Annotated in this window: 52 protein-coding genes (2 of these 52 cut by a window edge); 28 read left to right on the top strand and 24 right to left on the bottom strand. The window is 71.8% G+C overall.

Annotation, left to right across the window (positions count from 1 at the left end):
* The 3 genes from ACIRQH_RS32165 to ACIRQH_RS32175 form a co-directional block, all read left to right on the top strand.
* A protein-coding gene (locus tag ACIRQH_RS32165) for an ABC transporter substrate-binding protein (RefSeq protein ID WP_388871554.1) crosses the window boundary here: on the top strand, positions 1–504 show its 3' end. Its footprint begins 777 nt before the window's first position; only the last 504 of its 1,281 coding nucleotides appear in the window; its start codon lies beyond the left edge, outside the window; the stop codon is at positions 502–504.
* Positions 505–559: 55 nt separating this feature from the next.
* Positions 560–1,753 (top strand): macrolide-inactivating glycosyltransferase, encoded by a 1,194-nt coding sequence (mgt, locus tag ACIRQH_RS32170; RefSeq protein WP_404228197.1) that lies wholly within the window; start codon positions 560–562, stop codon positions 1,751–1,753.
* Positions 1,754–2,057: 304 nt separating this feature from the next.
* Complete coding sequence (locus ACIRQH_RS32175; protein WP_358818255.1) at positions 2,058–3,056, top strand: CDP-alcohol phosphatidyltransferase family protein; 999 nt, start codon at positions 2,058–2,060, stop codon at positions 3,054–3,056.
* 108 nt (positions 3,057–3,164) lie between these two features.
* On the opposite strand, the gene ACIRQH_RS32180 is transcribed toward ACIRQH_RS32175, so the two are convergent.
* Both ACIRQH_RS32180 and ACIRQH_RS32185 read right to left on the bottom strand, forming a co-directional pair.
* Complete coding sequence (locus ACIRQH_RS32180) at positions 3,165–5,447, bottom strand: MMPL family transporter (RefSeq protein ID WP_404228201.1); 2,283 nt, start codon at positions 5,445–5,447, stop codon at positions 3,165–3,167.
* 242 nt (positions 5,448–5,689) lie between these two features.
* On the bottom strand, positions 5,690–6,082 hold the full coding sequence (locus tag ACIRQH_RS32185) for a hypothetical protein (RefSeq protein WP_404228204.1): 393 nt from the start codon (positions 6,080–6,082) through the stop codon (positions 5,690–5,692).
* Between ACIRQH_RS32185 and ACIRQH_RS32190 the strand changes: the two genes are divergently transcribed.
* From ACIRQH_RS32190 to ACIRQH_RS32210, 5 genes are all read left to right on the top strand, one after another.
* Positions 6,075–6,227: a hypothetical protein gene (locus ACIRQH_RS32190; protein WP_404228207.1), complete on the top strand. Its 153-nt coding sequence runs from the start codon at positions 6,075–6,077 to the stop codon at positions 6,225–6,227. The two genes, ACIRQH_RS32185 and ACIRQH_RS32190, sit on opposite strands and share 8 nt — an antisense overlap.
* Before the next feature lie 64 nt (positions 6,228–6,291).
* Positions 6,292–6,840, top strand: coding sequence for a DUF1697 domain-containing protein (locus ACIRQH_RS32195; protein ID WP_388871544.1), 549 nt, complete (start codon positions 6,292–6,294; stop codon positions 6,838–6,840).
* Complete coding sequence (locus ACIRQH_RS32200; RefSeq protein WP_358818252.1) at positions 6,833–7,204, top strand: nuclear transport factor 2 family protein; 372 nt, start codon at positions 6,833–6,835, stop codon at positions 7,202–7,204. Before ACIRQH_RS32195 ends, ACIRQH_RS32200 begins: the two co-directional genes overlap by 8 nt.
* Before the next feature lie 53 nt (positions 7,205–7,257).
* Positions 7,258–8,295: a ketopantoate reductase family protein gene (locus ACIRQH_RS32205; protein WP_404228210.1), complete on the top strand. Its 1,038-nt coding sequence runs from the start codon at positions 7,258–7,260 to the stop codon at positions 8,293–8,295.
* A gap of 10 nt (positions 8,296–8,305) precedes the next feature.
* Positions 8,306–8,914, top strand: a complete 609-nt coding sequence (locus ACIRQH_RS32210) for a TIGR03086 family metal-binding protein (protein WP_388871539.1) — start codon at positions 8,306–8,308, stop codon at positions 8,912–8,914.
* A 91-nt stretch (positions 8,915–9,005) separates the two neighbouring features.
* On the opposite strand, the gene ACIRQH_RS32215 is transcribed toward ACIRQH_RS32210, so the two are convergent.
* From ACIRQH_RS32215 to ACIRQH_RS32285, 15 genes are all read right to left on the bottom strand, one after another.
* Positions 9,006–9,752, bottom strand: coding sequence for a sirohydrochlorin chelatase (locus ACIRQH_RS32215; RefSeq protein ID WP_358818249.1), 747 nt, complete (start codon positions 9,750–9,752; stop codon positions 9,006–9,008).
* Between the two features lie 7 nt (positions 9,753–9,759).
* Positions 9,760–10,662, bottom strand: coding sequence for an ABC transporter permease (locus tag ACIRQH_RS32220; protein ID WP_358818248.1), 903 nt, complete (start codon positions 10,660–10,662; stop codon positions 9,760–9,762).
* Complete coding sequence (locus ACIRQH_RS32225) at positions 10,649–11,437, bottom strand: ABC transporter ATP-binding protein (protein ID WP_355869190.1); 789 nt, start codon at positions 11,435–11,437, stop codon at positions 10,649–10,651. The genes ACIRQH_RS32220 and ACIRQH_RS32225 overlap by 14 nt, the downstream gene beginning before the upstream one ends.
* Before the next feature lie 36 nt (positions 11,438–11,473).
* Positions 11,474–12,583, bottom strand: coding sequence for an aliphatic sulfonate ABC transporter substrate-binding protein (locus ACIRQH_RS32230; RefSeq protein ID WP_388871668.1), 1,110 nt, complete (start codon positions 12,581–12,583; stop codon positions 11,474–11,476).
* A gap of 235 nt (positions 12,584–12,818) precedes the next feature.
* Positions 12,819–14,174, bottom strand: a complete 1,356-nt coding sequence (locus ACIRQH_RS32235; protein WP_404228214.1) for a sulfate adenylyltransferase subunit 1 — start codon at positions 14,172–14,174, stop codon at positions 12,819–12,821.
* Positions 14,175–14,176: 2 nt separating this feature from the next.
* Positions 14,177–15,115 (bottom strand): sulfate adenylyltransferase subunit CysD, encoded by a 939-nt coding sequence (gene cysD / locus ACIRQH_RS32240; RefSeq protein WP_388871528.1) that lies wholly within the window; start codon positions 15,113–15,115, stop codon positions 14,177–14,179.
* The gene (cysC, locus tag ACIRQH_RS32245) at positions 15,112–15,648 is read right to left on the bottom strand and encodes an adenylyl-sulfate kinase (RefSeq protein ID WP_358818245.1); all 537 of its coding nucleotides are present in this window, start codon (positions 15,646–15,648) and stop codon (positions 15,112–15,114) included. The genes cysD and cysC overlap by 4 nt, the downstream gene beginning before the upstream one ends.
* 56 nt (positions 15,649–15,704) lie before the next feature.
* Positions 15,705–16,424, bottom strand: coding sequence for a phosphoadenylyl-sulfate reductase (locus tag ACIRQH_RS32250; RefSeq protein WP_358818244.1), 720 nt, complete (start codon positions 16,422–16,424; stop codon positions 15,705–15,707).
* Positions 16,421–16,600, bottom strand: a complete 180-nt coding sequence (locus ACIRQH_RS32255; RefSeq protein WP_388871525.1) for a hypothetical protein — start codon at positions 16,598–16,600, stop codon at positions 16,421–16,423. Before ACIRQH_RS32255 ends, ACIRQH_RS32250 begins: the two co-directional genes overlap by 4 nt.
* The gene (locus ACIRQH_RS32260; protein ID WP_358818243.1) at positions 16,597–18,291 is read right to left on the bottom strand and encodes a nitrite/sulfite reductase; all 1,695 of its coding nucleotides are present in this window, start codon (positions 18,289–18,291) and stop codon (positions 16,597–16,599) included. Before ACIRQH_RS32260 ends, ACIRQH_RS32255 begins: the two co-directional genes overlap by 4 nt.
* A 136-nt stretch (positions 18,292–18,427) precedes the next feature.
* Entirely contained in the window at positions 18,428–18,511 is an 84-nt protein-coding gene (locus ACIRQH_RS32265) for a putative leader peptide (protein WP_309486338.1), read from the bottom strand.
* Positions 18,512–18,656: 145 nt separating this feature from the next.
* Positions 18,657–19,229: a GNAT family N-acetyltransferase gene (locus ACIRQH_RS32270; RefSeq protein ID WP_388871522.1), complete on the bottom strand. Its 573-nt coding sequence runs from the start codon at positions 19,227–19,229 to the stop codon at positions 18,657–18,659.
* A gap of 66 nt (positions 19,230–19,295) precedes the next feature.
* Positions 19,296–20,645: a hypothetical protein gene (locus ACIRQH_RS32275; RefSeq protein WP_388871520.1), complete on the bottom strand. Its 1,350-nt coding sequence runs from the start codon at positions 20,643–20,645 to the stop codon at positions 19,296–19,298.
* Positions 20,646–20,864: 219 nt separating this feature from the next.
* Positions 20,865–22,166, bottom strand: a complete 1,302-nt coding sequence (locus ACIRQH_RS32280) for a GAF domain-containing protein (RefSeq protein WP_388871517.1) — start codon at positions 22,164–22,166, stop codon at positions 20,865–20,867.
* Between the two features lie 256 nt (positions 22,167–22,422).
* On the bottom strand, positions 22,423–24,057 hold the full coding sequence (locus ACIRQH_RS32285; protein WP_388871514.1) for an acyl-CoA dehydrogenase family protein: 1,635 nt from the start codon (positions 24,055–24,057) through the stop codon (positions 22,423–22,425).
* 17 nt (positions 24,058–24,074) lie between these two features.
* Between ACIRQH_RS32285 and ACIRQH_RS32290 the strand changes: the two genes are divergently transcribed.
* Positions 24,075–25,250, top strand: coding sequence for a YihY/virulence factor BrkB family protein (locus ACIRQH_RS32290; RefSeq protein WP_358818239.1), 1,176 nt, complete (start codon positions 24,075–24,077; stop codon positions 25,248–25,250).
* Positions 25,251–25,262: 12 nt separating this feature from the next.
* On the opposite strand, the gene ACIRQH_RS32295 is transcribed toward ACIRQH_RS32290, so the two are convergent.
* Positions 25,263–26,096 carry an NAD(P)H-binding protein gene (locus tag ACIRQH_RS32295; protein WP_388871511.1) on the bottom strand — a complete coding sequence of 278 codons (834 nt, stop codon included), beginning with the start codon at positions 26,094–26,096 and terminating at the stop codon, positions 25,263–25,265.
* A gap of 101 nt (positions 26,097–26,197) precedes the next feature.
* Here ACIRQH_RS32295 and ACIRQH_RS32300 point away from each other — a divergent pair, with 101 nt between their 5' ends.
* Positions 26,198–27,169 carry an AraC family transcriptional regulator gene (locus ACIRQH_RS32300; RefSeq protein ID WP_358818237.1) on the top strand — a complete coding sequence of 324 codons (972 nt, stop codon included), beginning with the start codon at positions 26,198–26,200 and terminating at the stop codon, positions 27,167–27,169.
* A gap of 10 nt (positions 27,170–27,179) precedes the next feature.
* Positions 27,180–27,935, top strand: coding sequence for a helix-turn-helix domain-containing protein (locus tag ACIRQH_RS32305; protein ID WP_404228222.1), 756 nt, complete (start codon positions 27,180–27,182; stop codon positions 27,933–27,935).
* Between the two features lie 9 nt (positions 27,936–27,944).
* Here ACIRQH_RS32305 and ACIRQH_RS32310 read toward each other — a convergent pair whose 3' ends face one another.
* A complete protein-coding gene (locus tag ACIRQH_RS32310; protein WP_358818235.1) occupies positions 27,945–28,358 on the bottom strand; it encodes a VOC family protein in 414 nt (137 codons plus the stop codon).
* Positions 28,359–28,523: 165 nt separating this feature from the next.
* On the opposite strand from ACIRQH_RS32310, the gene ACIRQH_RS32315 reads away from it, so the two are divergent.
* Both ACIRQH_RS32315 and ACIRQH_RS32320 read left to right on the top strand, forming a co-directional pair.
* Positions 28,524–29,204 carry a ThuA domain-containing protein gene (locus tag ACIRQH_RS32315; protein ID WP_388871503.1) on the top strand — a complete coding sequence of 227 codons (681 nt, stop codon included), beginning with the start codon at positions 28,524–28,526 and terminating at the stop codon, positions 29,202–29,204.
* A 90-nt stretch (positions 29,205–29,294) separates the two neighbouring features.
* Positions 29,295–31,013 (top strand): carboxylesterase/lipase family protein, encoded by a 1,719-nt coding sequence (locus ACIRQH_RS32320; RefSeq protein WP_404228229.1) that lies wholly within the window; start codon positions 29,295–29,297, stop codon positions 31,011–31,013.
* Positions 31,014–31,272: 259 nt separating this feature from the next.
* On the opposite strand, the gene mmuM is transcribed toward ACIRQH_RS32320, so the two are convergent.
* Positions 31,273–32,223, bottom strand: coding sequence for a homocysteine S-methyltransferase (mmuM, locus tag ACIRQH_RS32325; RefSeq protein ID WP_404228232.1), 951 nt, complete (start codon positions 32,221–32,223; stop codon positions 31,273–31,275).
* A 91-nt stretch (positions 32,224–32,314) separates the two neighbouring features.
* On the opposite strand from mmuM, the gene ACIRQH_RS32330 reads away from it, so the two are divergent.
* From ACIRQH_RS32330 to ACIRQH_RS32350, 5 genes are all read left to right on the top strand, one after another.
* Positions 32,315–32,917 (top strand): nitroreductase family protein, encoded by a 603-nt coding sequence (locus tag ACIRQH_RS32330; RefSeq protein WP_388871494.1) that lies wholly within the window; start codon positions 32,315–32,317, stop codon positions 32,915–32,917.
* Between the two features lie 48 nt (positions 32,918–32,965).
* Positions 32,966–33,754, top strand: a complete 789-nt coding sequence (locus ACIRQH_RS32335; RefSeq protein WP_388871491.1) for a class I SAM-dependent methyltransferase — start codon at positions 32,966–32,968, stop codon at positions 33,752–33,754.
* A gap of 168 nt (positions 33,755–33,922) precedes the next feature.
* A complete protein-coding gene (locus ACIRQH_RS32340) occupies positions 33,923–35,746 on the top strand; it encodes a DUF2264 domain-containing protein (RefSeq protein WP_404228235.1) in 1,824 nt (607 codons plus the stop codon).
* Positions 35,747–35,801: 55 nt separating this feature from the next.
* A complete protein-coding gene (locus tag ACIRQH_RS32345) occupies positions 35,802–36,539 on the top strand; it encodes a rhomboid family intramembrane serine protease (RefSeq protein ID WP_404228238.1) in 738 nt (245 codons plus the stop codon).
* 76 nt (positions 36,540–36,615) lie between these two features.
* A complete protein-coding gene (locus ACIRQH_RS32350) occupies positions 36,616–37,419 on the top strand; it encodes an isocitrate lyase/phosphoenolpyruvate mutase family protein (protein ID WP_404228240.1) in 804 nt (267 codons plus the stop codon).
* A 60-nt stretch (positions 37,420–37,479) separates the two neighbouring features.
* On the opposite strand, the gene ACIRQH_RS32355 is transcribed toward ACIRQH_RS32350, so the two are convergent.
* The 3 genes from ACIRQH_RS32355 to ACIRQH_RS32365 all read right to left on the bottom strand — a co-directional run bounded on the left by ACIRQH_RS32355 (position 37,480) and on the right by ACIRQH_RS32365 (position 42,879).
* Entirely contained in the window at positions 37,480–38,358 is an 879-nt protein-coding gene (locus tag ACIRQH_RS32355) for an alpha/beta hydrolase (RefSeq protein WP_388933373.1), read from the bottom strand.
* A 205-nt stretch (positions 38,359–38,563) separates the two neighbouring features.
* Positions 38,564–41,557, bottom strand: a complete 2,994-nt coding sequence (locus ACIRQH_RS32360; protein WP_404228243.1) for a glycoside hydrolase family 2 TIM barrel-domain containing protein — start codon at positions 41,555–41,557, stop codon at positions 38,564–38,566.
* A gap of 71 nt (positions 41,558–41,628) precedes the next feature.
* Entirely contained in the window at positions 41,629–42,879 is a 1,251-nt protein-coding gene (locus ACIRQH_RS32365; protein ID WP_388871475.1) for an FAD-binding protein, read from the bottom strand.
* A 243-nt stretch (positions 42,880–43,122) separates the two neighbouring features.
* On the opposite strand from ACIRQH_RS32365, the gene ACIRQH_RS32370 reads away from it, so the two are divergent.
* Positions 43,123–44,130, top strand: coding sequence for a hydroxyacid dehydrogenase (locus ACIRQH_RS32370; RefSeq protein ID WP_404228246.1), 1,008 nt, complete (start codon positions 43,123–43,125; stop codon positions 44,128–44,130).
* A 91-nt stretch (positions 44,131–44,221) separates the two neighbouring features.
* On the opposite strand, the gene ACIRQH_RS32375 is transcribed toward ACIRQH_RS32370, so the two are convergent.
* The gene (locus ACIRQH_RS32375; RefSeq protein WP_404228249.1) at positions 44,222–45,070 is read right to left on the bottom strand and encodes an alpha/beta fold hydrolase; all 849 of its coding nucleotides are present in this window, start codon (positions 45,068–45,070) and stop codon (positions 44,222–44,224) included.
* A 166-nt stretch (positions 45,071–45,236) separates the two neighbouring features.
* Here ACIRQH_RS32375 and ACIRQH_RS32380 point away from each other — a divergent pair, with 166 nt between their 5' ends.
* The 9 genes from ACIRQH_RS32380 to ACIRQH_RS32420 form a co-directional block, all read left to right on the top strand.
* A complete protein-coding gene (locus ACIRQH_RS32380) occupies positions 45,237–45,899 on the top strand; it encodes a pyridoxamine 5'-phosphate oxidase family protein (protein WP_404228252.1) in 663 nt (220 codons plus the stop codon).
* A 71-nt stretch (positions 45,900–45,970) separates the two neighbouring features.
* Entirely contained in the window at positions 45,971–47,293 is a 1,323-nt protein-coding gene (locus ACIRQH_RS32385; RefSeq protein ID WP_404228254.1) for a radical SAM protein, read from the top strand.
* Between the two features lie 336 nt (positions 47,294–47,629).
* Positions 47,630–49,111 carry a cellulose binding domain-containing protein gene (locus tag ACIRQH_RS32390; protein WP_404228256.1) on the top strand — a complete coding sequence of 494 codons (1,482 nt, stop codon included), beginning with the start codon at positions 47,630–47,632 and terminating at the stop codon, positions 49,109–49,111.
* Positions 49,112–49,636: 525 nt separating this feature from the next.
* Complete coding sequence (locus ACIRQH_RS32395) at positions 49,637–52,072, top strand: glycoside hydrolase domain-containing protein (RefSeq protein WP_388871460.1); 2,436 nt, start codon at positions 49,637–49,639, stop codon at positions 52,070–52,072.
* A gap of 3 nt (positions 52,073–52,075) precedes the next feature.
* Complete coding sequence (locus ACIRQH_RS32400) at positions 52,076–52,498, top strand: hypothetical protein (RefSeq protein ID WP_388871457.1); 423 nt, start codon at positions 52,076–52,078, stop codon at positions 52,496–52,498.
* On the top strand, positions 52,495–53,157 hold the full coding sequence (locus tag ACIRQH_RS32405; protein WP_404228261.1) for a M15 family metallopeptidase: 663 nt from the start codon (positions 52,495–52,497) through the stop codon (positions 53,155–53,157). Before ACIRQH_RS32400 ends, ACIRQH_RS32405 begins: the two co-directional genes overlap by 4 nt.
* Before the next feature lie 247 nt (positions 53,158–53,404).
* On the top strand, positions 53,405–53,740 hold the full coding sequence (locus tag ACIRQH_RS32410) for a CATRA system-associated protein (RefSeq protein WP_388871452.1): 336 nt from the start codon (positions 53,405–53,407) through the stop codon (positions 53,738–53,740).
* 111 nt (positions 53,741–53,851) lie between these two features.
* Positions 53,852–55,381, top strand: a complete 1,530-nt coding sequence (locus ACIRQH_RS32415; protein WP_404228264.1) for a CATRA conflict system CASPASE/TPR repeat-associated protein — start codon at positions 53,852–53,854, stop codon at positions 55,379–55,381.
* A 91-nt stretch (positions 55,382–55,472) separates the two neighbouring features.
* On the top strand, positions 55,473–56,967 hold the 5' portion of the coding sequence (locus tag ACIRQH_RS32420) for a CHAT domain-containing protein (protein WP_404228266.1). 1,235 nt of this gene lie beyond the right edge of the window; only the first 1,495 of its 2,730 coding nucleotides appear in the window; the start codon lies at positions 55,473–55,475; the stop codon falls past the right edge of the window.

Consider the following 56,967-nt stretch of genomic DNA (forward strand, 5'->3'; position numbering starts at 1 on the left):
TTCTTCGGCGGCAAGTACGCGATGGTCCCGCTCGGCTTCTCCTACCGTCAGCAGATCGCGCAGCAGGCCCCCAAGGGCTTCGACTGGCAGGTGCTGCCCGCGCCGGCCGGAGCGGACGGACTCACCCAGGGCGTGAGCCCGCAGACCCTCTCCATCGCCGAGGACAGCCCGCACAAGAAGGAGGCCGCAGCGTTCCTCGACTTCCTGTTGCGGCCGAGGAACATGGTGCGGCTCGCCCTCGGCGACTGGATGCTGCCCACCGGCACACAGGCGCTGCGCGATCCGGCCCTGCACACCGCCAAGAACGACTGGGCCACCGGCACCGCGCTCGCGGACCGGCTGAGCCCCGCGCCCGCCCAGTCCGTGCGCGGCTATCCGGAGTGGAAGGACAAGGTGGCGACCCCCGCGTTCCAGGAGTACTACAGCGGCGCGATCGGGCTCCGTGAGCTGCGCGAGCGTCTGGAGAGGGACGGGAACCTGGTGCTGGCCCGCTATCAGCGCTGAGGCAGGCCGGCCTTAATGAGTGGACGAGACGTATCGTCTCGCTTATGGTCGACCCATGACCAGTCGACGTGCCCATATCGCCATGTTCTCGATCGCCGCGCACGGCCATGTGAACCCGAGCATCGAGGTGATCAGGGAACTCGTCGCCCGCGGCCACCGGGTCACGTACGCGATCCCGCCCGCCTTCGCCGCCAAGGTGGCCGAGACCGGCGCCGAACCGAAGCTCTGGAACTCGACCCTGCCCACCGACGACGACCCGGACGCGTGGGGGACCGAACTGATCGACAACATCGAGCCGTTCCTCGCGGACGCCCTCCAGGCCGAGCCGCAGCTCGCCGCGGCGTACGCGGGGGACGAGCCGGATCTCGTGCTGTACGACATCACGGCCTATCCGGCCCGCGTGCTCGCCCACCGCTGGGGCGTCCCCCTCGTGCAGCTGTCGCCGAGCATGGTGGCCTGGGAGGGCTACGACGAGGAGGTCGGCAAGCCCCTGTTCGAGCCGCTCAAGCAGACCCCGCGCGGCAAGGCCTTCTACGAGACCTTCGCCGGCTGGATCGCCGGGAACGGCATGGACCTGAGCGTCGAGGACTTCATGGGCCGCCCCGACCGCTGCCTCGTGCTCATCCCGCGGGCCCTGCAGCCCCACGCCGACCGGGTAGACGAGGAGCGCTACACCTTCGTCGGCGCCTGCCAGGGCGACCGCGCCGCGCAGGGGGAGTGGCGGCGGCCCGCCGGTGCCGGGCGGGTGCTGCTCGTCTCCCTGGGCTCCAGCTTCACCAAGCAGCCCGCGTTCTACCGCGCGTGCGCGGAGGCGTTCGCGGACCTGCGGGACTGGCATGTCGTCCTGCAGATCGGCAAGTTCGTCGACCCCGCGGAGCTGGGCGAGCTGCCCCGCAACGTGGAGGTGCACTCCTGGGTGCCGCAGCTGTCCGTCCTGCGGCAGGCCGACGCGTTCGTCACCCACGCGGGCGCGGGCGGCAGCCAGGAGGGCCTCGCCACCGCCACGCCGATGGTCGCCGTACCGCAGGCGGCCGACCAGTTCGGAAACGCCGACATGCTCCAGGCGCTCGGCGTCGCCCGCCACCTGCCGACGGCCGAGGCGTCGGCCGCGGCACTGCGCGAGGCGGTCCTCGCGGTGGCCGACGATCCCGAGGTGGCGCGGCGGCTCGAGGAGATCCGGGAACGGATGGCACGGGAGGGCGGCACGCGCAGGGCGGCGGATCTCATCGAGGCGCGATTGCGCGGCTGAGCCGGCACGAGGGCAAGGCGCCGCGGCGGCACGGAAAGACCCCCGGAATGTCACCGTCCAGAGATCTTTCGGTGCCGCCGCGTCATGGTTGCGCGCGAACAGTGAAGTCCTGGCGCGCATCGGATAACGGTCGGGCAATTGTGTAACGCTCAGGTAACGCGGGGCTCGCCGGGCATATCCATCGACCCGGCAATCAAAGAGACGGTTACCCCTTCCAAAAGGTTGCACGGAGGGGATCTTGCGACTTTGGTAAGAGGATTCTTAGCGTGAGGTTAATTCCAGTCGAACACCAGGAAGTTGACCCATGCGATCCACACGCCGAGACATACCGCACCTCGCCGAGGTACGCCGCATCACGGAGAAGAAGCGCGACGCCTGGTGGACGGTGCTGCTCGTCGATCCGGTCGCCACGCCTCTGGTGCGGCAGCTCGCGCTGCGGACGAGGGTCACGCCGAACCAGATCACCTGGGGCGCCTTCCTCCTCGGACTGGCCTCGGCGGCCTGCTTCGCGCTCGGTGACTGGCGCTGGCTCGTCGCGGGCGCGGTCATCTACCACGTGAGCTTCATCTTCGACTGCATGGACGGCAAGCTCGCCCGGCTGACCGGTCAGGGCTCGGTGTTCGGCGCCTGGCTGGACTTCGTCTTCGACCGCATCCGGGTGGCCGTGTGCGCGGTGGCGCTGATGGGCGGCCAGTACGAGCGCACGGGGGAGACGCTGTACATCTGGCTGGCGCTCGCCGTCGTCGGCCTCGACACTCTGCGCTACATCAACTCCCTGGAGATCTTCAAGATCCGTCACTCGATGCGGAAGCAGATCAAGTCGAGGATGCGGGAGGCGCGCCGCGCGGAGAACCAGGCCGAACTGAGCTTCATGGAGGACCTGCTGCGCGACAACCCCGAGGCCGACATCGAGCAGGACATGACGAGGGCCGAGGAAGCCGCCGCGACGCGGAACGCGGAGGAGAACGCGACGGAGGTGCCGGTGGGCGTGACGCCCGTCACCCCGGCCCGTGTCATCGACCTCCAGCAGGAGTTCCGCCGGCGATTCCCGACGTATCTGCGGCTGCGGTCGTTCCTGCTGCGGCACCGGATTCGCGCCCACCTGGTGAGCGGCATCGAATTCCAGATGGGTGTCTTCATGATCGGCCCGCTGCTCGACTCCGTCATGGGGGCGACCATCGTCTCCGGCGTGCTGCTCCTCGTCTTCGAACTCGCCATCATCTACAAACTCCTGCTGTCCACCCGGGACTTCACGCGCACGATCGACTCCTTCGAGCGCGACTCGGTGGCCAAGGCCGCCTGAGCCCTCCTCGCCCTCGCGGCGGGACGGCGAGGTGGCCGGGGCGAACTCGCGCCCCGGCCACCCGATCCGACCGGCCCCCGGCGCCACCGCCGACGGGCCGGTCCTCTGTCAGGCTCCCACCCGCTCGCCCTCGACGGCGGTCGGCGGGGTCGGTGCGAGCGCCTCGGCCGCCTCGTCGTGGGTCAGGTCGGGCATCCGGTTCAGCCACTTCGGCAGGTACCAGTTGCGCTCGCCGAGCAGCGCCATCACCGCGGGGAGCAGGACACCCCGGATGATCGTCGCGTCGATGAGCACGGCGGCCGCGAGGCCCACGCCCATCTGCTTCATGGACTGCATGGACAGCGTCCCGAAGATCGCGAAGACGGCCACCATGATGACGGCGGCGCTGGTGACCACGCCCGCCGTGGTGACCACCCCGTGCCGGATCGCGTCCTTGGTGTCGCGGCCCCGCAGTCGTGCCTCACGGATCCGGGAGACCACGAACACGTGGTAGTCCATCGAGAGCCCGAAGAGGATCACGAAGAGGAACAGCGGCAGCCAGGCCACGATGGCGCCGACCCCCTCCGCGCCCACCAGGGAGGCGCCCCAGCCGTGCTGGAAGACGGCGACCAGGATTCCGTACGCGGCGGCCACCGACAGGAGGTTGAGCACGATCGAGGTGATCGCGATGGTCAGCGAACGGAAGGATACGAGCATCAGCAGGAAGGCGAAGACGACCACGAAGGCGAAGACCGGGGTCACCGAGCCGATCAGCTGGTCGTTGAAGTCGTGCGATCCCGCGACCTGTCCGGTGATCGGTGCCTGGACGCCCTCGACCTTGCCGAGCGTCTCGGGACGTACCGTGTCCCGCAGCAGCTGAAGGCTCTTCGCCGCCTTGTCCTGGTCGGAGCCGCCGACCAGCGGTACGTAGACGAAGGCCACGTTGTGCTCGGCGTGCACCTTGATGTCGACCGGCCCGCGTGAGGCGCCCGAACTGACCGCCTGCTCCCGGAAGTCGGCGAGTGCGGCCTTCACGTCGCCGGCGTTGATGTTCCGCGCCTTGACGACCACCTCGGCGGGCTCGGAGCCGCCCGGGAAGGCGTCGTTGACGCGGTTGTAGGTGCCCACGATCGGCAGCGAGTCACCGAACTCCTGGTCCAGCGTGAGCTGCTGGGTCTTCATGCCGAGGGCCGGAGCCGCGATGGCGAGCAGGGCGCCTGTCGCGACCATGAGGGAGATCGCGGGCCTGGCGAGCACGACCCGCAGGACCGCGCCCCAGAACCGGCTGCCCTCAGCGGCCGGACGCCGGTTCGTCCGGCCCCCGTTCGCGTCGCGCCGCTTGGCCCGGTTCAGGAACGGCAGGCGGCCCTTCTCGACGCGCTCGCCGAGGAGCGAGAGCAGCGCGGGCAGCACGGTGACCGAGCCGACCATGGCGACCGCGACGACCATCAGCGAGGCCAGGCCCATCGCCTCGAACTCCGCGAGCCCGGTGAAGAGCATGCCCGCCATCGCCACGCACACGGTGACACCCGAGACGATGATGGCGCGGCCACTGGTCGCGGCGGCGATCCGCAGGGCGGTCGCGGCGTCCCGGCCGGCCTCGCGCTCCTCGCGCTCACGCCGCAGGTAGAACAGGCAGTAGTCGACGCCGACGGCCAGACCCACCAGCAGCATCACGGAGTTGGCCGTGTCGCTCATCGGCATCAGATGGCTGACGACACCCATGAGGCCCATCGTCGCCATGATGGCGGTGACCGCGAGCGCGACCGGGAGCAGCGCCGCCACCAGGGCGCCGAACGCGATGAGCAGGATGCCCAGCGCCACCGGTACGGCGGACAGTTCGGCCTTCTGGAAGTCGTCGCCGAACGCGTCGTCGTACTGCTTCATCATGCTCGCGCCGCCGATCTCCTCGATCCGCAGCCCGGCGTGGTCCTTCCGGACGCTCTCGACGGCCTTCAGCACGGGTTCGACGCGCTCGCCCGCCGTGTCGGAGTCGCCGCGCATGTCGAACTGCACGAGCGCGCTGCGGCCGTCCTTCGAGATCGTCCCGGTGTCGTACGGCGAGGTCACGTCGGTGACCTTGCCGGTGGCGTCAACGGCCTCGACGACAGCGGCGACCGCGCTCCTGAACTCGGCGTCCGTGGCCTTGCCGCCCGCGTCCTTCGCCTGCACCAGCACCGACTCACTGGCCGGCTCCTCGATGCCGGCGTCCTCGATGATCTTGGCCGCGGTGTGCGTCTCGCCCTTGAGCTGGTCGCTCTCGTTGACGTCGACCCGGCCCGCCGCCGAGCCGAGACCCATCGCCAGGACGACGAACAGCACCCAGATCCCGACGGCCGCCCATCGGTGCCGGGCGCTCCAGCCGCCTGCCCGGGCGGCGATGCCCCGCACCCGTGTGTGTCCGTTTCCCATGACGGGCCAGCCCCCTTGTGCGCGGTGACAGCCCCTGCCGTCACCTTCCACCATGACGGTATGGGCCGCGGCGGAGCGTCTCGTCGTGCTGTCCGGTGAGGTACGGGCCCGTCGTCTCCTCCCCGCGGACCCCGCCACCCTCCGCACTGCGGAGGAGCAAGCCCCTTACACGTAAAGGCAGTTCTAGGGGACGCCGGTCAGGGTCGCGGGGGCCGTGTCCGATGTGCCGAACTCGAGCGCGCCTACGCCTCGGCCGTCAACGGCTCCTCGGCGTCCGGCCTTTCGGAGTCCGAGGCCAAGCGGCCGGCCGCCGACCCGTCCGTCGCGACGGTCGTGCGGAACAAGAAATCCACGTCGACGCGACCCAGGACGACCCGCCGTCCTGAGGGCTGGACGGCATCGACCAGAGCGCCACCGCCGGCGACGCCAAGTACACCTACCCCGACGCGGCGGGCACGGGCGTCACCGCGTACGGCATCGACACCGGCGTCCGCGTCGGCCACCAGGACTTCGGCGACCGCGCCTCCTCCGGCTTCGACGCGATCGACAACGACGCAGCGAACGACGGCAACGGCAACGGCCACGGCAGGCTCCGTCGCGGACACCAGCACCACCTGCGGCACCTCGATGGCCACGCCGCACGTCACGGGTGCCGCCGCCGTCCACCTCGCCGGTCACCGGGTCGCCGCCCCCGCCCGGGTCGCCGCCGCGCCCACCGCCGGCAAGATCTCCGACCCGGGCACCGGCACGCCCGACAGACTCCTGAAGGTCGTCGAGTAGCCCCATGGACCGCGGTCGTCGTGCCCACCCCCACGGGGCACGACGGCCGCTTTATGGTGTGCGGATGACGACGAAGTACGCGGCGCTGTTGCGCGGCATCAACGTGGGTGGCGCGAAGAAGGTGCCGATGGCCGAGCTGCGCACCCTGATGGAAGGACTCGGCCACGGCGACGTCCGTACGTATCTGCAGAGCGGGAACGCCGCGTTCAGCAGCGCGCACGGCGACGAGGAGAGCCTCGCCGCCGAGCTGTCCACGGCCATCGAGCAGCGGTTCGGGTTCGACGTCGGCGTCCTCGTCCGCGACCACCGCTATCTGAAGGCCGTACGGGAGGCGTGCCCCTTCCCCGCCGCCGAGCTGGAGGCCAAGCAGCTGCACGTCACCTACTTCTCGGACCCCGTCGACGCCGAACGCTTCGCCTCCGTCGAGCCCGCCGCCTTCCTCCCCGAGGAGTTCCGCCTCGGGGACCGCGCCCTGTACCTGTACGCGCCCGACGGCCTCGGCCGTTCCAAGCTCGGCGAGGTGCTGGCCAGACCCCGGATGCTCAAGGGTGTCCTCGCCACCACGCGGAACTGGAACACCGTCGTCAAACTGGAGGAGCTGACCGGTGTCTGAGCGCACCCCTGCCGTCGAGGCCGCCGTCGAGGGCGAACTGCGCCTGCTCGACCCCGAGGTCCGCCGCTCCGCCGACGTCGTCGACGCGCTGCTGCATCCCGACTTCTACGAGTTCGGCTCGTCCGGCCACATCTGGGACCGCGCCTCGATCATCGCGACGCTGGCCGCCGAGACGGAGACCGGCGGCCACAGCACCACCTCGCGCATGAAGGGCGTCCAGCTCGCCCCGGACCTCGTGCACCTGACGTTCGACACCGACGACAACGGCCGCCGCGCGCACCGCAGTTCGCTGTGGCGTCGCTCCGGCGACGCCTGGCTGCTCTACTTCCACCAGGGCACCCCCTTCGGCGCCACCGAGGCCTGACGGGCTGCGGCATTCCGGGTGGCCGCTACACCCTTCTGTGCGAGGCTCGTCGTATGCGCTACATCATCATCGGGGCGGGAGCGGTCGGCGGGGCCATCGGCGGGCGGCTGGCCGAGGCCGGGCACGAGGTGGTCCTCGTCGCACGGGGAGCCCATCTCAGGGCGTTGCGCGCCGACGGCCTGCGGCTCGTGACACCCGAGGGCCCGCGTGTCCACCGGCTCCCCGCCGTGGAGAAGCCGGCCGAACTCGGCGAACTGCGCCCCGACGACGTGCTCGTGCTCACCGTCAAGACCCAGGACGGCGAGGCCGTGCTCAGGGACTGGGGGCCCGCCCCCGTGGCGGGCGGCGGCTCGGCCGCGGAACGGCTCCCGGTCGTGTGCGCGCAGAACGGCGTGGAGAGCGGGCGTCTCGCGCTGCGCCGCTTCCACCGGGTGTACGGCGTCTGCGTCTGGCTGCCCGCCACCTTCGTCGAACCCGGCACCGTCGCGGCGGCCGGCGCCCCGCTCACCGGCATCCTGCACCTCGGCCGCTGTCCGGACGGCACCGACGAGACGCTGCGCCGGATCGCCGCCGACCTGGAGACGGCGCACTTCGAGGCGCCGGTCGTGCCCGACGTGGCGCGCTGGCAGTACGCCAAGCTCCTCGGCAACCTCGCCAACGCGATCGAGGCGGTCAGCGGCGTACTCACCAGCGAGGAGGGGTTGGAGCTGTTCACCCGGGTACGGGCGGAGGGCACCGCGGTCCTGGACGCCGCCAAGATCGCGTACGCCGGCGAGGAGGAGCAGCGCCGGGCCCGCGCCGACAAGATCACCTTCAAACCCTTCGACGGCGCCCCGCGCCGCGGAGGTTCCTCCTGGCAGTCCCTCGACCGCGGCACCGGCACGATCGAGGCCGACTACCTCAACGGCGAGATCGCCCTGCTGGGCCGGCTGCACGGCGTACCGACCCCGCTCAACGACCTCCTCCAGAGGCTGGCGAACACCTTCGCCCGCGAACGCCGCCCCGCGGGGTCGATGCCGGTGACGGAACTGGTCCGCCTCGCCGACGAGGCTGTCGCGTTTGTTCAAGAGGAGCCGCCGCCGCGTCCCTAGCGTGGTGGCCATGAACGACACGAAGAGGAACGACGCGTACAGGAACGTGCACCCGCACATGGTCGAGTGCGCCGCCGAGGCCGCCCGCGTGGCCCGCGGCGTCACCGCGGCACAGCTGGCGGAGCCCTCGCACTGTGCGGACTGGGACGTGCGCACCCTGGTCGACCACTGGGTCCTCTACACGGCGCACGGCCTGGAACACCGGGCCCTGCGCACACCGCTTCCCGACGAACTGACCGCGTGCGACTTCACCGCCGACCCCGGCTGGGCCGAGGCCTACGCCGAGCAGCTCGACCGCGCGGTCGCCGCCTGGAACGATCCCGTCGTGTGGGAGGGCGAGGTCGACCTCGGAACGGCGAGCCTGCCGGCCGTGGACATCGCCTCGATGATCGTCAAGGAGATGGCCGTGCACGGCTGGGACGTGGCCGCCGCCACCGGACAGCCGTTCCGCATCTCGGACGACGCGGCCCGCTTCGTCCTCGACGTGGTCGACACCCACGCCGAGATCTACCGCCGCTACGACGGCTTCGCCGACCCCGTGGACGTGCCCGACGACGCGCCCGTCTTCGACCGGGCCCTCGCCCACAGCGGCCGCGACCCCCGTCTCTCGGCGGTGTGAAGCGGAACCCGTCGCCGCGGGCGTCAGGATCGCCCGCCCGGTTCCTCGGGGCGCCGCCGACGAAGCGCCGACGCAGCGACGGGACGCCGGATCAGGCGCCGAGCGCCGCCAGGGCCGGCATCCGGGCCTCGTCGTAGCGGTCCAGCAGGACCCGGGCCACCTCCGGCGCGGGACCGAGGACGTCGGCGAGGACGTCCGCCCGTTCCGCGCCCCGCGCGATACGGTCCGGGAGGAAACCGGGGGCCAGTACGTACGGGGCGACGGCCACGCGCTCGCAGCCCAGCGCCCGCAGTTCGCGCACCGCGTCCTCGGTGCGCGGCAGGGACGCGGAGGCGAACGCGGGCCGCACGGCGCACCAACCGGTGTGCCGCCACTCCCGCGCGATTGCTGCGATCACCGCGATCGCCTCCGGGTCGGTGGACCCCGCCGAGGCCAGCACGACCCCGGTCGAGGACTTGTCGGCGGGCGTCAGCCCGGCCTCGTACAGCCGGCGTTCGAGCGCCGCCGTCAGCAGCGGCGACGGGCCGAGCACCTCCGCCTGGCGCACCCGCATCCTGGACGGTGCCTCCCGCAGCACCGCGGGGATGTCCGACTTGGCGTGGAAGGCGCGCGTCAGCAGCAGCGGCAGCGCCACCACGTCCCGCACACCCTCCGCATCCAGTGACGCCAACACGCCCTGGACGGACGGGATGTTGAAGTCGAGGAAACCTGTCTCGACGCGCAGGCCCGGGCGCGCGGCACGCACCCGCCGTACCAGGGCGTGCACCGTCGCGGCATGCCGCGGATCGCGGCTGCCGTGGGCGATGACGACGAGGACGGGACGCTCGGGCCTGCTCATGACGGTGTCAGCCCTTCACCAGGAGTCCACGGCTGCGCAGTACATACCGCTCCACCGGACTGAAGATCAGCAGGTCGATGGCGATGCCGACGAACAGGATGAGGAAGATGGCGAGGAAGACCATCGACATGGAGCTGGCGTTGCGGCCGTTCTCCAGCAACTGGCCGAGGCCCACGCCGAGATCGGGGGAGGAGGCGATGATCTCCGCGGCCATCAGCGACCGCCAGGAGAACGCCCAGCCCTGCTTCAGACCGGCGAGATAGCCGGGCAGCGCGGCCGGCATCACGATGTGCCAGGTGCCGCGCAGGCCGGTCGCGCCCATCGTGCGGCCCGCCCGCAGGAACAGCGGTGGCACCTGGTCCACTCCCGACACCAGGCCGTTGGCGATCGACGGGACCGCGCCCAGCAGGATCACCGCGTACATCATCGAGTTGTTCAGACCCAGCCAGATCACGGCCGGCGGCACCCAGGCCACCGACGGGAGCGACTGGAGGCCGGACAGGATCGGGCCGATCGCGGCGCGCACGAACTTCACCCGGGCCACCACCAGACCCAGCGGGGTCCCGATCACCAGGGCGAACAGGAAGCCGAGCAGACCGCGCGAGACGCTGGTCCAGATGTAGTCGAGCAGCGTGCCCTGGAGCCAGGCGTTCTCGACCTCGCTCCACACGTCCGACGGCGAGGGCAGCTTGGTCGGGTCGTCGACGATCTTGAAGGTGATCAGGGCCTGCCAGGCCACCAGCACCACCGCGGCGGCGACGAGCGGCGGCAGCACCTTCTGCCGGAACGTCGTCCCGAAGGACCTGCGGCGGGTGACGGAGGACTCCAGCGCGTCGAGTCCCGCCTCCAGACCGCCCAGGCCGTCGGTCTCCTTGACGGCGGCGTCGGCCTTGGTCTCAGTGCTGGCCATGGCGGCGGATCTCCCCACGCAGTTCTTCGGTGATCTCGATGGACAGTTCCGCCACGGGGGCGTCCTCGATGCGGCGCGGCTGCGGGATGTCGACCGTCCACTCGCGGGCCACGCGCCCGGGGCGGGAGGACAGCAGGACCACGCGCTGCGCGAGCCGCACCGCCTCGCGCACGTTGTGCGTGACGAACAGGACGGACACGCCCGTCTCGCGCCAGATCCGGGTCAGTTCGTCGTGCAGCACGTCCCGCGTGATGGCGTCCAGCGCCGCGAACGGCTCGTCCATCAGCAGGATCTGGCTGTCCTGCGCGAGCGCCCGCGCCAGCGCCACACGCTGGCGCATACCGCCGGACAGCTCGTGCACCCGCTTGCCGTACGCGCCCTGCAGCCGGACGAGTCCGAGCAGTTCCTCGGCCCTGTCGCGCCGCTCCGCCTTCGGAACTCCGCGCAGACGCAGGGCGAGTTCGATGTTCTTGCCCGCGGTGAGCCACGGGAACAGGGCGTGCTCCTGGAACATCAGGGCGGGGCGCCCATGGGTCGTGATGTCACCGGCGGAGGGCTTGTCGAGCCCCGCCACCAGGTTCAGCAGGGTGGACTTGCCGCACCCCGAGGCCCCCAGGAGGGTGACGAACTCGCCCGGCGCGACATCGAGGGTGATGTCGTCCAGGACGAGCTGGGGCCCCGCAGGTCCGGCGAAGGACTTCGAGACGTGCTCGATGCGGGCGGCGTACTCCGTCGTACCGACGCCGTCCGCGGCCTTGGCGAGGGTCGTGGCCATGGTCGTCACCTCCTGGGAACTCTTCGGGATCCGGGCTTACTTGACGCCGAGACCGGCGTCTTCGACCGGGCTCTCGCCCGCGTCCTTGAGGACCTTGTTCAGGAGCGTGAGGTCGTAGATGCCCTTCAGGTCGGGCTTCTCCAGGAGACCGGCCTTCACCGCGTGGTCCGCCTCGCTGGTCAGGGTGGAGGCCAGCGGGTCGTTGGTGATCTGGATGGACTTCCAGGCCGGGTCGAGGACGTCGGCCGGCAGGGCCTTGCCCGAGTCCGCCTCCAACTGCTTGTTCGCCGAGGCCTTCGCCTCGTCCGGGTTGGCGTTGATCCACTTGTTGGTCTCGACGGAGCCCTTCAGGACCGCCTCGACGACCTTCGGGTGCTCCTTGAGGAACTTCTGCGACACGATGATGTTCGTGATCACGAACTTCTTGTCGGGCCACAGGTCCGACTCGTCGAGCAGTACCTTGCCGCCCTCGGCGACCAGCTTGGACGCGGTCGGCTCCGGCACCCAGGCGCCGTCGATGGAGCCGGACTTGTAGGCGTCCGGGGTGATCTTGTTGTCGGTGCGGACGACCGAGACGTCGCCCTTGCCGCTCTGCGCGTCGACCTTCCAGCCCTGCTCCGCCGCCCAGTTGAGGAACGCGACATCTTGGGTGTTGCCGAGCTGCGGTGTCGCGATCTTCTTGCCCTTGACGTCCTTCAGGGACGTGATCTTCTTGGGGTTGACCACGAGCTTGACGCCGCCCGAAGCCGAACCGCCGATGATGCGCAGGCTCTTGCCCTGGGACTTCGTGAAGCCGTTGATCGACGGAGAGGGGCCGATCCAGCCGATGTCGATGGACCCCGAGTTGAGGGCCTCGATCTCGGAGGGTCCGGCGTTGAAGATCTGGTACTTCGCCGAGGTGGCGCCGAGCTCCTTCTGGAGGAAGCCCTTCTGGTTGCCCACCAGCGCGGTGGCGTGCGTCAGGTTGCCGAAGTAGCCGATCTTCACGGAGTCGAGTCCGTCGATCTTCTTCGATCCGGCGGCGACCTTCGCCTTGGTGTCGTCCTTGGCGTCGGAGCCGTAGCTGCACGCCGCGAGGGCGAGCAGGGGGAGCGCGGTGGCGACGGCGAGGCCGCGGCGCACCAGGGCGGAGCGGTGGGAGCGGATGGCAGGCACGGGAGGTGTTCCTCTCGTTGGCCCGGCGGTCACGCCTTTCTCAGGTCGTGGCCGGGAGGTCGGCAGGTCTTCGTCTTCGCAGGCTGTGGGGGGACGGGGCGCGCAGGCAGTGCGCGTACGTCATCGCGCACATCGCGCGACTCCGCCCTGCCCGCTGCCGAGGGCGCCGCTGCCGACGCGGCCGCCCTCCTTCGCGAACGTGGACCAGTAGTCGATAGGGGTCATGTCAGAAGTCCCACCCGTCGTCGTCGGCGTCGTCCTCGACCGGCTGCGGCGCGGCGAACGACTCGCCGACCATGCCCGCGGTCAGGGTCGTGCCGTCGGCCGGGTCGATCAGGATGAACGCGCCGGTGCGCCGGGAGTCCGCGTACGCGTCGAGCGGGAGCGGCTCGGCGGTGCGGATCTTGACGCGGCCGATGTCGTTGGCGACCAGCCGGCCCGGGTGCGGGTGCAGCGACAGGTCGTCCAGGGTCAGCCGGGACGGGATGTCCTTGACGATCGCCTTGACCGTGCGGGTGCCGTGCTTGAGCAGGACCCGGTGGCCGACGGTGAGCGGCTCGTCCGCCACGTGGCAGACCGTCGCCTCGACGTCCTGCGTGGTCGGCGGCGCGTCCTTGCTCGGCACGAGCAGGTCACCGCGGGAGATGTCGATGTCATCCTCCAGCAGGAGGGTCACCGACTGCGGGGTCCAGGCGACGTCGACCGGGGTGCCCAGCAGGTCGATGCCGGCCACCTTCGAGGTGCGTCCGGACGGCAGCACGGTGACGCTCTCGCCGACGCGGAACGTACCGGCGGCGATCTGGCCCGCGTACCCCCGGTAGTCGGGGTGTTCGGCGGTCTGCGGGCGGATCACGTACTGCACGGGCAGCCGAGCGTGGCAGTGCGCCAGGTCGTGGCTGACGGGCACGGTCTCCAGGTGTTCGAGCACCGTCGGGCCGCCGTACCAGTCCATGTTCGCGGAGGGTTCAACGACGTTGTCGCCGGCCAGCGCCGAGATGGGGATCGCGGTGATCTCGGGGACGCCCAGCTCGGAGGCGTACGCCGTGAACTCCTCGGCGATCGCCGCGAAGACGGTCTCCTCGTACGCGACGAGGTCCATCTTGTTCACCGCGAGGACCACGTGCGGGACGCGGAGCAGGGCGGCGACGGCGGCGTGCCGGCGGGTCTGCTCGATGACGCCGTTGCGGGCGTCGACGAGGACGACGGCCAGGTCCGCGGTGGAGGCGCCGGTGACCATGTTCCGGGTGTACTGCACGTGCCCGGGGGTGTCGGCGAGGATGAACCGGCGCCGCGCGGTCGCGAAGTAGCGGTACGCGACGTCGATCGTGATGCCTTGCTCCCGCTCGGCGCGCAGACCGTCGGTGAGCAGGGCGAGGTCCGGGGTGTCCTGGCCGCGGCCGGCCGAGACGCGCTTCACGGCCTCCAACTGGTCCGTGAGGATCGACTTGGAGTCGTGCAGCAGCCGCCCGACCAGGGTGGACTTGCCGTCGTCGACGGAACCGGCGGTCGCGAAGCGCAGCAGCGTGGTGGCCGACAACTGCTCGACCGACAGCGGCTCGGTGGGTTCGGTGGTGCTGGTCATGTCTAGAAGTACCCCTCGCGCTTGCGGTCTTCCATCGCGGCCTCGGACACCTTGTCGTCGGCGCGGGTGGCGCCGCGCTCGGTGAGGCGGGAGGCGGCGATCTCGGCGATGACGGCGTCCAGAGTGGTCGCCTCGGAGTCGACGGCGCCGGTGCAGGACATGTCGCCGACGGTGCGGTAGCGGACGAGCCGCCTCTCGACCGTCTCGCCGTCCTTCGCACCGCCCCACTCACCGGCGGTCAGCCACATGTTGGCCCGCTGGAAGACGTCGCGCTCGTGCGCGAAGTAGATCTCGGGCAGCTCGATGCCCTCGCGGGCGATGTACTGCCAGACGTCCAGCTCCGTCCAGTTGGACAGCGGGAAGACACGGACGTGCTCGCCGGGCGCGTGACGGCCGTTGTACAGCTGCCACAGCTCGGGACGCTGGCGGCGGGGGTCCCACTGGGAGAACTCGTCGCGCAGCGAGAACACCCGCTCCTTGGCCCGGGCCTTCTCCTCGTCGCGGCGTCCGCCGCCGAAGACGGCGTCGAAGCGCTCCGCCTGGATCCTCTCGGTGAGGGGGAGGGTCTGCAGCGGGTTGCGGATGCCGTCGGGACGCTCGCGCAGTACACCGCGGTCGATGTAGTCCTGCACGGAGGCCACATGGAGCCGCAGCCCGTGCTCCTCCACCGCGCGGTCGCGGTAGGCGAGGACCTCGGGGAAGTTGTGCCCGGTGTCCACGTGCAGCAGCGTGAAGGGGATCGTGGCGGGCGCGAACGCCTTCAGCGCGAGGTGCAGCATGACGATGGAGTCCTTGCCGCCGGAGAAGAGGATCACCGGCCGCTCGAACTCGCCCGCGACCTCGCGGAAGATGTGCACGGCCTCGGACTCCAGGGCGTCCAGGTGCGACAGCGCGTACGGGCTGCTGTCCGTGTCCCCGGTGACACTGGCGACGGTCGTCATGCGAGACCCCTCTCGGTGAGCAGCGCGTGCAGCGCGGCCGCGGACTCCTGCACGGTCTGGGTGTGCGACGCGATGCGCAGATCGGGCGACTCGGGCTCCTCGTAGGGATCGTCGACGCCGGTCAGGCCAGAGATCTCGCCCGCGGCCTGCTTGGCGTACAGCCCCTTCACGTCACGCACCGAGCAGACCTCGACCGGCGTCGCCACGTGCACCTCCACGTAGGCGGTGCCCCCTGCCTGGTGGCGGCCCCGGACCGCCTCACGGCTGTCCGCGTACGGCGCGATCACGGGCACGAGCGCCTTGACACCGTTGCGTGCCAGCAGTTCGGCGAGGTAGCCGATCCGCCGTACGTTCGTGTCGCGGTCCGCGCGGGAGAAGCCGAGGCCGGCGGAGAGGAACTCGCGGACCTCGTCGCCGTCGAGCACCTCGACACGGTGGCCCTCCTCGCGCAGCCGGCCGGCCAGCTCGTACGCGATGGTGGTCTTGCCGGCACTCGGCAGACCCGTGAGCCAGACGGTGGCTCCGGTCGTCACTTGCTGCTCCTGGGAGATCGTGGGGTCCGGGGCCGTCGCGGCTGCCGTCGTCGGCGTCATCCGTGCAGCCCGCACTCGGTCTTCGAGCGGCCGGCCCAGCGGCCGGCGCGCGCGTCCTCGCCCGCCAGCACCCGGCGGGTGCAGGGCGCGCAGCCGACGGAGGCGTAACCGTCCGTCAGCAGGGGGTTGGTGAGGACGCCGTGTTCGGCGACGTACGCGTCGACGTCGTCCTGCGTCCAGCGGGCGATGGGCGAGATCTTGACCTTGCGGCGCTTCTCGTCCCAGCCGACGACCGGGGTGTTCGCCCGGGTCGGGGACTCGTCGCGGCGCAGGCCGGTCGCCCAGGCGTCGTAGGCGGTCAGGCCCTCTTCGAGCGGCTGGACCTTGCGCATCGCGCAGCACAGGTCGGGGTCGCGGTCGTGCAGCTTCGGCCCGAACTCGGCGTCCTGCTCGGCGACCGTGCGGCGCGGGGTGAGCGTGATGACGTTGACGTCCATCACGGCCTCGACGGCGTCGCGGGTGCCGATGGTCTCGGGGAAGTGGTAGCCGGTGTCGAGGAACACCACGTCGACGCGGCGGTCGCCGGGGAACGCGCGGGAGGCCAGATGGGCGACGACCGCGTCCTCCATCGAGGAGGTGACGCAGAACTTCCCGCCGAAGGTCTCCGCGGCCCAGCGGAGGATCTCCAGGGCCGAGGCGTCCTCCAGATCACGCCCGGCCTGCTCGGCGAGGTTCTTCAAGTCCTCGTCCGTACGCTCTTCCTGAAGTGCCGTCATATCTCCGCCCCTCCACGGTCGTCCTGCCGAAGACCCCGGGACAGCAGCCCGAGGAACTTCAGATGGAAGGCCCGGTTGCACGCCGCGCATTCCCACGCGCCGTGGCCTTCTTCGCTGGGTCGCAGGTCCTCGTCCCCGCAGTAGGGGCAGTAGAACGGCGCTGCTCGCTCGCTCATGACAGCGCCTCCTCGGAGGCGCGCGAGGCCCAGACGGCGAAGCGCTCGCCGCCCTCGCGCTCCGCCTGGAAGCGCTTGAGGACCCGCTCGATGTAGTCGGGCAGTTCGTCCGAGGTGACCTTCAGGCCGCGGACCTTGCGGCCGAACCCGGCCTCCAGGCCGAGCGCGCCGCCCAGGTGCACCTGGAAGCCCTCGACCTGATCGCCCTGCTCGTTGAGGACCAGCTGGCCCTTGAGACCGATGTCCGCGACCTGGATGCGGGCGCAGGCGTTCGGGCAGCCGTTGATGTTGATGGTGATGGGCTCTTCGAACTCGGGGATGCGGCGCTCGAGTTCGTCGATCAGGGAAGCTCCGCGCGCCTTCGTCTCGACGATCGCGAGCTTGCAGTACTCGATGCCGGTGCAGGCCATCGTGCCGCGCCGGAAAGTGGAGGGACGGGCCGTCAGGTCGAGCGCTTCCAGGCCCTCGACGAGCGAGTCGATCCGCGTCTCGTCCACGTCGAGCACGATCATTTTCTGCTCGACGGTCGTGCGCAGCCGGCCCGAGCCGTGTGCCTCGGCCAGTTCGGCGATCTTCGTCAGGGTCGCGCCGTCCACGCGGCCGACGCGCGGCGCGAAGCCGACGTAGTACAGGCCGTCCTTCTGGCGGTGCACGCCGACGTGGTCGCGCCAGCGGGCGACGGGCTGGGCTGGGGCGGGCCCGTCGACCAGCTTCCGCTCCAGGTAGTCGTCCTCCAGGATCTGGCGGAACTTCTCCACACCCCAGTCGGCGACCAGGAACTTCAGGCGGGCGCGGGTGCGCAGCCGCCGGTAGCCGTAGTCGCGGAAGATCGACAGGACGCCGATGTGGACGTCCGCGACCTCGTCGAGCGGGACCCACGCGCCGAGACGCTGGCCGATCTTCGGGTTGGTGGAGAGCCCGCCGCCGACCCAGAGGTCGAAACCGGGGCCGTGCTCCGGGTGGTTCACGCCGACGAAGGCGACGTCGTTGATCTCGTGTGCCACGTCGAGCAGCGGCGAGCCCGAGATCGCCGTCTTGAACTTGCGGGGCAGGTTCGAGAAGTCCTTGTTGCCGATGACCCGGCGGTGGATCTCCTCGATCGCCGGAGTGCCGTCGATGATCTCGTCCTCGGCGATGCCGGCGACGGGAGAACCGAGGATGACGCGGGGCGTGTCACCGCAGGCCTCGGTCGTGGACAGGCCCACGGCCTCCAGGCGGTCCCAGATCTCCGGGACGTCCTCGATGCGGATCCAGTGGTACTGCACGTTCTGCCGGTCGGTGAGGTCGGCGGTGCCGCGCGCGAACTCCTGCGAGATCTCGCCGATGACGCGCAGCTGCTCGGTGGTCAGCCGGCCGCCGTCGATACGGACGCGCAGCATGAAGTACTTGTCGTCCAGCTCCTCCGGCTCCAGGATCGCGGTCTTGCCGCCGTCGATCCCGGGCTTGCGCTGCGTGTAGAGCCCCCACCAGCGCATCCGGCCGCGCAGGTCGTTGGGGTCGATCGAGTCGAAGCCCCGCTTGGAGTAGATCGTCTCAATGCGTGTCCGCACATTGAGACCGTCGTCGTCCTTCTTGAACTGCTCGTTGCCGTTGAGGGGGGTGAAGTGACCCACGGCCCACTGACCCTCGCCACGGTGACGGCTCACCTTGCGGCGGGGCGCGGCGTCGGGATTCTGCGGGGTGGCGGCCATGGCTGTTACGTCCTTCGAGACTGCGGGACAGGTCTGACTGCGGCTCTGACCTGCGCGCACGGGCGCATACGGAGGTATGGGCGCGTGCCTGCGCGGGGAGTGCAGAAAGGGAGGGAAGTCGGCGCTGCTGTGCTGATCAGCTCGCCGGACAGATGGCGCTGGACATGCGGCCGAGGTCGACGTGCCGCCGACTCACCAAGGCAATCCCAGTTCCAGACATGACGGAAGCGTGTCACGCGGATCTCGGACCAGTCCACCATCGTCCAAGATGTGGACACCCTTGTCCCGCATGACGAGACAAGGGTGTCCCCGGTCACAGAACCGGGTTCGCGCGCGTGCGCGGGGAGGAGAGGGAAGCGCGCGGGTCAGGCGCTGTGGGCTCCGGGCCACGGGCCCGGGGTGGCCACCTCGCGCTCCTCCTCGACCTTGGTGTCGAAGAGCTTGAAGCCGCGGCGCAGGTAGTTGTCCATCGCGTGCTCGCCGTCCTTGCTGCAGGTGTGCAGCCAGACGCGCTTGGTCTCGGCCGCTCCGGGCCGGCGCTCGGCCAGGTCCCAGGCGCGCGCGGTCCCGTAGGACAGCAGGTGGCCGCCGATGCGGCGGCCACGGAACGCGGGGATGAGCCCGAAGTAGACGATCTCGACGACCCCGTCGTCCTGCGTGCCCAACTCGACGTAGCCCGCCGGGGTTCCCCGGTCGTAGGCGACCCAGGTCTCCGCGCCCGGCTTGTCCAGGACCTCCTGCCACTGCGCGTACGTCCAGGAGAGCCGGTCGGTCCAGCGGATGTCGCCGCCGACGGAGGCGTACAGGAAGCGGCTGAACTCGGGGGAGGGGACCTCGGCGCGGACGATGCGGACGTCGCCGTCGGGGGCGATCGCGGGGAGCAGGTCGGTGGGTGCCGTCTGCTCCAGGGACCAGGTGGTCACGCTGACGTTGCTCATGCCGGTCAGGGAACCACGAGCGCGGGCGCCCCTCCAAAAGCCGCCCCGGGCGGCCGGGGGTCGCCGCTACTCCACCGACTTGTCGACCGACGACAGCGGCACCGCGTACAGCACCCGCTGCGCCGCCGTGTCCGTGAGGGTCCACAGTTCGCCGGTCTGCGGCCAGTAGGAGAAGGCCCCGGGGCCGAGACCCCAGCAGGCGTGCGACTGGTCCGCGGTGCAGGTGGCGGCCTGGGCCCCGTCGCCGTTCTGCCGCCACAGCGAACCGCGCAGGCTGCCGCTCCCGGACGGCCGGCCCACGTACCACCGGGCCTCGCGCGCGCCGGCGGACCGGTGCGAGAGGACGCCGGACACGCCGGTGCCCTTGGTCGAGTAGGCCTCGACCGCGTCCACGTGTCCTTGGGCGTCGGCGAGCAGCCCCGTTCGGTACGCGGCGGTGCTGAACGGATAACGCCAGACGCGTGTCCGCTCCGCACGGCCGGCGGCGGCCTCCGTGGCCACCAGGCTGGCCGGTGCGGTCGTACGGTCCAGGGAGAGCGAGCCGAAACAGGGGACCGTCCGGTCACGGCCGCGCGTACAGGAGCCGCCCTCCGGGTCGTACGAGCCGATGGCGGGCATCACGTAGCGGTAGCCGGCGGCCGAGTAGCCGGCGCCGGTCCGGCCCACGGCGGTGCCGTCCACACCGGTGCGCAGCACGCGGTGGAGGTCGAAGACGAGGAGCCCCGCGCCGTGCGCCGCGGTGACGATCAGCTTGTCCTGGTACCAGACCATGCCGCCGAGACCCGAGCGGACCGCGGTGAAGTCCTTGCCGCCGGAGCGGGGGGCGACCAGCAGGACCCAGCGGTACCGGAGCGCCTCCGGGTCGGTGGCGTCGACGAAGGCGACCTTGGCGAAGGCGTCGCCCCGCGCCGTCGGGGCCGTTGCCCCGCCGCGGTGGGTCCAGCCCGCCAGGATCACCCGGCGGGTGCCCCACTGTCCGGTGACGTCGGCGTCCCCGGAGGTGGTCACGGAGCGCGGCCGCCACTGCGCGGTCCGCGCGTCCGCGCGCTCCCAGCAGTACGCGCGCGTGGCCGTCGGTTCGACGGGCAGCGCGGACCGTTCACGCGCGGAGCAGTCGGCGGTGTTGCGCAGGGCGTGGTCGGTGTCGTCCAGGACGCCCTCCACGCCGACGTTGCCGCCCATGTTCCCGCTGAGCGTGTCGAGCGACTCCCGGGAGGTGAGGTTCTCGTGCAGGCGCAGCTGCTGGGAGGCCGAGCCGGTTCGGAGTGCGGTGAGGCCGCCCGGGCTGTTGCCGCCGGTGGCCTGCGAGGTGCTGATCAGGGTGGCGGCCGCGGTGAGCGCGAGCGCGGTTCCGGCAAGGGTGGCGCGCAGCGCCTGACCCCTTCTGCGACGACGGTGCCTGCCGCGCTGCTTCATGCGTCCTCCCGACTAGGCCAACTGCCTCCCCCGCCGAGGGCGTTGACGGAGAGACGGGTGGGGTGGCCTGTGAAGGGGATGCTACGACAGAGACCCCCGGGCCAGGACAAAGTCCACGGAAGACGCTCACTAAATACGCTCGCGTCATACCCTTCGTCCCTACCGCGGGGAGACGGAAGGCCTGCCGGCCCCCGCCATCCGTCCGCCGCCGCCCCGCTCTCAGGACCGTCCCGGTCCGGCCGCCGACCGGGCTCCGAGCACCGCCGGCGCCGTCGAGTGGGGCAGCAGGTCAAGCGGGTCCTCGGGCAGCTGGACCGCCACCTCCACCTCCTCGCGGAAGCGGTAGGGCCGGTGGTCGAGGAGTCCCGTGAGCCGCCGCCGTACGCGGGACAGCTCGGCGCGGACGGTGACCGTGCGGGTCGGGTCGCCGAACAGGTCGACCGCGAGCTGCGCCGCGCTGCGTCCCTGCCGGTGCACGGCGAGGACGTACAGCAGCTCCGCGTGGCGCGGGCTCAGGTCCTGGGCCCAACTGCCCGCCGTGCCCGAGACGGTGACGCGGGGCCGCCGCGGGTCGGTGAGGTCGAGGAGGATCCGGGCGGCGCCGGCGCCTGCCTCGTCCTCGTCCCCGGTGACCCGCAGCAGCCAGCCGCCCGGCATCGGCTCGGCGACGCACGTCCCGAGCGTGGGCAGCCAGGTCCGGCCCGCGCCGAAGTCGTCCGGCAGCGGGACCCGGCCGACGGGTGGCATCCCGGTGACGGCGGCGAGCCAGCCGTGGGTGTCCACCACCATCGCCCGGCCGGACAGCCGCGACAGCAGGGGGGCGGCGACCGCGCGCAACCGTTCGATGGCGGTCAGATGCCGGGTGCGCAGTTCACTTTCGGCCAGCCGCGACACCGTGTCGACCAGAGCGAGCGTGGCCGGGTGGAAGGTGGTGTCCGGGCCGCTCACGTCGACGATTCCGAGCAGCCGCCCGTCGCGCGGGTCGTGGACGGGAGCCGCCGCGCACGTCCACTCGTGCAGGGCGCGGACGAAGTGCTCGGCCGCGTGCACCTGCACCGGGGCGTCCACCGACAGGGCCGTGCCGATGGCGTTGGTGCCGGTGGTGTCCTCGCTCCAGTCGGCTCCCTCGGCCAGGCAGACGGCGTCGGCGCGGCGCAGTACGCCCGCGTTGCCCTCCCGCCACAGCACCCGGCCCTCCGGATCGGCGACCACCATGATCTGCAGCGAGGCGTCGGCGACCGCTCCGAGCCCGGCGCTGAGCGTCGGCAGCACATCGGCGAGGACGGTGGACGTCCGCCGGTGTTCGAGTTCGTCCGACTGCAACCGCACGCTGTCCGTTCCCTGTTCGGGATCGATGCCCAGACGTCTCATCCGCAGCCACGACTGGCCGATCACCGGCCGTGGAGCGATCAGCGCGCGTCCGCCCTTGACCGGCGCCGCCCAGCCCGCGCGGAGGGGGGCGGACGTTTCGGACGCGTCGAGCGGTGCGAACGGGGTGGGACGGATCGATGTGGTCTTCACAGGGCACTCCCGGAACGAGGACCGCGGACGAGCCACGACGCCGCCGTCCTCCCACATCGTGCCTGCTCTCGGCCCGGCCCGCGTGGACTTCGCACAAGGTGCACAAAGGAATGCAACGGTCTGCAACTCTCGCCAACGGTCACAAGGTTCCCTGAAACTGACAGCGACGCCGCCTGAGCGGCGTCCGAGCTCCTGAACGGGGCCAAGGCGGGGGTGGTGCCGTGTCGGCGCAGCACCACCCCCGCGCCGGAGCCCGTCAGACCCCCGGCCGGGCCCGCTCCACCACCGTGGCCAGATCCAGACTGTGCGGCAGCGTGCCGAACGCGGAACCCCAGTCCCCGCCCAGCCGTGACGCGCAGAACGCGTCCGCGACCTCCGGCGGCGCGTACCGGACGAGCAGTGAACCCTGCAGCACCGTCGCGATCCGCTCGACCAGCCGACGGGCCCGGCCCTCGATGCCGTCCAGGTCCGCGAGTTCGGCCAGCAGGTTCTTGATGGCGCCGTCCAGCCGGTGGTCCGCCCCGCGCGCCTGCCCCACCTCCCGCAGATAGGCGTCCAGCGCCCCCGGCTCGCGCTGCAGCGCGCGCAGCACGTCCAGCGCCTGCACATTGCCCGCGCCCTCCCAGACGGAGTTGAGGGGCGACTCGCGCAACAGCCTCGGCATGCCCGACTCCTCGACGTAGCCGTTGCCGCCCAGACACTCCAGCGCCTCCGCCGCGACCGGCGTACACCGCTTGGTCACCCAGTACTTGGCGGCCGGCACCGCGAGCCGCAGGAAGGCCCGCTCCTGCTCACTGTCGTCGTCGTACGCCGCGGCCAGCCGCATCGCCAGCGTGGTGGCGGCCTCCGACTCCAGCGCCAGGTCCGCGAGGACGTTGCGCATCAGCGGCTTGTCGACGAGCCGGCCGCCGAACGCCTCGCGGTACGTGCAGTGGTGGACCGCCTGCGCGACGGCCTGCCGCATCAGCGCGGCCGAACCGAGCACACAGTCCAGCCGGGTCGCCGCGACCATCTCGATGATGGTCCGCACCCCGCGGCCCTCGTCGCCCACCCGCCGGGCCCAGGTCCCGTCGAACTCGACCTCGCTCGACGCGTTGGAACGGTTGCCGAGCTTGTCCTTGAGACGCTGGATACGGAAGACGTTGCGGGTGTCGTCCTCCAGCACGCGCGGGACCAGGAAGCACGTCAGGCCGCCCGGTGCCTGCGCCAGTACGAGGAAGCCGTCCGACATCGGTGCCGAACAGAACCACTTGTGCCCGGTCAGCCCGTACGTCCCCTCCTCGGCGAGCGGCCGTGCCTCGGTCGTGTTGGCCCGTACGTCGCTGCCGCCCTGCTTCTCGGTCATGCCCATGCCGAAGATCACGCCGGACTTCCGGGAGGCCGGCCGCAACTCCTGGTCGTAGATCGTGGACGTCAGCCGCGGCTCCCACTCGGCGGCTAGCGCCGGGTCGGTGCGCAGCGCGGGAACGGCCGCGTGGGTCATCGACAGCGGACAGCCGTTGCCCGCCTCGGCCTGCGCCCAGACGACGAAGCCCGCCGCCCGGCGCAGGTGCCCCCCGGGCCGGTTCCAGGCGGAGGTGAGCCCCGCCGACACGCCCTTGCCGAGGAGCCGGTGCCAGGCCGGGTGGAAGTCGACCTGGTCGATCCGGTTGCCGTAGCGGTCGTGGGTGCGCAGCTTGGGCGGATTCTCGTTGGCCAGCGCACCCCACTCCTGCACCTGGGCGGAACCGGAGGACCGGCCGAGGGCGGACAGTTCGTCGCGGGCCTCGTCGAGAAGCCCTGGATCGAGATGCCGGTCGACCGCCTCGGTGAGGGCCCGGTCGGCGGCGAATACGTCATATCCGACCAGGGGCGGAGCCTGGTTGGTCACGGTGTGGGTGCTGGCTGCCATACGGATACGGTAAGGACGTGCACCAGGCAAAAGAAACACCTGAACGGCCCCGCCCGGGCCGCTTCCACCGCGCACGCGCGCTGTACCGGAACGTTTCGAAGCGCAGGACCGCCTGGCTGCTGCTCAAGGACACCGTCAACTCGTGCATGGAGTACCGGATCCTGGGACTGGCGGCCGAGGCCGCCTTCTTCACGCTCCTGTCCGTGCCGCCGCTGCTGCTCAGCATGATCGGGCTGCTCGGCTACGTGGACGACTGGACGGGCGCCGACACCATCGCCAGTCTGGAGTCCAACCTGCTGGAGGCGTCCCGCACGGTCCTCACCGAGAAGGGCGTGCACCAGATCGCCGAGCCGATCCTGCACGACGTGATGAAGGGCGGCCGGCCCGACATCATCTCGCTCGGCTTCCTGTTCGCCCTGTGGTCGGGCTCGCGCGCGGTGAACGTCTTCATCGACACGATCACCGTGATGTACGGCCTCGACGGCACCCGCGGGATCGTGAAGACCCGGGTCATGTCGTTCCTGCTGTTCATCGTGGCGCTGCTGATCGGTTCGGTCGCGCTGCCGCTGATGGTGGCGGGACCGGACGCCGTGGTGAACTTCGTGCCGTGGTCGACGACCGTCGTGCAGGTCCTCTACTGGCCCGTCGTCATCGTGCTGTCGGTCGTCTTCCTGACCACGCTCTACCACGTGTCCGTGCCCGTCCGTTCACCGTGGGTGGAGGACGTGCCGGGCGCCCTGGTCGCCCTCGCCATGTGGGTGCTCGGCAGTTTCCTGCTCCGCATCTACCTCACGAACACCGTCGAGGGCCCCACCATCTACGGCTCGCTCGCCGCGCCGGTCGCCGTCCTGCTGTGGATCGGCGTGTCCGCGTTCGCCGTCCTCGTCGGCGCGGCCGTGAACGCCGCGATCGACCGTGTCTGGCCGGCCGCCGCCACCGCCGCCGCCCGCGCCGCCAACGAGCGGATGCGCGAGGCCCAGGCCGCCCAGTACGTGGCGCGCGTCGCCGCGACCCGCTCGTACGACTCCGATCCGGACGACCCCGACATGCCCTCCGAGTTCCCGGAACGCTGGTCGCGCTTCCTGCCCCCGGAGGACGTGACCTCCCGCCTGCGCACCCACGTCAAGAACACCCACCACGGCCACCGCGCCGAGAAGGACGGCGAGGAGCGCCCCCCGCACGACACCCCCTGACCCTCGCGTCCGTCAGGCCTTCCACGCCCCGTCCGCGGCGGCCTCCCGTGCGAACTCCGTGAAGTCCCGCGGCGCCCGCCCGAGGATCTCCCCGACACCGTCCGACAGGTGGGAGTTCCGGCCGTCGAGCAGGCTCCCGAACAGGTCGACGAGGAACGCGACCTCCTCGGCGGGCACCCCGAACCCCGCGAGGACCGCGCCGTACTCCCGTGCCGACACCGGGGTGTACGTCATCGCCCCGCCCGTGGCCGCGGAGATCTCCGCCACCGCCTCCCGGAACGTCAGCAGCCGGGGCCCCGACACCTCCACCTCCCGGCCGGCGAACCGCTCGCCCCCGGTCAGCACGGCCACCACGACGTCCGCGATGTCCCGGACGTCCACGAACGGCTCCCGCACCTCACCGGCCGGGAAGACCAGCTCCCCGTGGCGCAGCCCCTCCACCAGCGGGCCCTCGCTGAAGTTCTGCGCGAACCACGACGCCCGTACGACCGTCCAGTCCGCGCCGGACGACCTGAGCGCCTCCTCCGTCGGCACGGCCTGTTCCTCGCCCCGCGACGACAGCAGCACGAGGCGCCGCACACCGAGCCCCACCGCCTCCCGGGCCAGGGCGCCGACCGCCTCCGTGGCGGCCGGCGAGCCCACGTCCGTGGGATGCGCCAGGTACGCCGCGTCGGCGCCCGCGAGCGCCCCGGCCCACGTCGAGGGCTCGTCCCAGTCGAAGCCCGTCGCGCGCGACCCGGGCCGCACCGTCAGTCCGGCCGCCCGCGCGGACGCCGCGACCCGGCTCCCGGTCCGCCCCGTCGCCCCCGTCACCAACACCGTCATGTTCCGCGTGTTCTCCGTCATGCCTCCGAGTCAACTGCCGCGCCGGGCACGGAACCATCGCCGAGCGGCTCGTTCCCATAAGCGGACGTCCACGGCTCGCCCGGTCCGTCTACGCTGGCGCCATGGACGCTCGCCCGGGCTCGAACCCGCTGACGCGGGGGGACCCCCTTGCCGGCCTGCTGGAGGGTCCCCGCGCGCGGGGCGCCTTCATGATCCGCGCGTGCTTCGACCCGCCCTGGTCGCTGCGCGTCGAGGACCGCGCCCCGCTGACGATCATGCTCGTGGTGCGCGGCGACGCCTGGGTCGTACCGGACCGCGGCGAGCGGGTCCGGCTGCGGGCCGGCGACCTCGCCATCGCCCGCGGTCCCGACCCGTACGTCTGCGCCGACGACCCCGACACCCCCACGCAGGCCGTGATCCTGCCGGGCGGCGAGTGCTCCTACCCCGACGGGCGCTCGCTCAGCGGCCACTGGGACCTCGGGGTGCGCACCTGGGGCGACCGGCTCGACGGCTCCACCGTGCTGCTCATCGGCACGTACCTCATGCGGGGCGAGGTCGACGGCCGGCTGCTGGACGCCCTGCCGCCGCTGCTGTCGCTCACCTCCGACGTGTGGGAGTGCCCGCTCACCTCGATCCTCGCGGACGAGATGGTGCGCGACGAACCCGGACAGGAGGTCGTCCTCGACCGGCTGCTCGACCTTCTGATGATCGCCGCCCTGCGGGCCTGGTTCTCCCGCCCGGAGGCCGCGACGCCCGCCTGGTACCAGGCCCTCGCCGATCCCGTCGTGGGCCGCGTCCTGCGGATCGTGCGGGACGATCCGGCACTCCCCTGGACGGTCGCGACGCTCGCCGCCAAGGCCGGTGTCTCGCGCGCCGCCCTGGCCAGGCGCTTCAGCGAACTCGTCGGGGAGCCCCCGATGACCTACCTGACCGGCCGGCGGCTCGCGCTGGCCGCCGACCGGCTCCGCGAGAGCGACGACACCCTGGAGACGATCGCCCGCCACGTCGGCTACGGCAGCGCCTTCGCCCTCTCCAGCGCCTTCAAGCGGGTGTACGGCGTCAGCCCGCAGGAACACCGGACGGGCGCGGCGTAGCCTGGCACCCATGTACGCGGAACGGGCCTCCCGGCTGCCGGGCGCGGTCGTGTGGAGCCGCGTCCCGGGCCTTCCCGGTCCCGGCCCGGAGAGCGGGAGCGAGGGACCGGGCGCCGACCCCGGGCATCCGCCCGCGGCCACCGTCGCGGCCGTTCTGCCGGACGGCTGCATGGACCTGCTGTGGACCGAGGGCCGCCTGCTGGTGGCCGGTCCCGACACCGGCCCGTACGTCCCGGACGAGGTGTCGTCCGGCGGCGGCTGGGCGGGCGTCCGCTTCTTCCCGGGCACGGCCCCCACCTACCTGGGTGTTCCGGCGGACGAACTCCGCGACCGACGCGTCGAGTTGATCGACCTGTGGCCCGCCTCCGAGGTGCGCCGCCTCGCCGCGCGGATCGACGCGGCCGCCGACCCCGTGACCGCGCTCGAAGAGGTCGCCCTGCGCCGGGCGGCCGACACCGAGCGGCCCGATCCGGTGCTCCTGGAGGTCGTGGCCGCACTCGACGGAGGCCACCCGGTCGCCCGGACCGCTGACGAACTGGGTCTGGGCGCACGCCAGTTGCACCGACGGTCCCTCACGGCCTTCGGCTACGGACCCAAGACCCTGGCCCGCGTGCTGCGCCTGCAACGCGCCCTCGCCCTGGCCCGGGACGGCGTGCCCTTCGCGGAGACGGCGCTCCGCGCCGGATTCGCCGACCAGGCCCATCTGGCCCGTGACGTAAGGGAGTTGGCGGGCGCGACGCTCGGTGAGCTGGTCGCCCACCGGTAGCCGTCCGGACTACCGCGCGGGTGAACCGTCCCCGGGCAGCGGAGCGAACAGGTCCACAGCGTTGCCGTCCGGGTCGTGCACGACGGCGTACCGCATGCCCCAGAACGCGTCCCAGGGCTTCAGTTCGCCGTGATGCCCGGCGCCGACCAGTTCGTCGTACACCGAGTCGACCTCGGCCGGGTCGTCGCAGCGGAAGGCGAGCGACACCCGGCCGCCGCCGGACGGGGGCCGCCACCCCGGGTGGAAGGACCGGACGGTCTCCTCCGTGTCGAGCGCGAGACGCAGTCCGCCGGGCAGCCCGGCCTCGACGTGCGGCTCGGCCTCGGCACCCGCGGGGAAGTCGAACCCCAGCCGGCGGTAGAAGGCGAGAGAGGCGGCCATGTCGGAGGCGACGAGGCCGATCACATCGAATCGAGGAGTCATACGGCCACGCTAGGCGGACCCGTGAGATCAGTCTTGAAGGAAACGGACACGGCGGGGCGCGCGCGGGGGCGGCTCACGCCGTCACCCCCGGACGCCCGGCGAGACGGCCGCCGGACGGGGTCCGATGGCAGGCGCCCCGATCGGGGCCGCCACTAGGCTCCGGGCATGACATTCCGCGTCCTCGTGTACACCCGTACCGCCGACTACCGGCACGACTCCATCCCGGCCGGGATCGCCGCCGTGCGGGCCCTCGGCGAGGCGTACGGGTTCGCCGTCGACGCCACCGAGGATCCGGCCGTCCTCGAGGCTCCCCTCGACGCGTACGCGGCGGTCGTCTTCCTGTCGACCAGCGGCGACGTGCTCACGCCACCCGGGCGCGAGCGGCTCGCGGCCTACGTCGACGGGGGCGGCGGGTTCGCCGGGGTGCACGCCGCCGCCTGCACCGAGTACGACTGGCCCTACTACGGAGAACTGCTCGGCGCCCGCTTCGCCCGGCACCCGGACCTCCAGCCGGGCCGCGCCGTCGTCGAGGACCACGGACATCCGGCCACCCGACACCTGCCTCCCGTCTGGGAGTTCACGGACGAGTGGTACGACTTCCGGGCCGCTCCCCGCGGTTCGGTACGCGTCCTGGTCTCGGCCGACGAATCCTCCTACGAGGGCGGGGGGATGGGCGACGAGCATCCCCTGGCCTGGTGCCGGACCCAGGGCGCGGGCCGCGTCTTCTACACCGCCCTCGGACACACCGCGCAGGCCTACGACGACGAGGACTTCCGCCGGCATCTCCTCGGCGGTATCACCTGGGCCGCGGCAGGACCCGGGGCCGACCCGGTGGTGGCGCGCTGACCAGGGCCGTACCGCGATATCGGCCGAATGGGGACGTCCGCAGGAATACCGGGACGTGATGTGATGCCCTGATCCTTACGACTCGCGACGATGAGGAGCTGGTCCCGGATGGTGGTGGACGCGGTGGAATCGGCGGAGACGAAGGACCCGGTGGTCGCCACCCCGCACGGAAGGGTCCGCGGCCGGTACGAGAACGGGATCGCGGTCTTCCGGGGCATCCCCTACGCGGCTCCGCCCTTCGGCCCCCACCGCTTCCGCCCGCCCGTGCCGCCCGAGCCGTGGGACGGCGTGCGGGACGCGGGCGCGTTCGGCCCGACGCCGCCGAAACCGCCGTACTCGGAGGCGTTCGGGCGGCTCCTGTCCGACCCCAGCGTCCCCGGCGACGACTGTCTCAACCTGAACGTGTGGACACCGGCCCCGGATCCCGCCGCCCGGCTCCCCGTCATGGTCTGGATCCACGGCGGCGCCCTCACCCGCGGCTCCTCGGCGGTACCGGTCTACGACGGGCGCGCGTTCGCCCGGGACGGCGTCGTGTTCGTCTCCATCAACTACCGCCTGGGAGTGGAGGGTTACGGCCTCTTCCCGGACGCCCCCGCCAACCCCGGGCTGCGCGACCAGCTGGCCGCGCTGGAGTGGGTGCGGGCGTCCGTCGCCGCGTTCGGCGGTGATCCCGGCCGGGTCACCGTCTTCGGCGAGTCCGCGGGGGCCATCAGCATCGGCGCGCTGCTCGCGAGCCCACGCGCCCAGGGGCTCTTCCACCGGGCCGTCCTGCAGAGCGGCCCGCCCGAGGCGAGCGATCGCGACAAGGTCCGCCGGATGGTCCGCAGGATGGCCGCCCGGCTGAAGATCCCGGCGACGGCCGAGGCGTTCGCCACTGTCGACCGCGACCTTCTCCTGCGCACCCAGGCCGAGGTCGGCCGGCTCAGCAGTCCCGTCCTCGGCGGTCCCGCCTTCGGCATCGTCGTCGACGGCGACCTCGTCCCGCGCGACCCGCTGGAGGCACTCGTCGGGGGCGCCGCGCCGGACGTCGGCCTCCTCCTCGGCTGGACCCGCGACGAGTACCGGCTGTGGCTCGTGCCGGGCGGCCTCCTGGAACGCGTGGACCGCCTCGGCCCGGTCGCCCTCGCCGGCGCCATGGCCCGCTGCCACTGCGGCCACGAGGTCCCTCGCGGCTACCGCGCCCTCCACCCGGACGCGGGGACCGCCGACCTCGTCGGCCAGATGGTCACCGACCACATCCTGCGGGTCCCGCTGCACCGCCTTGCCGACGCCCGCGACGGCCGCCCCACCGCCGCCCTCGACGCGGACGCCCGGGGCGTCCCGCGGGCTCCGGCATATGTCTACGAGTTCGCCTGGCCGTCCAACGTGCCGGACCTCGGCGCCTGCCACGCCCTGGAACTGGGCTTCGTCTTCGACACTCCCGACGCGCCCGAGTCGGAGAAGCTCGCGGGCGAGGGAGCCCCGCAGGAGCTGGCGGACGCCATGCACGGCGCGTGGGTGCGGTTCGCGGTCGACGGCGATCCGGGGTGGGACGCGTGGGACGGCTCGCACCCGGTCCGGGTGTTCGGCGTCGGCGACCCGCACACCGTGCACGGCCTGCGCGACCGCGAACTCGCCCTGTGGGAGGAGGAGGCGGCGCGGCCGTCCGCGCCCACGGCCGAGCCGGCGGACGGGCCTCTCGAACCCGAAGGTCCCGCGCGCCGGACCTTCGGCACGACGACCCGCATAGGGGCACCGCTGTCCGCTGTCCGCCGCTTCCGCAGGTCGGGAGCGCGGGGCGGCCCGGAGGGCGGCACCGGGCGGCCGTGACCGGTGGGGCGCTGCGGGCCGCGCCGGTGGACGGCCGGGGTGAGAAGCGCCGCCGCCGGCGAGCGGGGCCGGACACCGGCGGTGTCGCTCGCCGCGGCGCACGGCGTGTGCCGGCCGGGGTCCTGCGCCCCCGCACCGGGCGGGGCCGATGGTCCGGACCGACCGAGGTGAGGGGCCCCGTACCGGGCTGGGCCGGCTCTTGCCGGCCGGGTTCAGGAGGATCGTAGGGACGGGGCGAGCGACCCCGCGCCGGTCGGCGTCAAGCGCCCCGTACAGCTGTCGCGATTCCCGTGATCGCCTCCGGACCCACCCGGCAGCAACCGCCGACGAGCCGCGCCCCGCCACGCTCCCACCCGGCGACCTGACCCGCCGTGAACGACGAACTGCCGGTCCAGGCGCGGGCCTCGGCGTCCCAGGCCTCGCCGCTGTTCGGATAGACCACGACGGGCTTCCCGGTCACCCGGGCCGCGACGGCGATCGCCGCGTCCACGTCCTCGGGCGCACAGCAGTTGATGCCGACGGCGACGATCTCGTCCGCCTCGGCGGCCGGTGCGAAGGCCTCCTCCAGCGGCTGGCCGGCCCGCGTCCGGTCACCGGCGACGCTGTACGACAGCCACGCCGGGACGCCGAGCCCGCGCACAGCCCTCAGCAGGGCCAGCGCCTCGTCGGCGTCCGGGACCGTCTCCAGGGCCAGCACGTCGGGACCGGCGGCGGCCAGCACTTCGAGGCGCGGGCGGTGGAACCGCTCCAGCTCGTCGACGCTCAGCCCGTACCGCCCCCGGTACTCCGAACCGTCCGCGAGCATCGCCCCGTACGGACCGACCGACGCGGCCACCCACAGCGGCCGCGCGACCCCCTCGGCGTGCGCGCGCCGGGCGGCCTCGCGCGCCGACTCGACGCTCAGGCCGAGGAGTTCGCCAGCCCGCTCGTGCGTGATGCCACGCCGCGCGAAGCCCTCGAACGTCGCCTGGTAACTGGCGGTGATCGCTACGTCCGCGCCCGCCTCGTAGTAGGCGAGATGTGCTTCGACGACCGCCTCGGGCCGCTCCGCGAGCAGCCGTGCCGACCACAGCGCGTCACTCAGGTCGTGCCCGGCCGACTCCAGCTGGTTGGACATGCCGCCGTCGAGCACCACCGTGCCGTGGGAGAGCGCCTCGGCGAAGGTGCGGGGGGTGTCACCGGCCACGCGGCCGGCCGTGTCGCTGGTCATGCCACGACGCTAGTCGATCCGGACGGCACCCCGCCGAGAGGTCCACGGCACCCTGCCGCGGAGGGGGCGGGCGGTGGCAGGATCAGCCGGCATGGAATTCTCCGAGGTGGTCCGTCGCCGCCGCATGATCCGGCACTACTCCGACAAGCCCCTGACCCCGGAGGCCGTGGAACGCGTCCTCGCCTCCGCGCTCCGCGCACCCTCCGCCGGCTTCTCGCAAGGCTGGGCGTTCCTGGCCCTGACCGACCCGCCCGACCGCGCCCGGTTCTGGCCCTTCGTCCCCACCCGGGTGGAGAAGACGCCGACCATGCAGGACGCCCCGCTGGTCGTCGTACCGCTCGCCCACAAGGCCGCCTACCTGGAGCGCTACGCCGAGCCCGACAAGGGGTGGGAGGACCGGGCGGAGGCCCGCTGGCCCGCCCCGTACTGGTTCGTCGACACCGGGATGGCGTCTTTGATGATGCTGCTCACCGCGGTCGACGAGGGGCTCGACGCCTGCTTCTTCGGGATCATGCCGGAGCAACTGCGGCCCTTCCGGGCCGAGTTCGGCATCCCCGCGGAGTACGCGCCCATCGGCGGCATCACCGTCGGCTACCGGTCCGACGACGTTCCCCCGCAGAGCCCGCTCGTCGAGGAACGCCGACGCGGTACGGCCGAGGTCGTCCACCGGGGGCACTGGGGGCTGCACGCCTGACACGGCGACGACGGCCGCCCCAGAGGGTGCACGCCCTAGCCTGGACGCATGCTGCGAGACGTGTTCGACGAGGACGCCGAGCTCTACGACCGCTCCCGTCCCGCCTACCCGCCCGCCCTGGTCGACGCTCTGATCGGCGACGTGGACCTGACCCCGGACACGCGTGTCCTGGAGGTGGGCCCGGGAACGGGACAGCTGACCGTGCCCCTGGCCCGGACGGGCTGCCGGATCACGGCGGTCGAACTGGGGCCCTCCCTCGCGGCGGTGACCCGGCGCAACCTTCGGCCGTTCCCGGAGGCCCGCGTCGAGGTCGCCGCGTTCGAGGAGTGGACCCCGCCGGGCCCCGTCTTCGCACTGGCGGTCTGCGCCACCGCCTTCCACTGGATCGACCCGGCCGAGCGGGTGCCCGGGATGACCGCCGCCCTCGCGCCGGGCGGCACCCTCGCCCTGATCACCACCCACCATGTGGCGGGCGGCTCCGAGGAGTTCTTCGCCCGGGCCCAGGGATGCTACGAACGCTGGGACCCCGCCACCCCGCCCGGCCTGCGCGCGTCGGACGAGAGCGACGTCGCCTCCGACACCGGTGAACTCGACGCCTGCGACCGGCTCGGGCCGGTCGGGATCCGGCGCTTCTCCCGCGAGATCACGTACACCACCGAGGCCTACCTCGACGTCCTGCGGACCTACTCGGGCCACCGCGCGCTGCCGGCACCCGCCCGCGAGGGCCTCCTCGCCTGCCTCGCAGGCCTGATCGACAACCGGTACGGCGGCAGCATCACCAAGCGCTACCTGCACGAGCTGATCACGGCCCGCCGGGTGGAGCGGCAGGGTTCCTAGCCGCCGTCGTCCGGGCGGCCGGCCCTGAGCGGGGTGGTGAACCGGGCAGGGCACCCCGGGGGTCTAGAAAGCGCTTGCCCGGAGGATGTAGCGTCCTGCCGCCAGGTCGTTCCGTCCCGGCGCACCGCCCCGCCTGCCCGGACACCCCTGAGACAGGACGCCCAGCTGATGCCCGCCGAGCCCGCCGAGGACCGCACCCTGAGCCCGTACACCGGCCGTACGCGCGGCCACTGGGAGGCGACCGCCGACTCCCTGCTCGCCGCCGTGGCGCCGTACGCGACCGACGGGGGAGCCCTCTACCACCTCCCCGGAAACCGCGCGAGCGCCTCCGGAAGGCTCTCCGACGGGCTGGAGGGCTACGCCCGGACGCTGCTGCTGGCGGGCTTCCGCAGGGACGAGAAGGTCCTGGAGCGGTACGCGGACGGGCTCGCCGCCGGGACGGCGGGAGTCTGGCCCCGGGTCGAGCACCGCAGTCAGCCGCTCGTCGAGGCCGCGTCCGTCGCGCTCGCGCTCCGGCTGACCCGCTCCCAGCTGTGGGACCGCCTGGACGACGGTGTGCGTCAGCGTGCCGCCGCCTGGCTCGGCGACGCGCTGAGGGCCGAACCCTGGCCCAACAACTGGGAGTTGTTCCCGGTGACGGTCGGCGGCTTCCTCCAGGACGTCGGCTACGAGCCTGACCTCTCCCGCGCGGTGATCGACCGCGGCCTGGAGCGGATCGAGCAGTGGTACCTCGGCGACGGCTGGTACACCGACGGCCACGGCCGCAAGTTCGACTACTACAACGGCTGGGCGATGCACCTCTACCCGGTGCTGCACGCCTGGCTCGGTGACGACACCCGCCTCCTCGACCTGTACGCCGGCCGCCTGGAGGCTCATCTCGGCGACTATGCCCGCCTGTTCGGCGCCGACGGGGCGCCGATGCTTCAGGGCCGCTCCCTGACCTACCGCTTCGCGGCCACCGCCCCGTTGTGGCTCGGAGCGCTCACCGGCCGCACACCGCTGTCCCCGGGGGAGACCCGGCGCCTCGCCTCCGGCGCCCTGCGCTACTTCCTCGACCGGGGCGCGGTCGACGGCGACGGTCTGCTCACCCGCGGCTGGCGCGGCCCCGACGAGGCGTTCCTGCAGGACTACTCCGGCCCCGCTTCCCCGTACTGGGCGAGCAAGGCGTTCGTCTGCCTGTTGCTGCCTGCCGACCATGAGGTGTGGACGGCGCGGGAGGAGCCGGGCCCGGCGGAACGCGCCGATGCGGTCACCGCGGTCCGTCCGGCCAACTGGCTGATCCAGTCGACGCGTTCGGACGGTCTGGTCCGCCTCCACAACCACGGCAGCGAGGACGCCCGCTACGACCCGTACTACACGCGGCTCGCCTACTCGACCGTCACGGAGCCCTCGTCCTCGTACGACAACAGCGTGATCGTCGGTGGCGACGCGGGCCGTACGGGGATCGAGCCGCTGGGCGTCGGCGAGGGCTGGGCGGCGTCCCGGCACACCGTCGGGGAGGGCGTCGCCGTGGCCGGCCTCGTCGTCGCACGGGGTGCGGTGGAGGTGCGGGCCCACCTGGTGTCGGGCGCGGCCCCGGGGACGCCGGTACGGGTCACGGGCTGGGCGGCGCCGGTCGGAGCTCGCTCCGAACTCCGCGCGGTTCACGGCCTGTCCGGGGCGGGTGCGTCCGCGGACGGTCTGCCGGAGGCGGCGGGGACCACGGGAGCCGACACCTCCCTCTTCGTCGCCCTCGTCCGTCTCACCGCTGAGCCGGACCCGCGCCCGCTCACGGATCTGGTGTCGGTACGGGTGGCACCGGTGGAGGACGCGGGACCCGGCGCGTACGACCTCACGGTGACCTGGGCACCGGGCGACGAGGCGACCTTCCGGTTCACCGCCTCCGCCGACCATGTAGCCCCGTCGCCGGAGGGGCCGGAGGGGCCGGAGGGGCCGGAGACACGGGAGCCGTCCCGGGGGCCCTCCCCGAGAGTGTTCGTCCGAACTCCCTAGAGTGGAGACGGCGGTGCCGACGCGGACGCGGATCCGCCGGGGGAGGGAACGGGCCATGGCCAGACCGGACAGTGGCACGCGGGCGGACAGAGCGGCCGATCCCGAGCGGATGATCGCGGAGGCGCGGAAGGCGTTCTTCGTGATGTTCGCGCTCCTTGCGATCGTGTGGCTGGTGCAACTGGCCAATTCCGCCGACCACTACGCCCTCTCGCGTGACCACGGAGTCGTCTCAGGAGACCTGGGCACCCTGCCCGGCATCCTCAGCGCACCTTTGCTGCACTGGAGTTGGGCCCACATCGAGAGCAACTCCGGCCCCCTGTTCGTGTTCGGCTTCCTCGCCGCCTACCGCGGAGTGGCCCGTTTCCTCGGGCTGAGCCTCCTCGTCGCCGTGACCAGCGGCCTCACGGTGTGGCTCTTCGAGAGCGGCGGCGTGGACACGGTGGGCGCGAGCGGCCTGATCTTCGGGTACTTCGGCTACGTCGTGGTCCGCGGCCTCTTCGACCGCCACCTGATCGACACCCTGATCGGCGTCGTCATGGCCGCGTCCTTCGCCTACATGCTCACCGTCACGGTCCCGGGAACCCCGGGCGTGAGCTGGCTCGGACACCTCGGAGGCCTCGGCGGCGGCCTCCTCGGCGCCTGGCTCTTCCGTGACCGCCACCCCCGGCAGACCGCCACCCCGACCCCGCCCGCCACACCGGGCACACCGGCCCCCCGCGCCGCACAGCCGTCCACCACGGACAACCCCCGCGCGGACCTGCACAAGGAGCTGGGGGATCTGGGGCTTCTCTAGCCCGGGGGCCGAGCCCCCGGCAGGCCGACGGGACAGTTCGGCGGGTGCCGAACCATCCCGCCGCTATCGTCCCCGTATGACCGCTGCCCCGAGTGAAGACCCGGTCGGCGCCGCAGCCTCGTTCGCCGCGCTGCACCACGCCGATGCCCCCCTTCTGCTGCCCAACGCCTGGGACCACGCCTCCGCCCTCGCGCTGGCCGGTCAGGGGTTCGCGGCCGTCGGGACCACGAGTCTCGGTGTCGCCGCCGCCGCCGGGCTGCCCGACGGCGCCGCCGCCACCCGAGACCTCACCGTCCGGCTCGCCCGGCAACTCGGCGGGGCCCGTCTCCTGTTGTCGGTGGACGCGGAGGACGGGTTCGGCGAGGACCCGGACACGGTGGCCGGGCTGGCGCGCGAACTGGCGGACGCCGGCGCGGTCGGCGTCAACATCGAGGACGGCCTCGGATCCGCCACGCTGCACGCCGCGAAGATCGCGGCGGTCAAGGCCGCGGTGCCCCACCTGTTCGTGAACGCCCGGACGGACACGTACTGGCTCGGCGACGGGGGCCACACCGAGACGTGCCGCCGCCTCGACGCCTACCTCCAGGCGGGCGCCGACGGCGTGTTCGTGCCCGGACTCAGTGACCCGGACCGCATCGCTGACCTGGTGAAGACGTTCGACGCGCCGCTCAACGTCCTGTACTCACCCCTCGGCCCGACCGTCGCCCGACTCGGCGATCTCGGCGTCCGCCGGGTCAGTCTCGGCTCCCTGCTGTACCGCCGGTCCCTGGGCGCCGCCCTCGACACCGCCCTGGACATCCGGGCCGGCCGGACCCCGCAGGGCAGCACTCCTTCCTACGCGGACGTGCAGGCCCTCAGCGCGCGGCAGCTCGGTCCCTGACCCGGAAAGCCGCCCGCCCTGGGGCGGTTCAGGCGCGGCTCGGTCACAGGTGCGAGCGTCTCAGCGCGTCGCCCGGCCCACCAGCGCCTCCGTGAGGAGGTCCGCGAACTCCACCGGGTGTTCCAGGCAGCCGAGATGGCCGCCGGGGAAGTCGAGCAGCGCGGCCCCCGTGGCCTCGGCGAGCGACACGGCGGTACGGCGCGGGAGTTGGCCCTCGGAGGTGCGGCCGGCGCCGAGGACGAACCGGTCGGACAGCCCTTTGAGTACGTCCACGTCCGGGATGCGCGTGGCGAACGGGCGCAGTACGTGGGCCAGGAAGACGGCGATCGGGGTGTCCGCGGGGATCTCCACGGGCTCGGCGGCCCGCGAGCCGGGCGCGGCTGTGCCGTACGTCTCCGCAGGCTCGGCGCTCGCGTCCCCCCGACCGCTCGCCGCGCCCTCCCAGGCCCGGCCCTCCAGGCCCGCGGCGAGGCGCGCCATCGCCGGCGCGGGGCCCTGCGTGCGGCAGAGCCGGTCCACTTCCTCGACCATCGCGCGCTGGGCCACCGCGTCCGGCAGCACGGCGACGCTCGGCGGTTCGTGGGCCACCACCCGGCGCAGCCGCTCCGGGTGCCGGGCCAGCAGGTCGAGGGCGACGATGCCGCCCGAGCTGGTGCCGAAGACGTACGCCGACTCACCGTCCGGGAGGACGGAGCCGAGAAGCCGGTGGGCGTTGTCGCTCCAGTCCTCGACACGCTGGTCGCCGACCGGGCCGTCCAGGGGCCTGCGCGACAGGCCGAGCGGGTCGTACGTCACCACGGTGAACCGCTCGGAGAGCCGGTCCGTGAGGCTCTCCAGGCCCATGGGGTGTCCGGCCCCGCCCGGTACCACCATCAGTACGGGGCCGCTGCCGCGCACCTCGTGGTGGTACGGGCGCGGTCCCCTCCCGGGCTCAGTCATCGTCCTCGTCCTTCGTCGTCCGTGAACCGGTCGCCGTCGTCCCGGCCCGGCAGGCCGGTGATCTCCCGGCCGGTCCACCGGCAGATCGTAGGCGCGGCTGAGCCCGGGTTCCACGGAATTCCGGCCCGGCGGACCGCGCCGGGCCGCACGGGGGAGCAACCGCTCGGCCGATCGAGCCGGTCCGACCGGGCCGGTTCCGGCCGGGCTAGCGGATGTCCGAGAAGACGAACGAGAACTCCGCCGGCCCGGCGTCCAGTCGGTACGGCGGAAGCACCCCGGGACCGCACGACTGGGAGCCGATGCCCTGCTGGCCGTGGTCGAGGCCGACCCAGAGCGTGTCGCCGGCGCTGAGGTCCGACAGGTGCTCCGCAGCGTCCAGTTGCTCGGTCGTCCAGCGCCGCGCGGTGAACCAGAACCGCGGATCGCCCTCGATGCGCACGCCGCCGATCTCCGCCCAGCGGACGTCGGGCCGGGCGCCGTTCTCCTGCGGGCGCACGTACGGTGTCTGCATCGCGTCCACCGTCGAGTCCCAACGACCGATCATCGAGGCCGACTTGGTGTCGGGGTAGCCCTCGCCCGGGCCGCCGCCGAACCAGGTCACGCGATCCGCCGAACCGGCGAGCCCGAGCCGGACACCGAGCCGGGGCAGCGGCAGCTTCCAGTCGCCCTCCGGTGCCACGGACACGGTCAGTCGCAGCCGAGTGCCGTCGGACGTCCACCGGTACACCGTGCGCAGGCCGATCGCGCGGGCGGCGGGCGCCACCCTGGTCCGCACGGTCAACGCGTCCTCGTCCTGCTCCACCGCGTCCAGGCGGTGCCGCATGCGGTGCAGGCCGAGCCGTCGCCAGAGCGGACCGAAGCGGGCTTCGGGCTGCCAGTGCGCGCCGTTGTCGTTGTCCGTCGGGGCGCGCCACACGTCCAGCCGCAGCCCCGTGACCTCGGCACCGCCGATCGTGAGCGGCTCTCCGGTGCGGGCGTCGAAGGTGCCCGGCCCAACGGTGATCACCCCCTCACCGGCCACCGGGGCGACGAGCCGCGCGAGAGGTGCCGACACGCCCTCGGCGGAGGCGAGTTGGGCCCACGCGACCTCATGGCCGCGGGGCGCCCACGCCGTGTCCTCGGCGAGGACCGCCCGGACCGTCCAGTGCGTCTCGGCGCCCCCCGGGTCCACGGGCGGCGAGGGCAGCTTCACGTCCGCCGACTCGCCGGGAGCCAGCTCGGGCACCGGGAGAGGGCCTGTCCCGACGGTCTCACCGTCCACCTGGTACGACCACGAGAACGTGAGCGCGGAGAGGTCGGCGAAGTCGTACCCATTGGTGACGCGCACGACGCCGTCGGCAGGGGCGGCGTCCGGGACTCGGTCCAGTACCCCTTCCCGATCCCGATCCCGATCCCGGAGTCGGGCCGGTCCGGAGAGGCCGGGGGCTCCGCCGGTGTCGATGCGGACGGGTTCGATCACCTTCTTGTACTCGACGAGTCCCGGGGACGGTGTCCGGTCCGGGAAGAGCAACCCGTCGCAGACGAAGTTCCCGTCGTGCAACTCCTCGCCGAAGTCCCCGCCGTACGCGAACCCGTGGCGCTCGTCCTTGATGCCGTGGTCGATCCACTCCCAGACGAACCCGCCCTGGACGCGGTCGTGGGCGGTGAACAGTCGCTGGTACTCGGCGAGTCCGCCGGGACCGTTGCCCATGGCGTGGCCGTACTCGCAGAGGATGAGGGGGAGTCGGCGCCGCTTCGCGTCGCCCTCGTCCTCGTGGCGGCCGATGCGTTCGACCTCGGCGTGGTCGGCGTACATGCGCGAGTAGACGTCCGTGTCACGGCAGGTGGCGTCCCCCTCGTAGTGGATGAGGCGTGAGCCGTCGCGGCCCCGGATCCAGTCCGCCATCGCCGTCAGGCCGCGTCCGGTGCCCGCCTCGTTGCCGAGCGACCACATGACGACGGACGGATGGTTCTTGTCGCGCTCGACCATCCGGGCCGCCCGGTCGAGGAGCGCGGGCGTCCAGCGGTCGTCGTCGACGGGGTTGCCGCGCCAGCCCTCCTCGGTGAAACCGTGGGTCTCCAGGTCGCACTCGTCGACGACCCACAGGCCGTACTCGTCGCACAGGTCGAGGAAGGCGGGGTGCGGTGGATAGTGCGAGGTGCGAACGGCGTTGATGTTGTGCCGCTTCATCAGCAGCACGTCCGCGAGCATCGTCTCCGCGTCGAGCGCGCGGCCCTTCTCCGGATGCCACTCGTGCCGGTTGACGCCCTTGAACAGCACCGCACGGCCGTTGACCTTGATCTGCCCGTCCGCGAGAACGACGGTGCGGAAGCCGATCCGCAGGGGTACGCGCTCGCCCTCCGTGACCAGTTCGCCGTCGTACAGCCTCGGTGTCTCGGCGGTCCACGGCGCCACCGGCACCGTGACCTCCACCCCGGTCGCGATGTCGACGTCCAGGGCGGGGACGAGAACCCGCCCGTCGACGTCGGAGTCGACGCGCAGGGTTCCGAGGCCCTCGCGGTGGTCGTACCCGGCGTGCACGAAGAAGTCGAGCACGCCGCCCGCGGGGCGGTGCAGCAGGGTGACGTCACGGAAGATGCCGGGCAGCCACCACTGGTCCTGGTCCTCCAGGTACGAGCCCGCCGACCACTGGTGCACCCGGACGGCGAGCGCGTTGCGCCTCGGCCTCAGCAGATGGCCCACGGCGAACTCGTGCGGCAGCCGGGAGCCCTTGAACTCACCGAGGTCGGTGCCGTTCAGCCAGACCCGGGCGCAGGACTCGACCCCGTCGAAGCGCAGCACCGTACCGCCGTCCGCGGGCCAGTCGGCCGGCAGGTCGAAGAAGCGCAGATGATCGCCGGTCGGGTTCTCGGTCGGTACGTGCGGCGGGTCGACCGGGAACGGATAGAGGTGGTTGGTGTAGATCGGCGCGCCGTGCCCCTGCAGCACCCAGTGCCCGGGGACCTGGACCCCGGCCCAGCTGCCGGCGTCGTGGCCCTCGTGCGGCGCGTACCCCTCGGCGGCGAAGGAGTCGTCGCGCGCGTCGGCTGTGGGGGAGAGCCGGAAGTGCCAACGCCCGTTCAGGGAAAGGGCTGTGGCGTCCGAGGTGGCGTACCGGGCGCGCGGCGGCAGGGCGCCGTGGCCGGGGGACACGTCCTCGACGTAGGCGGTGGCGGACGGTCCAGCGGTCGGGTGCGAGGGCGAGGTGCGGAAGGACATACGTCTCCTTGGTCAGCCCGTGAGCCGTGATTCCGGTCGGTGCGGTTCTCCCGGGACCTCTGCCCGGTCCGTCAGGAGCGAGGAGGGAGGACGTCCTCCACGAAGGCGTTGGTGAAGGTGCCGGCCGGGTCGAGGCGGTCGACCAGTGCCCGGAAGTCGGGCAGTCGCGCATAGCGTTCGCGCAGCGTCGTCGGCGGTACGGCGAAGACCTTGCCCCAGTGCGGGCGCGGCGCGAACGGCTCCAGCGCCCGCTCGACACCGCGCACCACCGGCATCACGGCCTCCGTGTCGTCGACCCAGGTGAAGTGCAGCGCCACGGTGTCCCGCCCGTACGCCGGGCTCAGCCACTGCCGGTCGGCGGCGACGGTCCGCACCTCGCAGATCTGCAGCAGAGGCGCGATCGTCCCGCGGATCGCGTCCAGGGCGTGCAGGGCGGCCAGGGCGTCGGTGCGTGCCAGCAGATACTCGGACTGCAGCTCGGAGCCGCTGCTCGGGGTGAACTCCGCCCGGAAGTGCGGCAGTCGTTCGTGCCAGGGACCGGGCACGCCGAACTGCTCGGTGCAGTTGCGGGCGGGCATCCCCGGCACCGGATGCATGGCCTCGGTCGCGGGCTCCGCCCAGGGGAAGTCCGGCAGGGGCTGGTCGGTGCGCCGCTTGAGCCACACCTGGCGGAAACCGGGCCGCCCCCAGTCCGTGAACAGACTCACGCTGTACGCGGAGGACGCGACCTTCTCGAAGTCAAGGCCGTCCAGCGGGAGTTCGGTGAAGACGTGCTGGCTCACCTCGAAGTCCGGCTCCACGTCGAGCGTGAGAGCGGTGACCACACCGAGGGCGCCCAGAGCCGTCACCGCGCCGTCGAAGCGCTCGTCGCCGCGGCCGATCGTCAGCGTCGAGCCGTCCGCGGTGACCAGCTCGACCTCACGGACCGCCGAGGCCAGCGACCCGTTCGCGATCCCTGAGCCGTGGGTGCCGGTGGCGACCGAGCCGGCCACCGAGATGTGCGGCAGGGAGGCCATGTTGTGCAGCGCGAAACCCTTCGCGTGCACCGCGCGGGCGAGTTCGGCGTAGCGCACGCCGCCCGACACCCGTACCGTACGGGCCGCCGTGTCGACGTCGATCCCGGGCGCCAGCGCGGTCAGCGACAGCAGGACGCCGTCGGCGCCCGGTTCGGCGATCCTGTTGAACGAGTGGCCGCTGCCCAGCACCCGCACACGGGAGCTCTCCGCGACCAGCGCGCGCAGCGCGGCGACCGAGGCGGGCCGGTGCAGCTCCTTGGCCGTGTACGTGATGTTGCCCGCCCAGTTGGTCAGCGTCCCAGTCATCGTGCCGTTCCTCCCCGGATGTCCGCCGACCGTGCGAAGACCGCCCGGCGAACGTACCGCGCCGGTCCGCCCAGGTGGCGGACCTCTCCGTTGACCCTCTCACGCGCTGCGATCTACCGTAGAGAGCGGTTGCTGTGGCTGTCACGGGGGCCGTCGACACTCGCCGACGATCACGCGATCGCGTCGAGGTCCCGCACCGTCGCCGGACGCCGTCGGGCGTCTCCCGAACCGGAAGGCCCCTCTGTGCCGAAGCGTCCCGTGGCGATGTTCGCCATGACGGCCGAGAACGTACCGCGCGTCTTCCCGGCGGACGCGCTCGCCCGGCTGCGTGAGCTGGTGGACATCGATCCCGCCCTGGTGGCGCGGGACTTCAGCGACGCTCGCGTGCGTGAGCGGCTCGCCGTCACCGAGATCCTGATCACCGGCTGGGGCTGTCCTGTCCTCGACGCCGGTGCGCTGGAGGCGGCGCCGGAACTGCGGGCCGTGCTGCATGCCGCCGGGTCCGTGAAGGGGTTCACCACACAGGGGGTGTGGGACCGGGGGATCGCCGTGTCGTCGGCCGCCGCCGCGAACGCGCTGCCCGTCGCCGAGTACACGCTCGCGATGATCCTGCTCGCGGGCAAGAACGCCTTCGCGTACCGCGACCGCCTCCGCGACGACCGGGCCTTCCCCCACGGCGAGATCCTGCCCGGGGTCGGGAACTTCGGCCGCCGTGTCGGCGTGGTCGGCGCCTCCCGCATCGGCAGACGCCTCATCGAACTGCTACGGCCCTTCGACCTGCGGGTGAGCCTCGCCGACCCTTACGTCGACGAAGCCGGCGCGGCGGACCTCGGGGTCCCGCTGCTGCCGCTCGACGCCCTGCTCGCCGGCAGTGACATCGTCACCGTGCACGCCCCGCAGACCCCCGAGACCCGGCACCTCGTCGGACGCCGCGAACTCGCCCTGATGCCCGACGGATCGGTCCTCGTGAACACCGCGCGCGGTTCACTCGTCGACCACGACGCGCTCGTCGCGGAACTGCGGTCCGGCCGGATCAGCGCCGTCCTCGACGTCACGGACCCCGAGCCGCTCCCGGCGGACTCCCCGCTCCTCGACCTCCCGAACGCCTTCGTCACCCCCCATCTGGCCGGCTCCCAGGGCAACGAGGTCGCCCGGCTCGGCGCGACCGTTCTCGGCGAACTGGCACGGCTGCTGGCGGGGCGGGAGCTGGAGTTCCGGGTGGACGAGGCGGAGCTGGAACGGACGGCCTGACGGGCCGCGCGGAGGGGGCGACGGGGCGGGCGGCTGGACGGCATGGGGAAGCCGCCGCCGAGGGTGGGCGGAGCTGCCACGCGGCGGGCGGTCAGCCGGCCGGCCGGCCGAGGAAGGCGCCGGTCGTCCCAACGAACCGCTCCGCGTCGTCCAGCCACGGAAAGTGCCCGGCGTCGGGCTGGACGACCAGCTCGGCACGCGGGAACACGGCGGCGAGGGCGGCGACCGCGGGAGGCGGCGAGTTCAGGTCGACCTCTCCGGCGAGCACGAGCACCGGAAACGTCAGGCGGGCGAGCGCCGCCCGGGTGACGTCCGGGGTGAACGCGCCGTCGCCGTAACGGCCCGCGGCCTCCCGGTTCCTGTGCGCGTCCTCCGCGGCCCGGTGCGCCCGGGCGGCCTCGTCCCAACGGCCGTACCAGAAGGGGGCGATGGCCAGAAAGGCGTCGGCGTCGCCGTCCCCTGCGACGATCCGCTCCAGCGCGGCGAACGCCTCCGGGAACCACGGCTCCGCGACCCGCAGCCGCGCCGTCTCGCGCCGGACGTCGCCAGTGATCTCGATGCCGACCGCGTAGGGACTCGGCGTGATCAGCGCGAGCCGCTCGATCCGGTCCGGGTGACGCTCCGCGTAGAGCATCGCCAGGTTCGTCCCCGCGGAGTGCGCGAGCAGATCCAGCCGCTCCAGACCGAGATGCTCACGCAGCGCCTCCACGTCGTCGACCAGCCGGTCGCAGCGGTACGTGCCCGGGTCCTCGGGGACCGCCGATCCACCCGTGCCGCGCGGGTCCGCCATGACCAGCCGCCGGTGCGCCGAGAGCCCGCCCAGCTCCCCGAGGTAGGCGCAGTCCTGCATCGGCCCGCCCGGGAGACACACCACGGGTGGTCCGTCCCCGAGAACCTCGAAGGCCAGCTCGGTCCCGTCGTACGCGGCGAAGGTGGGCATGGCCGCGACTCTCGCAGCGAGGGGCGGGCGGGGCAAACGACTTCCGCGCGCCCGGCGCGCCGACCCTCCACACGTCATGTGCGGATTCCGTTGTTTACCGTGTCCGCAGATGCCGATTCAGTCGATTCATGGCCAATGAGCGATCGATATCGTTATTCTGTCGGTCATGACCTACGGACCGCTTCCCGACACCGACCTCACCCGGCACCGCCGGCTGCGCGAGCAGGGCAGCCTCGACCGCGCCGACCTCGACACCATCCTCGACGCGGGGTTCGTCTGCCACCTCGGAGTGATCGTCGACGGGCGCCCGGTCGTCGTGCCGACGGTGTACGGGCGGGGCGAGCGCGACCTGTACGTCCACGGCTCCGTGGTGAGCCGGAGCCTCGCGGGGGACACGCCCGTGTGCGTCACCGTGACGCACGTCGACGGGCTCGTCCTGGCCCGGTCCGTGTTCGAGCACGGCGTGAACTACCGCAGCGCGATGATCCACGGCGTCCCGCGGAAGGTCACCGACCCCGACGAGAAGACCGAGGCCCTCCGCCTCCTCACGGAGCACGCCACCCCCGGACAGTGGGACTACGCGCGCCGCCCCAGCCGCAAGGAACTGGCCGCGACCACCGTGCTCGCCCTCTCCCTCGAAGCGGCCTCCGTCAAGATCCGCACCGGCGCCCCGGACGACGGGGACGGCCCGGACGCGGCAATGGGTCTGTGGGCCGGCACGCTCCCGCTGACGGCCACCTGGGGCGCACCCGTCCCCGACCCGCTGCTGCCGTCCGGACAGCCCGCTCCGGACCACATCGCGCGCCGCGAGGGGACCCGGCACGGCTGACGCCGGTCCGGGGGCATACCGTGAGGAGTCGAACACGACAGACGAAGCAGTTCGGGAGCGAGGAGAACGGAATGGGCAGCCGCACCGCGCTGGTCGAGGATCTGATGGAGCGGTTCCCGCACGTGCCGCGAGAGGCCGTCTTCAAGGAGGACCTGCTCCGCGGGGGTGTGGCCTTCGACGCGTCCGCTCTCAGCGACAACGAGAAGGGCGACGTCAAGCCGAAGTCGTACTTCATCTTCTCCTTCGACCACGGCACGCTCCCCGAGCTGGGTGAGGCCGCGCTCCGGCGCCCGCCCGAGGAGATCATCCTCACCGGCGGCCCGTACGACCTGCGGCGCACCGTGGTCTCGGTGCGCGTCAACCCGTCCTCGCCCTACCGGGTCGCCGCCGACGACGAGGGCGTCCTCGGGCTCTACCTCGACGGGAAGCGGATCTCCGACGTCGGCGTGCCTCCGATGCCCGAGTACTACCGGCACACCCTCTCCAACGGGAAGTCCGTGATGGAGGTGGCACCCACGATCCAGTGGGGCTACCTCATCTACCTCACGGTCTTCCGGGTCTGCCAGTACTTCGGCGCCAAGGAGGAGTGCCAGTACTGCGACATCAACCACAACTGGCGCCAGCACAAGGCGGCCGGCCGGCCGTACACCGGGGTCAAGGACGTCGAGGAGGTCCTCGAAGCCCTGGAGATCATCGACCGCTACGACACCGCGAAGGCGTCCACGGCCTACACGCTCACCGGCGGCGCGATCACCAAGACCGTCGCCGGCCGTGACGAGGCCGACTTCTACGGCCACTACGCCAAGGCCATCGAGGAGCGCTTCCCCGGCCGCTGGATCGGCAAGGTGGTCGCCCAGGCGCTGCCCCGCGACGACGTGCAGCGGTTCAAGGACCACGGCGTGCAGATCTACCACCCCAACTACGAGGTGTGGGACCGCCGGCTGTTCGAGCTGTACTGCCCCGGCAAGGAGCGCTACGTCGGCCGGGACGAGTGGCACAAGCGCATCCTCGACTCCGCCGAGATCTTCGGCGCGCGCAATGTGATCCCCAACTTCGTCGCGGGCGTGGAGATGGCCGAGCCGTTCGGCTTCACCGGCGTCGACGAGGCCATCGCGTCGACGACCGAGGGGCTGCGCTTCTTCATGTCCCACGGCATCACGCCCCGCTTCACCACCTGGTGCCCGGAGCCGACGACGCCGCTCGGCAAGGCCAACCCCAACGGCGCGCCGCTGGAGTACCACATCCGCCTGCTGGAGGCCTACCGCGCCACCATGGACGACTTCGGACTCGAGTCGCCCCCCGGATACGGGGAGCCCGGTCCGGGCCGCGCGGTCTTCTCCGTCAGCTCCTTCATGGACAGCCTGCCCGCGAAGGAGCCGGCCCCCCAGCTCTGACCCACCGCAGTGATGCGCCCTCGCGCCGTGCCTCCGGGCGCGGCGCGTCCGGCGTCCGCGGCACGACGAACACTCCATATCCCCCGTACGCCTCGCGCGGCCCGGACGTCATCCGTACGTCCGGGCCGCGCGCGTTCCACGGGGCTGCGGGGGAGGCCGGAATCACCGACGCGTGACCGCCCGGTCGCGCGATGTGAGGGAACGGCTTGTCAGTTGTGTCGGAACCGTGAAAAGCTCGGGCCCGTTGTCGGGACGGTATCCAACTCCCCGGTGCCGCAAGCCGAGTTGGGCGTTACCTGACGTTGCACATGGACGCAGTGGATGCAGGAGCCCCCCATGCCCGACCTGCCGACCCCTCAGGACGCCGCCGAGGCCGCGTTGTTCTCGGAGTGCTGGGACGCGGTGCTGTCGTACGCCGACCTGTGCACGTCCGGCTCGGCCGCCGCGACCCAACTCGCCACCGAGGCCTTCACGCACGGTGTCCACGAGGTCCGCGCCGCCGAGGCCCGCGCGAGGAACACCGGCCGCAGGACACCGGGGCTGCCCCGGATCCCCCTGCTGCTCAACTCCGTACGCACCACCGCCGCGGCCTGGGAGACGCACGGCCAGGGGCACCGCCTGGACCCGGACCTCAGGCTGTGGCTCAACTCCGAGAAGGCCGCCCGCTTCACGGGTCCCCCGCTGCACCGCCCGATCGCCCTGCGCGGTCTCAGGGACCTCCAGGAAGCCGACGCCGCCCTGCTGTGGCTGGTCGAGGTCGAAGCCCTCCCGCTGCCCGCCGTGGCCCGGCGGCTCGGCCTGGATCCCGTGGCCGCCGCCGAGGAACTCGGCGAGGTACGCGCCCTGTTCAGGGCTCGCTGCCACCGCAGCCACCTCGACACCCCCATGGACGCCGCCTGCCGCACCTATGCCCGCCTCCTCGACGCCGTCACCCGCTCGCCGGGAGCCGGGACACCCGATGACCTCTCCCGGCACCTCGCCCACTGCGCCGAGTGCGCGGAGGCCGCCGCCTGCCTGCGTCTGCACGGCGGCGGACTGCCCGTCGCGCTCGCGGGCGGGGTGATCGGCTGGGGCGGCCTCGCCTATCTCGAACGCCGCCGCCGCGCCGCCGAAGCGGGACTCGGGGGCGGACGCTCGCAGGCCGCCGTGGACACCGGCATCGCCGAGAACCGGGAGCCCGCGCCCCGGATCGGCCGTACCGGGGTGATGGTCGCCGCCCTCATCGTCTCCGGACTCGCGCTCACCGTCTCCCTGATGCCCTTCGGCCCCGACGGCGACGCCGCCGTCGCGCCGCGCGGCGACGCGGCCGTCGCCGACCGGCCGGTGGCCGCCCCGGCCGCGTCGTCGTCCCCGCCGGCCACCACCCGAGCCGACGGCACGCTCGTCTCTCCGGAGCCGACGAGGACGACCGCCGACGCGCGGCCCGACCCCGAACCCCAGGGTCCGACCTCGGCGCCGGCCCGCGTGGTCGACCGCACCCCGGAGCCGACGAAGGACTCCCCCCGCTGCGTGGCGACGTACAGCCTCGACAACGAGTGGCCGGACGGCTTCCAGTCGACCGTCTCGGTCACGACCACCGAGCCCCTCGACACCTGGCGGCTCGCCTGGACCTTCGACGACGGCCAGCAGGTCACCCAGATGTGGGACGGCACCGCCGACCAGCAGGGCTCACGGGTGACCGCCACCGCCGCCGACTACAACAGGACGGTCGCCGCGGGCGGTTCCGTCACCGTGGGCTTCCTCGGCTCCTGGCAGCACAAGAACACGGCACCCGACACCATCACCCTCAACGGGGCGTCCTGCGCGATGGCGCACTGAATCCCCTCGCGGGGTCCTTTCCCGGAGGCCGATGAATTGGCCCGATCCTGTCGCGGAGAGGCCGGAAATCGCACAACCCTCGGAGCCGTGTCGGGAGTCACATCGTTCAGGCACGCGGAGTTTCCCGTTTCGTCGATCCGGCGTCCGTCGCGGGTCTGTTCGCGCGATGGCGGGTGCCTTAGCGTTCTCGCGGGATCTTCTTCGGGAAGTTCCACCACGGGGAGCGGGGGACGGGTTCATGGTGTGCGACGCGGCTGACCGGGAATGCCGGCGCCTTTCGGTGAATCGGGCGCGAACGACGGACGTCCGGTAAATCCGGAGCGCGCCGACCGGGCGCGCGCCCACAGGGCGCTCCTCCCGCCCCGGCAGGCCGGAGACTCCAACACCCCTGCCCACGGCATGCGTTCCACGGCGGTGGCCGGACCGGTGCCGCCGATGGCCGTCCCCTGTGGTGCCGGCTCCCCTTTCCTTTCGACTCGCAGTCTCGTGCGGCCTGGCGCCGTACGACCGGAGACAGGAAAAGACTTGGCAGACGAGAAAGTCCTCGAAGCGCAGAAATGGGTGAACTCCACCTACGGCGCCGTGGCCGGATATGTTCCGTGTCCGGAAGACGGCCGTACCGGCTGGGGCACCATGAATGCCCTGATCATGGGTCTTCAGCATGAACTCGGCATCAGTCCGGTGGTCGCCAGTTTCGGCCCCGGAACGATGTCCAAAATGCAGGCACTCGGAGATATCGGATTCGGCTGGGACGCGAACCGCAACATCGTCGCCATCCTCGAACACGGCCTCTTCTGCAAGGGCTACTGGGCCGTCGAGCCGGACAGCTACGGCTGGTTCACCGGCGTCACCCGCGAAGCGGTGAAGAGCCTGCGGTCCAACATGGGCATCCCCGAGGGCGACGGCGTCATCAACGCCAAGATCGCCAAGTGCATCCTCAACATGGACGCCTACGTCGTCGTCGCCGGCGGCACCGACAAGATCCGCGGCATCCAACGATGGCTCAACGGCGGCTACTGGCAGAAGGACGCCTACAGCATCGGCCCCTGCGACGGGATCTACTCCCGCGACGTGCAGAAGGCCCTCATGATCGCCCTCCAGTACGAACTCGGACTCACCCCCACCGGCAACTTCGGCCCGGGCACCCAGGCGGGCCTGAAGTCCCACACGCTCACCGAGGGCAACTCCGGCATCTTCGTCCAGCTCTTCACGGCCGCCTGCGTCTTCAACGAGCCGGTCATCATGCACGGCCAGGACGACCAGGAGGTCCGCACCACCTTCAAGGACTCCTTCGACTCCAAGACCAAGGAGTTCGTCCAGATCTTCCAGAAGTTCTCGCAGCTCCCCGAGACCGGCCTCGGCGACTACCAGACCTGGTCCCAGCTCCTCGTCTCCATGGGCGACCCGGACCGTGAGGCCCACGGCTGCGACACCCGCTACGAGATAACCGCCTCCCGCGCCAGATGGCTCTACGACAACGGCTTCCGCATCGTCGGCCGCTACCTGTACGACCCGCCCGGCTCCACCCTCGACAAGGAGATCAAGCCCGGCGAACTCGCGACCATCTTCGACGCGGGCCTGCGCGTCTTCCCCATCTACCAGGACAACGCACGCCAGTTGTCGGACTTCACCTACACGGCCGGGTACCAGCACGCCCTCAACGCCCACGCCCTGGCCACCGGCTACGGCTTCAACCGCGGTACCACCATCTACTTCGCCTGCGACTACGACGCCACCCAGGAGGCGATCGACGGCTATCCGCAGGGCATCGTCACCTACTTCAACGGCGTGGTGGCAGGCCTGGCCGGCCAGGGCAAGAAGTACCTCCACGGCGTCTACGGCTCCCGCAACGTCTGTACCAACGTCACCGAGAAGACCCTCGCCCGGTACTCCTTCGTCTCCGGCATGTCCTACGGTTTCTCCGGCAACCTCGGCTTCCCCCTGCCGGACAACTGGTCCATGAACCAGATCAAGGAGTTCAAGGTCACCAACGGCTCCGACAGCTTCGACCTGGACCGCGACGTCTGGCGCGCCGGCAGCGACTCCGGCACCAACTCCGTGAACAGCACGGCGGGTCCGGCGGACGGCTTCATCGCCTACGTCGAGAAGCTCTACGGCATGGCCGTGGCGTACGGCAACGGCAAGAACCCCAACCAGCTCGTCATGGAGTACATCCGCCACGAGAAGTACGCGGGCATGGCCTGGTGGTGGCTCGCCGGCAGCTACGACTCGGGGTTCGTCGACTACTGCAACACCCGGGGTATGTCGGTGATGGACAGCTTCAAGGACCCCATCTCCGGCTACGACCTCGACGCCACGCACCTGATGGCCACCGCCAACGGCTTCCTCGTCAACTCCGACCCCAGCGACAAGAAGTCCGCTACCGGCGGCGACATCGCGGGCTGGGGCGGCGACATCATGACGTTCTACGCCGACTGGCGGAACTCCGAGGAGCAGTACGCCTCCGGACACGCCTTCTGCGACGCCAAGCTCGCCAAGCCGGCCGTCGTCTCCAGCTTCGGCTTCACCGACATGGTCGAGGACGCCGACGGATATCTGCTGGCCAAGGCCGTCGCGGGCGGCCAGAACATCGTCGACTGGGTCAAGGCCCAGTACAACGGAGGCGGCGGCCTGCGCCGGTTCCGCAACAACTACGACACCCGCTGGCAGAACGGCGGGAACTGCTACCAGTCCTGCTGGAACATCCTCACGGCAGCCGACGACGTCACCGTCGACCTGGCCCGGAAGAAGCTCATCATGGCCTCCGGTGCCATGCTCCCGTCCGTGATGATCAATCTTCCCGGCGGCGGCGACAAGCTCGACGCGTTCGTCCTCGGCTTCAGCGACCGCATGCTCGCCCTCGTCGGCCTCGAGAACAGTCTGGCCGCCACCTACAAGAGCAACCTGCAGAAGTACCTCAAGGCCGCCGGCCAGCGAGCCGCCGCACGAGCCGGCCACTGAACCATGGACGTCATCGCGAACTTCCTCCTCCTCGCCGTTCCCGTCCTGATCGTGCTGGGACTGTGGAGCCGGCCTCTCCTGACCGGCCGGTGGAAGACACCCGGCTGGTTCCTCGTGACGGCCGGGCTCTGTCTCGTCGCCATGCTCGTCACCTGGATCGTCGGAGCCCTCGCCGGCTCCTCGATGGACGCCGAGGAGTCCTGCCACGCGGCCGGCGCCACCTACGACCGCTCCTACCGCTCCGTCCACTGGCAGGAACCTTCGCGATGGTTCCCCCTGCACAACAAGTGCAACGCCGGCTACGACCTGGTCCCGGTTTGGGTCAACCCGGCCCTGGTGGTCCTGCCGCTGCTGGCCGCCACCTTCCTGGGCCTGGCCGTACGGCTGGCCGTCGTCAACCAACGCACCGAGAAGGGCACAGCGTGAACGAGCTGACCAGGCGCCACTTCGTGGGCACCGCCGCCGGGTTCGCCGGAGCCGCCGCGATCGGGTCACTGGGGGCGGCCCCCGCCTCCGCCGCCCCTCGCCGGACGGACTGGACGGGGAGCCGCTCCGCCAACGGCTGGGAGATCCTGCCCGAGGCGAGGAGCTTCCGCATCGAGGGCAGCGACCAGGCCGTCCACCTCGCCGGAGGAACGGCCGCGACCCTGCTGCTGTACGTAGCGCGTCGCTTCCACTACGAGATCGACCAGCTCCGCGACGGCGACGTCAAGGGCCACCGCACCTCGCGTCACGTCGAGGACCCCCACGAGTCGAACCACCTGTCCGGCACGGCCCTGGCGATCAGACCCCAGGCCTATCCGCTCGGCGTCAAGGGCGGGTTCTATCCGCGGGAACTGGTCGTCATCCGCGACATCCTCGCCGAACTGGACGGGGCCGTGGCGTGGGGCGGCGACTTCACGACGCCCAAGGAGTCCCACTTCGAGGTCGCGCACAAGCCCGGTCACCCCAAGGTGAAGGGGGTGGCCCGGAAGATCGACGGCTGGAACTCCGGCCCCGGCAACGAAGGCGCGGGCGCCACCGACGCCTTCGACCCCGCCCGCCGCAAACGCGCCACGTCCTTCGCCCACCGCACCGCCTCGTAGGCCCCGAGCCCGAACCCGGACCGTCCGCCGGCGTGGGGGTCTCCCGCCGACGGACGGTCCTGTCCGTCGGCGGCCCCGCACACGCTGTGGCACTCCGCCTTGTGTACTCGGCCCAAAGGTTGGAAAATCAGCCGGCGGAACCCAGGAACACCGCCCGTCACACGGAAAACTGGGCTTCGAACGCGCGGCGGATGCGGGGAATCCGTACGTGCGGATGCGCGGTCGATTGTGCTCGGGGGAGGACTTCATGAAGCTGCTGCAGGTTCTTGCGCGTCTGGAGGAGATCGAGGACTGGTCGCTCACCGCGGAGGAGTGGCGCGCCGTTGGCGATGTGCTGGAGAGGCTCGAGCCCGTGCTCTTCGAAGAGGACGACGCCGAGACTCTTCAGGTACTGGCCCTCCTCGAGCCGCTGGATCGAGAAGGGGCACGCCGTGCACAGGCCCGGTTGGGCGCGGGGCGCACCCCCATTCCGGCACAACAGCGAGAGCAGCGGAATCACCTGATCGCACGGCTCACCGCTGACCTGCGCGGTCCGCAGGACCGCTCCAGGGAAGGCCGGAACGCCCAAGGGGAGACGGTGTGACCGGTCGTGGCCGAACCACGTGTGCCCGGTCGGACGAGTAGGAACGTCCGCCGAGGAGGCCGCGGTGCTCCTTGACAGCCCCATCGGGATTCCGGAAGCAGGTCGCACAGTATGAGCGGAATCACCAAGCCGGCTTTACTCGTCATGGTGTTCGCGCCAGTCGATTCCGAAATCGACGGCCACTCGCGCGAATACCTCGAATGTACGTGGCGAGCATGCCGATCACTGGGCATGCTCGAGCCGGTTGCCGGGACCTCGGTGCCCGCCGACCATATCGACTTCGGCCTGGCACACCCTGCCGCCTCGGGATTCACCCTGCTGGCGGCCGCGCAGCGGACGGGCGACGACTCCGTCTATTCCGCCTTCGCCTTCGCCGACCACGATGTCGTCGGTCTCGTTGCCCTGCTGGCGCCCAACGACCCGACCGGAGACCTCACCCAGTGGGCCGATCTCGACGCCGAGTGGAGCGGAGCGGTGGCCGCGGCGGGCCGACCGCCCCAACCCTGGGGCCTGTTGGGTGAGTTCCGTGTCTTCGAGGCTCTCCACGGCCGAGTGATCGCACGGCGCGACCGCGCGATGTGCGATCTCGTCCGGCGGCACGCGCCCCGGACCGGGAGCGAACCCTGGTGGGCCGGCTTCGACCGCACCGAGCATGGTTTCGCCGTGTGGCGATCCGCCGAGACCGGCGAACTCGAGGGTGTCACCGACCTCCACGTTCTCGCACCGGTCCGGCACGAGGTCGCCCTCGACGGGTGGGCCTGGGCCACCGACGGCCGACACGGGCTGAGGCCGCTCACACGCTATTTGCTCCAACTCTCGAAGATCCGCTACCAAGGACGGCTGTACGCCTCTTCGGAGCCGTCCCGCGCGCAGATATCGGAGAGCGACGAGCGGACGACGGCGCTCCTGCGGGAGCTGGACTCCGCCACGCGTCGCCCAGCGCCCCTGGAACGTGTGCTGAAGACGTCGCACCTGCTGGATGAGACGCAGTTCGGCCCCCAGGGACTGCTGTGGACCATCACTCGCCAGCGTCAGCTGAGCCGCAGTCTCTCGACCGCCGTCGCCAACATGCGCTTGCACGCCCCTGCATCACGCAGGCACGGCGAGGGAGTCCCCTGGACCGTGACGGACCTCGCCGACGCCGAGTGGCTGATCAAGCAGGTGGACGAGGACCGGCTGCATCTGGAAGCCGCGCGCGAACGGGCGGACAGCGTGCGCGCCGCGGTCTCCGTACTCGTCGAGCGTGAACTGGTGAGCCACCGAAGCTGGCTGACGCTCGTTCAGACCTCCATCCTGGGATCGATCCTCACCGCGCTGACGGCAGTGCAGACCATGAACTACAAGCTGCCGATACGCAAGGGCCTGGAGTCCCCGGTCATCGTCGCTGTGGCGGCTCTCGCTCTCGCCCTGCCGCTGGCCACACTGCGCTGGGCGGGCGTCGCGCCGACGACCTCTCGATACAGATGGCTCGACTCGGGCGTCGCGGGGCTGTTCGGCGCCGCCCTGGGCTGGCTGGCCGTCACGTGGTGGGCGCTGGGCAGGGGAGGAGGGCTGCCCAGCGCGCCGTGGACGCTCTCGGGCGCCGTGGCGGCCGGACTGATCGGTTCCCTGGGGACGTACCTCCTGACTCGACCGCGCTAACCCACTCCCTCTCCTTTCCGCTCCGGGCGCCGCCTTGAGTCCAGCGGTTCCGGAGCCGTGAATCCGCCAGAATCATCGAGGAGTTCTCCGTATGCGTCAGGACAACGGACGGCAGCCACAGGACCCCAGCTCCGCGATCAGGGCCTTCGTCGAGGCACTGGACGTCGAGGATCTGATCATGCGGTTCGACATCGATTTCGATGCCCCGATGCGCCAGGCGGACGCCATCGGCATGCTGCGAATGGCGCGAGCGCACACCAGGGAGCCGCAGGCCGGTGCCCGAGGCGTCGCCCGGAGAGTCGGCGCCCACTGGTGCGAAATCGTCCAGGCCGACGTCGGCTACGAGTTGCTCTCGGCGCTGCAGCTGATCGAGGCGTCACGGCCGGACGCCGAGCGGCTGTTGGCGTGGTTGTCCGACGGCACCGGCGACCCCGAGGACCCCTTCCCCGCGTATGCCCTCGCCCGTTGGTACGACGGGGTGGGCAGGATCCGTTACCGACTGGGGAGTTACACCGCCTCCCGGCGTGTCTTCGGGACAGCGGTGCAGGTCGCCGAGTCGGCCCGGCTGTGGTGGGCGCTGCCCGACCTGCTCAGCAATTACACCCGCGCCGAGTTCGAGGAACGCGGGCAAGCGGCGCATGAGAAGGAAGAGGACAGGACCGAAGGGAGAGACGTCGACGCGCTGGTCGCTCCCATGCGGCAGACGCACGACCAGATCGTCGCGCAGGCGAACGCGCACGGTGTCGACACCGACGCCGTTCCGGACGGGGAAACACCCCTGAGGCACCGGGAGTTCCTGCGCGGCTACTCCAATGCCCTCCACAACCTCGCCACTGCTCTGCGCCAGGCCGGGGACAAAGAGCGGTCGCTGCGCGTCACCGCGCGCTCCAAGGCCATATCCGAGGGGCTGAATGACACGTACCGCACGGCGCAGTCGGTTCTGAACGAGGCCTTCTGCGGCGACAGCCCCGAAACGAGCTTCGCGACCTTGCGCGATCCGGGTCGTGGCCGGAAGGAGCACGCGGGGCCAGGGTGGGAGCGCGGACGACGGATCGCCCGTCAGAACCTCGCTCGGCTCGCGGGCGGTCCCGGCGGTCTGGCCGATCTGGGGCATCTCCTGGACGAGCTGGAGGACGACGTCGCCGGTGCGGGCCGACGAGCCGGGCTGGACGTCGACTTCTACGCCTACACCGTGCGCTACTACCGGGAGACGGCTGCCGCCCTTCCCCCTGCCGATCGTCCCCGGGACGTCCTGGACCGCCGGCTGAAGATGGCGGAGTCGGTGCGCGAAGCGATCGCTCTCCCCGTGTACAAGCGTGCCTACGCCAACCACGTAAGGCCCGCGTATCTACGAGCCATCGGTGCGCAGATGACACGGGGCGGCCACCGGCAGGAGGACCTGGAGAAGATCGTGTCCCTGGTGGAGGAGTCCTCGGGCCGCGAACTCCTGGACCTGCTCGCGTCGTCCCGCCCACCCGTCCTCGGCCGCCCCGCGCATCCGCTGCCCACCGCCCCGGAGGGATCCCGGGCCGAGAGCGGTTCTCCGGACGGTCGTCGGACGCCCCTGCGCGCACAGACCTCTGTCG

The sequence above is a fragment of the Streptomyces sp. NPDC102279 genome, from assembly GCF_044766365.1.
Classification (GTDB): Bacteria; Actinomycetota; Actinomycetes; order Streptomycetales; family Streptomycetaceae; genus Streptomyces.

Coding starts and splice junctions, on each gene's coding strand:
- mgt (WP_404228197.1), top strand. CDS start 560: ATGACCAGTCGACGTGCCCATATCGCCATGTTCTCGATCGCCGCGCAC.
- ACIRQH_RS32175 (WP_358818255.1), top strand. CDS start 2,058: ATGCGATCCACACGCCGAGACATACCGCACCTCGCCGAGGTACGCCGC.
- ACIRQH_RS32180 (WP_404228201.1), bottom strand. CDS start 5,447: ATGGGAAACGGACACACACGGGTGCGGGGCATCGCCGCCCGGGCAGGC.
- ACIRQH_RS32190 (WP_404228207.1), top strand. CDS start 6,075: ATGGCCACGCCGCACGTCACGGGTGCCGCCGCCGTCCACCTCGCCGGT.
- ACIRQH_RS32195 (WP_388871544.1), top strand. CDS start 6,292: ATGACGACGAAGTACGCGGCGCTGTTGCGCGGCATCAACGTGGGTGGC.
- ACIRQH_RS32205 (WP_404228210.1), top strand. CDS start 7,258: ATGCGCTACATCATCATCGGGGCGGGAGCGGTCGGCGGGGCCATCGGC.
- ACIRQH_RS32210 (WP_388871539.1), top strand. CDS start 8,306: ATGAACGACACGAAGAGGAACGACGCGTACAGGAACGTGCACCCGCAC.
- ACIRQH_RS32215 (WP_358818249.1), bottom strand. CDS start 9,752: ATGAGCAGGCCCGAGCGTCCCGTCCTCGTCGTCATCGCCCACGGCAGC.
- ACIRQH_RS32220 (WP_358818248.1), bottom strand. CDS start 10,662: ATGGCCAGCACTGAGACCAAGGCCGACGCCGCCGTCAAGGAGACCGAC.
- ACIRQH_RS32225 (WP_355869190.1), bottom strand. CDS start 11,437: ATGGCCACGACCCTCGCCAAGGCCGCGGACGGCGTCGGTACGACGGAG.
- ACIRQH_RS32235 (WP_404228214.1), bottom strand. CDS start 14,174: ATGACCAGCACCACCGAACCCACCGAGCCGCTGTCGGTCGAGCAGTTG.
- cysD (WP_388871528.1), bottom strand. CDS start 15,115: ATGACGACCGTCGCCAGTGTCACCGGGGACACGGACAGCAGCCCGTAC.
- ACIRQH_RS32250 (WP_358818244.1), bottom strand. CDS start 16,424: ATGACGGCACTTCAGGAAGAGCGTACGGACGAGGACTTGAAGAACCTC.
- ACIRQH_RS32255 (WP_388871525.1), bottom strand. CDS start 16,600: ATGAGCGAGCGAGCAGCGCCGTTCTACTGCCCCTACTGCGGGGACGAG.
- ACIRQH_RS32260 (WP_358818243.1), bottom strand. CDS start 18,291: ATGGCCGCCACCCCGCAGAATCCCGACGCCGCGCCCCGCCGCAAGGTG.
- ACIRQH_RS32265 (WP_309486338.1), bottom strand. CDS start 18,511: ATGTCTGGAACTGGGATTGCCTTGGTGAGTCGGCGGCACGTCGACCTC.
- ACIRQH_RS32270 (WP_388871522.1), bottom strand. CDS start 19,229: ATGAGCAACGTCAGCGTGACCACCTGGTCCCTGGAGCAGACGGCACCC.
- ACIRQH_RS32275 (WP_388871520.1), bottom strand. CDS start 20,645: ATGAAGCAGCGCGGCAGGCACCGTCGTCGCAGAAGGGGTCAGGCGCTG.
- ACIRQH_RS32285 (WP_388871514.1), bottom strand. CDS start 24,057: ATGGCAGCCAGCACCCACACCGTGACCAACCAGGCTCCGCCCCTGGTC.
- ACIRQH_RS32295 (WP_388871511.1), bottom strand. CDS start 26,096: ATGACGGAGAACACGCGGAACATGACGGTGTTGGTGACGGGGGCGACG.
- ACIRQH_RS32300 (WP_358818237.1), top strand. CDS start 26,198: ATGGACGCTCGCCCGGGCTCGAACCCGCTGACGCGGGGGGACCCCCTT.
- ACIRQH_RS32305 (WP_404228222.1), top strand. CDS start 27,180: ATGTACGCGGAACGGGCCTCCCGGCTGCCGGGCGCGGTCGTGTGGAGC.
- ACIRQH_RS32310 (WP_358818235.1), bottom strand. CDS start 28,358: ATGACTCCTCGATTCGATGTGATCGGCCTCGTCGCCTCCGACATGGCC.
- ACIRQH_RS32315 (WP_388871503.1), top strand. CDS start 28,524: ATGACATTCCGCGTCCTCGTGTACACCCGTACCGCCGACTACCGGCAC.
- ACIRQH_RS32320 (WP_404228229.1), top strand. CDS start 29,295: ATGAGGAGCTGGTCCCGGATGGTGGTGGACGCGGTGGAATCGGCGGAG.
- mmuM (WP_404228232.1), bottom strand. CDS start 32,223: ATGACCAGCGACACGGCCGGCCGCGTGGCCGGTGACACCCCCCGCACC.
- ACIRQH_RS32330 (WP_388871494.1), top strand. CDS start 32,315: ATGGAATTCTCCGAGGTGGTCCGTCGCCGCCGCATGATCCGGCACTAC.
- ACIRQH_RS32335 (WP_388871491.1), top strand. CDS start 32,966: ATGCTGCGAGACGTGTTCGACGAGGACGCCGAGCTCTACGACCGCTCC.
- ACIRQH_RS32340 (WP_404228235.1), top strand. CDS start 33,923: ATGCCCGCCGAGCCCGCCGAGGACCGCACCCTGAGCCCGTACACCGGC.
- ACIRQH_RS32345 (WP_404228238.1), top strand. CDS start 35,802: ATGGCCAGACCGGACAGTGGCACGCGGGCGGACAGAGCGGCCGATCCC.
- ACIRQH_RS32350 (WP_404228240.1), top strand. CDS start 36,616: ATGACCGCTGCCCCGAGTGAAGACCCGGTCGGCGCCGCAGCCTCGTTC.
- ACIRQH_RS32355 (WP_388933373.1), bottom strand. CDS start 38,358: ATGACTGAGCCCGGGAGGGGACCGCGCCCGTACCACCACGAGGTGCGC.
- ACIRQH_RS32360 (WP_404228243.1), bottom strand. CDS start 41,557: ATGTCCTTCCGCACCTCGCCCTCGCACCCGACCGCTGGACCGTCCGCC.
- ACIRQH_RS32365 (WP_388871475.1), bottom strand. CDS start 42,879: ATGACTGGGACGCTGACCAACTGGGCGGGCAACATCACGTACACGGCC.
- ACIRQH_RS32375 (WP_404228249.1), bottom strand. CDS start 45,070: ATGCCCACCTTCGCCGCGTACGACGGGACCGAGCTGGCCTTCGAGGTT.
- ACIRQH_RS32380 (WP_404228252.1), top strand. CDS start 45,237: ATGACCTACGGACCGCTTCCCGACACCGACCTCACCCGGCACCGCCGG.
- ACIRQH_RS32385 (WP_404228254.1), top strand. CDS start 45,971: ATGGGCAGCCGCACCGCGCTGGTCGAGGATCTGATGGAGCGGTTCCCG.
- ACIRQH_RS32390 (WP_404228256.1), top strand. CDS start 47,630: ATGCCCGACCTGCCGACCCCTCAGGACGCCGCCGAGGCCGCGTTGTTC.
- ACIRQH_RS32400 (WP_388871457.1), top strand. CDS start 52,076: ATGGACGTCATCGCGAACTTCCTCCTCCTCGCCGTTCCCGTCCTGATC.
- ACIRQH_RS32410 (WP_388871452.1), top strand. CDS start 53,405: ATGAAGCTGCTGCAGGTTCTTGCGCGTCTGGAGGAGATCGAGGACTGG.
- ACIRQH_RS32415 (WP_404228264.1), top strand. CDS start 53,852: ATGAGCGGAATCACCAAGCCGGCTTTACTCGTCATGGTGTTCGCGCCA.